This window comes from Streptomyces sp. NPDC047917, from assembly GCF_043204345.1.
Taxonomy (GTDB): domain Bacteria; phylum Actinomycetota; class Actinomycetes; order Streptomycetales; family Streptomycetaceae; genus Streptomyces; species Streptomyces sanglieri.
On record NZ_JBIDCA010000005.1, the window covers coordinates 112,444 to 168,879 of the forward strand.

The following is a 56,436-nucleotide window of genomic DNA, read 5'->3' on the forward strand; positions in this document are numbered from 1 at the left end:
CCGGTCCGCCACGCGGTCATGTTGAGCTCGTCGAGCATCCGTACGTCGCTGCCCTTGAGCGGGAAGGTGCGCCCCTCCAGGCCGGGCGCGGCCGCGATCTCCAGGGCGTCGCCCTCGATGAGGTCGCCGCCGGTGGGGGTGGAGACCCAGGCCAGGAGCGAGCGCGCGGTCTCCCCCGGCTTCAGCATGACCTCCTTCGGCCCGCGGTCGGTGCCCATGTAGGAGGAGCCCGGGTTGACCGGGACGGGCAGCGGGTCACCGGCCTCGTCCAGGGCCCGGACGGACGGGTAGCCGGTGACCCGGTAGGGCTTGCTGCCGCAGTTGGTGAGGCTGAGTCCGACGGCGCGGTGGCCGAGCGCCGCCTCCACCTCGCCCATGTCGACGACGACGCCGGAGGACGGGCAGCCGGCCGGGAGGGTGGGTGTGGGGGCGGGCCCCTGCGCGCCAGGCCGGTCGGAGACCCCGCCGGAGACGCTGGGGAACGGCGTCGGCAGCTTGTCGGCGTGCACCCGGTACGGATCGCTGGGTGCCGGCTCCGGCTCGCCCTCGCCCGCCGGCACGAGGAACCCGGCGCATCCGGAGAGCGTCAGGCCCAGCACCCCGGCCAGCACCCCGGCCGCCAGTGGCCTCCGTCTCCCGGTCCCCGCCCCTGCCAGTCCTCGCATGCTCACGCACCCACCCCGGTCTCGGCCTGCCGCATAGGCGTTCGATCATGCCAGACCCCGTGCGCCCGACCCGGCGACTGTTCAGTGCTCCTTGCCGCTCACCCCAAGCAGATCTAAGTGGACCTTCACGGTCCGGTCCGCCGACACTTCGGGGATGACCGCACCAGTGATGACCGCGCCAGTGACACCCTTCGGCCGCACGCTCTGCGCCATGATCACGCCGTTCACCGGATCGGGGGAGCTGGACCCGGACGCCGCCGGGAGGCATGCCGCCGCCCTGGTCGCCGACGGCTGCGACGGGCTGGTGCTCAGCGGCACCACCGGCGAGTCCCCGACCACCACCGACGCCGAGAAGACCGCGCTGCTGCGGGCGGTCCGGGCCGCGGTGGGCGACGGCGTGCCGATCGTCGCCGGGGTCGGCAGCGCGGACACCCGGCACACGATCGACCTCGCCCGGCAGGCCGAACAGGCAGGAGCGGACGGCCTGTTGGTGGTGACGCCGTACTACAGCCGGCCGCCGCAGCCCGCCGTCGAGGCGCACTTCGTGCGCGTGGCCGACGCGACCGGCCTCCCGGTGATGCTGTACGACATCCCCGGCCGCACCGGCACCCGCATCGAGCCGGAGACCATGCTGCGGCTCGCGGAGCACCCGGGCATCGTGGCGGTGAAGGACTGCGCGTACGACCTGCTGGGCTCCACGGAGGTGATCGGCGCGACCTCGCTGGCGTACTACTCGGGCTGCGAGGAGCTGAATCTGCCGTTGTACGCGGTGGGCGCGGCGGGCTGTGTGAGCACCGTCGCCAATGTGGCGCCCCGTGCGGTGCGGGCGGTCCTGGACGCGTTCGACGCCCGGGACACCGCGGAGGCCGTCCGGCTCAACCGGCTCCTGGTTCCGCTGACCCGGCTGATGATGGCGTCCGGGCTGCCCGGCACCGTCACGGCGAAGGCCCTGCTCGACGCCGGACCGGTCCGCGAACCGCTGCAGCCCGCCGGGCGCGAGGCGACCGACGGGCTGCGGCGGGCGTACGAGGAACTCCTCGCCGCCATGGACCAGGGTCGGCAGGCCCCTTAGTTGTGGCTGTGCAGGACGTCGTTGAGGCCGTCCCAGACCGCGTTGTTCGGGCGGGCCTCGACGGCGCCGGAGACCGAGTTCCGGCGGAAGAGGATGTTCGAGGCGCCGGAGAGCTCACGGGCCTTGACGATCTGGCCGTCGGGCAGCGTGATCCGGGTGCCGGCCGTGACGTAGAGCCCGGCCTCGACGACGCACTCGTCGCCGAGCGCGATCCCGACGCCGGCCTCGGCGCCGATCAGGCAGCGCTCGCCGATCACGATGCGCTCCTTGCCGCCGCCGGAGAGGGTGCCCATGGTGGAGGCGCCGCCGCCGATGTCGGAGCCGTCGCCGACGACGACGCCCGCCGAGATGCGGCCCTCGACCATCGAGGTGCCGAGGGTGCCCGCGTTGAAGTTGACGAAGCCCTCGTGCATGACGGTCGTGCCGGCGGCGAGGTGCGCACCGAGCCTGACCCGGTCGGCGTCGGCGATCCGGACGCCCTTCGGCGCGACGTAGTCCGTCATCCGGGGGAACTTGTCGACCGAGGTGACCTGGAGGTGCAGGCCCTCGGCGCGGGCGTTCAGCCGCACCTTCTCCACGTCGTCGACGGCGACCGGGCCGAGCGAGGTCCAGGCGACGTTGGAGAGGAGGCCGAAGAGCCCGTCCAGGTTCTGGCCGTGCGGCCGGACGAGGCGGTGCGAGAGGAGGTGCAGGCGCAGGTACGCGTCGTGCGCGTCCAGCGGCTTGTCGTCGAGCGAGGCGATGACCGTACGTACGGCGACGGTCTCGACACCGCGGCGGGCGTCCACGCCGATGGCCTTGGCGGCGCCCTCACCGAGGAGGTTGACGGCCTGGTCGGGGGTGAGCCGCTCGGTTCCGGCCGGGCCCGGCTCGGCGGTGAGCTCGGGGGCGGGGAACCAGGTGTCGAGAACGGAACCGTCGCCGGCGATGGTGGCGAGGCCGGCGGCGACGGCGCCGGTGGTGCGAGCAGGAGTCGTGTCGGTCATGACACGAAACCTAACCGGCGAGGCACCACCGGGGCCAACCGGTCTCGCCGGATGGTCGCGGCCGGCCCAGGGGCCCGGACCCACCAGGTCAGCCGGGCTGCGCCTGCCGTCCGGGCACCGGTACGGCGGCCTCCCCGCACACCGGTCCAGGCACCGGTACGGCGGCCTCCCCGCACACCGGTCCCGGCACCGCTCCGGGCCCCCGCAGCCGCCGCGCCGCGAGTACCGCCGCCCCCGCGCCGCAGGCCAGCACCGCGCAGGCGGGCCAGAGCAGTCCGGGCGCGTGGGCGTAGAGCGCGCCGCCGAGCGGCGGCGCCAGCACCTGGCCGCTGATGGAGGCGCCCGCGTACAGGCTCTGGAAGCGGCCCTGCGCATGCGCGGGGGCCTGATCGGCGACATGGGCCGTCGCGGTGGTCTTGTAGAGGATCTCGCCCGCGGTCAGTGCCGCCATCATCGTGACGGCGGCGGGCGCCCCGGCGCCGGGGATCAGTACCGCGTAGCCCAGTCCCACCAGCAGCAGCCCGGTGCCGACGATGCCCAGTGGCGCCCGGCGGCGCAGTACGTGTGCGGCGGGGAGTTCCAGCAGCAGGATGAGCCCGCCGTTGACGGCCAGCAGCCAGCCGTAGAACCGGGTGCCGTGGCCGTGCTCGGCGAGGAAGACGGGCAGGGTGGAGTACTGCTGCCGGTAGACGAGGTCGACGCAGAGGATCGCGGCGAGCAGGACCGGCACGGCGGGCCTGGCCCGCAGTTCCCGCCAGAGCCCGGGTGTGCCGGGGTCGCGGCGGGCCGGACGGGTGTGCGCGGTGCCGTGCGCCGGGAGCACCGCCGCCGCGTACCCGGCGAAGAGCAGGGTTCCGAGGCCGTCGGCGAGGAACAGCCAGTCGTACGAGAAGCGCGCGGCGATCAGCGCGCCGAGCGGCGGGCCCACGGCGAACCCGGCGTTGCCCGCGGCCCGCACGAGGGCGAAGCTCTGGCGCCGGCCGCCCTCGGGGACGGAGACCGCGACGAGCGCGGCGTTGGCGGCGCGCACGACGCCCGCCGCGTACTGCGCGAGCGGCAGCACCCCGTACATCGCGCCGACCGGAAGGGCCGGCAGGGCCGCGAGCGCCGCCCCGGCGACCAGCGCGCCGGTCAGCAGCATGCGGCGGTGACCGTAGTGGTCGCCGAACCAGCCACCGGTGAAGTTCCCCGCGACCAGGCCGATGCCGCCGATGCCCGCGAGGACTCCGGCCTGCGGGACGCCCATCCCGCGCGGGCCGGTCAGATAGACGAAGAGGTAGACGAAGGTGAAGCTGACGACCGCGTTGAGGAACGAGCCGAAGGCCAGCAGCCGCACCGTGCGCGGCACGTCCCGCACGAACCCCGAAAATCTCATCCCCAGCACCCTCCCGGTAAGTTTCTTTTGGGAACGGACTATGGCATCGTGGTTTCCTGCTGGTCAATCCGGTGAGCGGGGAACAGGCGGACACCGGGGACGAACGGAGGAGTCCATGGCCCAGCGCACCAGCCTGGCCGACGCCGACTGCGCGATCGCCCAGGCGCTCGATGTCGTGGGCGACTGGTGGACCCTGCTGATCGTGCGGGACACGGCACGCGGGGTGCACCGCTTCGACGCGCTCCAGCAGGAGCTGGGCGTGTCCCGCAAGGTGCTGACCGAGCGGCTGCGGCTGCTGGTCGACGCGGGGGTGCTCTCCCGGGATCCCTACCAGGACCGGCCGCCCCGGTACGAGTACCGGCTCACCGCGCGCGGGCGCGCGCTGCTGCCCGTGCTGATCGCACTCCAGGACTGGGGCGACACCTGGGTGATGGGGGACGGGGAGACGACGGCGACGGCGGCGGAGGCCTCGAAGGAGGCAGCCCGGGTGCACGCACTGGTGGGCACCCGCCTGCCCGGGCTGCGGCTGCTGGACCACGACGGCGCGCCGCGCGACCCGGTCGCCGGCACCCCGTACACCGTCCTGTACTTCTTCCCCGGCGCCCATGCCCGACGGGACGCCTACCCGCCGGGCTGGTCCGAGATCCCGGGCACGGGTGGCTGCACCCTCGAATCCTGCACCTACCGGGACCGGGCGGCCGAGTTCGCCGCGGCGGGCGCGTCGGTGCACGGGGTGTCGACCCAGCGCCCGGACGAACAGCGGGCCTTCGCGGACGCGGAGCGGCTGCGCTTTCCCCTGCTGTCCGACGCGGAGCTGGAGCTGACGGCGGCGCTGCGCCTGCCCACCTTCCGCGCGGGCGGCATCAGCCGGCTGAAGCGGCTGACACTGGTGGTGGACCGCGATCGGACGGTCCGCGAGGCGCTCTACCCGATCACCGACATCGAGGCGAGCGTCCGGGCCGCCCTCGCGGCGGTACGGAACGGGGGCCCGCCGGGCGCGTGAGGGGCGCGCGGGGGCGAAGCGGGGGCGGAGCCATCACCCGACGCCCGCCGAGACGGAACCGCCAACCCGATGCACGCGGGGGCAAAGCCATTACCCAATGCGCGCGGGGGCGGAGCCATCACCCGACGCCCGCAGACCGAACCGTCACCCGGCGATCCGCCGCAGCATCTCCCGCGCGTACACCTCGTCGTACTCGCCGCCGGTGAGCAGCACCTGCAGACAGATCCCGTCCATCAGCGCGATCAGCGCCCGCGCGGTGGCCGGATCGGTGCGCCGGGACAGCAGTTCGGCGGTGCGGTCGGTCCACTCGGCGGCTACGGGCCGCAGCGCGGGCCTTCGGAGCGCGGCGAGATACAGCTCGTACTCCAGCTCGGCCCGTCCTCGGCCGCCGGCGAAGTACTCCCCCAGCAGCCGGGCCAGTTCCCCGGCCAGGTCGGCCGCCGGGTCGGCCAGCGCCCGGCTCTCCCGCATGACCCCGGCGAAGTTCTCGTTGGACCGGCGCAGCGCCGCGGTCAACAGCTCGTCCAGCGAGGCGAAGTGATAGGTCGTCGAGCCGAGCGGCACATCGGCCTCGGCCGCGACGGAGCGGTGGCTCAGCCCCGCGATGCCCTTGGCGCCGACCACCCTGATCGCGGCGTCGATGATGCGGTCGCGCCGCTCGGGGTCGTAACGGCGCGCCATCAGTGGGCCCCGCCCAGATTCAGCACCACCACTCCGGCGATGACCAGCGCTATGCCCGCCAGCTTGACCGGGCTGCCGGACTCGCCCATGAAAAGGATGCCGATGGCGGCGACCGCGGCGGTGCCGATCCCGGCCCAGATCGCGTACGCGGTGCCCACCGACAGCGTCTTCAGCGTCTGGGCGAGCAGCCCGAAGGCGACGAGGTATCCCACGACGGTGATCAGCGAGGGCCAGAGCCTGGTGAAGCCCTCGCTGTACTTCATGGCCGTCGTGCCGGCCACCTCCGCCGCGATCGCCGCGGCCAGCAGTCCGTATCCCATGTGTACGAGTGTACGCATCGCCGTCCGTTCGACGGTACGGGCGGTGCCCGCGGACCGGGGCGCTACGGTGTCCCGACCAGCACACCGGACGACGACACATGACGGAGCAGCAGTGGCGCAGGACGCAGGGTGGGGCGGCGGAGCACCGTACGGAGGGCCCCCGGGACCACCGGGATGGGGCGGCTGGACGCCACCGCCGAAGCCCGGGGTGATACCGCTGGCGCCACTGAAGCTCGGGGACATGTTCGGCGGCGCCTTCGGCACGCTGGGGCGCTACTGGAAGCAGCTGTTCGGCATCGGCGCCGCCGTGTACGGCGGGGCGGTGGTGATCATGGCTGTCACGGTCCTGATCGGGTACTCCGCGGTCAGCGGCCATCTGCACCGGGTCGTCTCGCTCAGCGCCGACGAGGACCCGGTGCCCTCCGACGTGGTGCCGATGGTGATCGCCTTCGGGGTCGTCTGGCTGGTCGCCATGATCGCCTTCGCGGTCGCCACGGCCATGATGTACGCGACCGTTCCCACGGTCCTGCAGGAAGCGGTGCTGGGCAGGCCGACCACCTTCTCCCTCGTCTGGCGGCGGGCCTGGTCCCGAGTGCCGGCGGTGTTCGGAACGGTGGTCCTGACCTGCCTGATAGCAGTGATCCCGATGGTGCTCATGCTGGTCGGCTTCTTCGCGTTGATCATCGGCGCCATCACTCTGGCGCACGGGGGCAGCGCGGTGCTGTGGACCGTGCTCGGTTTCCTGGGCGCCCTGGCCACCGCCCCGCTCGCGATCTGGCTCTGGGTGAAGTTCTGTCTGGCCCCCTCGGCCGTGGTGTTCGAGGGGGCGTCCCCGGTGGCCGCCCTGCGCCGCTCCTCGCAGCTGGTGCGCGGCGACTGGTGGCGGATCCTCGGGATCTCCCTGCTGGCCTTCGCCCTGGCCGGGGCGGCGAGCTACATGATCCAGCTCCCGTTCTCGTTCCTCGGCATGTTCTCCGGCGTCATCGGCGGAGCGACCCTGGACGAGGATCCCAACCCCGCCGCGATCGCCTTCGCCATGAGCGGCTATCTGGTGATCATGGCGCTCGGGCAGCTGGTCGGCCAGTTCATCTCGGCGACGTTCCCGCAGCTGGTGACCGGACTGCTCTACGTAGACCGCCGCATGCGCACGGAGAACCTGGGCCCGGCCCTCGCCGAGGCGGCGGCCGTGCCCCCGCAGTACGGCCCGCAGTACGGCCCCTGACAGCGCCCGTCGGCCGGCTGCGGCCGACGGGGGCCGGGACGATGCGTTCGACGGCCTCGACGGCCGTGTCCGCCGGCCTTCCCGGCGGACACGGCCGTTCGCGTCGCCCGGCCCGCCGGATCGCGAGAGCGTCCGGGCCGGTCAGCCCCCGACGGTGAACCGGACGGCCCGGGACTTCTTCCACTCGGCGTTGTCGAGGTCCTTCGCCTCCGTGCCGTCCCCGTACAGATCGGCCGAGCCGGAATCCGTGATCAGCTGGGCCCGGGCGCCCGGCACCGTCAGGTCCGGCACGTCCACGACGGCCTCCCAGCCGCCCGGGTCGGCGGTCGGCAGATCGGCCCGCTTGACCGGTGCGTGCGAGGCGACCCCGTCCCAGGAGTAGAGGGCGTACGGGTCGGAGTTGTCGTCGGCCGCCCAGGAACCGGCCACGATCAGGTACTGGTCGGCGGCGTTCTTGCGGATGTCCCGGATGCTGAGCCCGCCGAGGTCCAGCTCGATCGGCTCGCCCATGACCGCCTTCGCCCCGCTGCCGGCCACCCGGTCGAAGTTGGTGACGGGCACGATCAGGGCCTTGCCGCCGGACTTCGGCGGGACGAGCGGGGCCCGGAATCCGAGGTACGCGGTGGTCGTCGAGCCGGGCGCGAACTCCAGGCCCTCGATGTTGAACCCGTCGATCTGCTTGGGCACTTCACCGTCGTCCGTACCCGCGGCGAAGCCCAGCCGGTCGCCGTTCGCCTCGTCCCACGCGACAAGATCGTCACGGAGCTTCCCGTACTTGCCGCCCACCGTCAGCTGGGTGGCGGCGCCCGAGCCGGTCACCTTCGTGGTGAAGACGGTGTTGCGGTCGGACTTGTACTCGCCGTTCTTGTTGTTGCCGAGCGAACCGGTCCAGTAGATGGTGTCGCCGACCCGGGCCGCGCCCTCGATGTCGATCTCCTTGTCCGCCCCGAGCTTCGATCCGACGTCCCAGCTCTTCACGGGCCCGCCGGACGCCGAACGGTCGTACAGCCGCAGCGTGTTGGACTCGTCGTCGGCCACGACCACATGGCCGCCGCCGACGTCCACGGCGGCCGAGGCGTCCGAGGAGCCGGTGAGGTAGCGGGTGTCCGCGGCGTTCTGCACGGCGGCGGACGCGGCGTAGTGCAGCTTCTTGGTGGCGGTCTTGCCGCCGAGCCCGGTGACCTTGATCGTGAGGTCGGTGTAGCCGCGTCCGTGCGCGGCCACGGAGAGCTGCCGGGTGGCGCCGGTGCCCGTGACGGTCACGTCCCCGGTCCCGGCGACGGACGACTTGGAGCTCGCGGACGCCGCCACGCCGAGCGCGCTCGCGTCGGCCCCGCTCTGCGCGACGGTGACCGTCACCACCGGGTCACCGCTCGCGCCGACGGCACCGGAGAGGTACGAGGCCGAGAAGGCGATCGTCGGCGTTCCGTAACTCGCGGCGTGCGCGGGGGCGTTGAGCCCGAGCGCGGCCAGCAGGAGCACTCCGCTCGCGGTGGCGGCCAACCTGCGGTCGGGGAGCGAAAACTGATGCAGCACGGCATGCCTCTCGTCGGCGTGATGTCGCGGGTACGTTCCGATACCCGTGCCAACGACGGACACACATCATGAGTACGGCAGGCGAAACAACGACGAAGAACGGCCCCCGGCACGGAGCCGGAGGCCGTTCTTCGTCAGCAGTGGGCGCAGACGTCTCAGACGTTGAAGCCCAGGGCGCGAAGCTGCTCGCGCCCGTCGTCCGTGATCTTGTCCGGACCCCACGGCGGCATCCAGACCCAGTTGATCCGCAGCTCGTTGACGATGCCGTCGGTCGCGGACTTCGCCTGGTCCTCGATGACGTCGGTCAGCGGGCAGGCCGCGGACGTCAGCGTCATGTCGAGGGTGGCGATGTTGGCGTCGTCGATGTGGATGCCGTAGATCAGGCCCAGGTTCACGACGTCGATGCCCAGCTCGGGGTCGACCACGTCGTAAAGCGCCTCGCGGACCTCCTCCTCGGAGGCCGGCTTGGTGGTGAGAGTCTCGTTGTCGCTCATGCCGTCTTCCCTTCGGACAGCGCCTTCGCCGTCGCGTCCTTCCACGCCATCCAGCTCAGCAGCGCGCACTTGACCCGGGCCGGGTACTTCGAGACGCCGGCGAACGCGACCGCGTCCTCCAGCACCTCCTCCATCGCGTCGTCCGGCTCCAGCTGGCCCTTGGACTGCATCAGCTCCAGGAAGGTCTCCTGGATCTTCTGCGCCTGGCCCAGTTCCTTGCCGACCAGGAGGTCGTTCAGCACGGAGGCGCTGGCCTGGCTGATGGAGCAGCCCTGACCCTCGTACGACACATCGGCGATGGTCTCGCCGTCGTACTTCACCCGGAGAGTGATCTCGTCGCCACACGTCGGATTGACGTGGTGCACCTCTGCGTCGCCGTCCCGCAGGCCACGCCCGTGGGGGTGCTTGTAGTGGTCCAGGATCACTTCCTGGTACATGGAATCAAGCTTCACCAGTCAACCCTCAGCCGCTCGCCCATTATCCGAAAAAGTTCCGTACGTGCTCCAGGCCGTCCACCAGGGCGTCGACCTCGGCGGGCGTGGAGTACAGATAGAACGACGCTCGCGTGGTCGCAGGAATTCCGTACCGCAGGCAGACCGGCCGTGCGCAGTGGTGTCCGACCCGGACCGCGATGCCCTGCTCGTCGAGCACCTGGCCCACGTCGTGCGGGTGGATGTCACCGAGCGTGAAGGAGATCGTGGCGCCGCGGTCCTCGGCCGTCGCCGGACCGATGATCCGCAGGTCCGGGACCTCCAGGAGCCGCTTCACCGCGTACTCGGTGATCGCGTGCTCGTGGCGGTAGATGTTCTCCATGCCGATCGCCGAGAGGTAGTCCACGGCCGCGCCGAGGCCGACGGCCTGGGCGATCGGGGGCGTACCGGCCTCGAACTTGTGCGGCGCGGGGGCGTACGTCGACGAGTGCATCGACACGGTCTCGATCATCTCGCCGCCGCCGAGGAACGGCGGCAGGTCCTCCAGGAGCTCCTGCCGTCCCCAGAGCACGCCGATGCCGGTCGGGCCGACCATCTTGTGACCGGTGAAGGCCACGAAGTCGGCCTGCAGCGCCTGCACGTCCAGCACCATGTGCGGGGCGGCCTGCGAGGCGTCGATGCAGACCAGCGCGCCGACCTGCTGGGCCCGGCGGATGATCTTCTCGACCGGGTTGATCGTGCCCATGATGTTGGAGACCAGGGTGAAGGAGACGATCTTCGTCTTCTCCGTGATGATCTCGTCGATGTCGGACAGGTCGAGGCGGCCGTCGTCGGTGATGCCGAACCACTTCAGCTTCGCGCCCGTGCGCTGCGAGAGCAGCTGCCACGGCACGATGTTGGAGTGGTGCTCCATCTCCGTGGTGACGATCTCGGTGTCGTGGTCCACCCGGTAGGGCTCGTCGGCCCAGCCGAGCATGTTGGCCACGAGGTTGAGCGACTCGGAGGCGTTCTTGGTGAAGATCACCTCGTCGCGGCTGGGCGCGTTGATGAACGCGGCGACCTTGTCACGGGCGCCTTCGTACAGCGCCGTGGCCTCCTCCGCGATCGTGTACACACCGCGGTGCACATTGGCGTTGTGCCGCTCGTAGTACTCGTTGAGGGCGTCGAGCACCTGGCGCGGCTTCTGCGAGGTCGCAGCGCTGTCCAGGTAAACGATCTTCTTCCCGTCGTGGACCGTACGATCCAGCAGGGGGAAGTCCTTGCGGATCGCCTCGGTGTCGAGGAGGCCGGAGAGCCCCTGGCGGGCGTCAGTCACGCGGAAGCGCCACCCTTCACATATGCCTCGTAGCCCTCGTTCTCCAGCTTGTCGGCGAGCTCGGCGCCGCCGGACTCGGCGATACGGCCGTTGGCGAAGACGTGCACGAAGTCGGGCTTGATGTAGCGGAGGATCCGCGTGTAGTGCGTGATCAGCAGGGTGCCGACCTCGCCGGTCTCGCGGACCCGGTTGACGCCCTCGGAGACGATGCGCAGGGCGTCGACGTCCAGGCCGGAGTCGGTCTCGTCGAGGATCGCGACCTTCGGCTTGAGGAGCTCCAGCTGGAGGATCTCGTGGCGCTTCTTCTCACCGCCGGAGAAGCCCTCGTTGACGTTGCGCTCGGCGAAGGCCGGGTCCATATGGAGGCCGGCCATCGTCTCCTTGACCTCCTTCACCCAGGTGCGCAGCTTGGGCGCCTCGCCGCGGACGGCGGTGGCGGAGGTGCGGAGGAAGTTGGAGACCGAGACGCCGGGGATCTCGACCGGGTACTGCATCGCGAGGAACAGACCGGCGCGGGCGCGCTCGTCGACGGTCATCTCCAGGACGTCCTCGCCGTCCAGGGTCACCGAGCCGCTGGTGATCGTGTACTTGGGGTGACCCGCGAGGGAGTACGCGAGGGTGGACTTGCCGGACCCGTTGGGGCCCATGATGGCGTGGGTCTCGCCCTGCTTCACGGTCAGGTCGACGCCCTTGAGGATCTCCTTCGTGGCGTTGTCGGCCTCGACGGAGACGTGCAGGTCGCGGATTTCAAGCGTTGCCATGGGTGACTCAGGACTCCTGGGTGACGGAGACGAGCACATCGTCCCCTTCGATCTTGACGGGGTATACGGGGACGGGGCGCGTCGCGGGAAGGCCGGAGGGCTTGCCGGTGCGCAGGTCGAAGCTGGAGCCGTGCAGCCAGCACTCGATCGAGCAGTCCTCGACCTCTCCCTCGGACAGTGAGACGTTCGCGTGCGAGCAGATGTCGTTGATCGCGAACACCTCGCCCTCGGTACGGACGACGGACACCGGGACGCCGTCGAGCTCCACCCGCTTCGGGGTGTCGTCCTCCAGCTCACTCAGCGCACAGGCTTTGACGAAGGCCATCAGACGGAAGCCTTCAGCTCGGCCTCGATCTTTTCGAGCAGCCGCGCCTCGACGTCCGGCAGGCCGATCTGCTGGACGAGCTCGGCGAAGAAGCCGCGCACGACGAGCCGGCGGGCCTCCTCGGCGTCGATGCCCCGGGACATCAGGTAGAAGAGCTGCTCGTCGTCGAAGCGGCCGGTCGCCGAGGCGTGGCCAGCGCCGACGATCTCGCCGGTCTCGATCTCCAGATTCGGCACGGAGTCGACCCGCGCGCCGTCCGTGAGGACGAGGTTGCGGTTCATCTCGTAGGTGTCGGTGCCCTCGGCGGCGGCCTGGATGAGGACGTCACCGATCCACACGGCGTGTGCGCCGTCGCCCTGGAGCGCGCCCTTGTAGGCGGCGTTGGACTTGCAGTGCGGGGTGTTGTGGTCCACCAGGAGGCGGTGCTCCTGGTGCTGGCCCTTGTCGGTGAAGTACAGACCGAAGAGCTCGGCCTCGCCGCCGGTGCCCGCGTAGTTGACGCGCGGGTGGAGGCGGACGAGGTCGCCGCCGAAGGTGACGACGATCGACTTGAACGAGGCGTCCCGGCCGACCAGCGCGTTGTGCTGGCCGACGTGGACCGCGGTCTCGTCCCAGTCCTGCACGGAGACGACGGTGAGCTTCGCGCCGTCGCCGAGGACGTAGTCCACGTTGGCGGCGAGCACCGCGTCACCGGTGTGGTCGATGACGACGACGGCCTCGGCGAAGGCTCCGAGCTCGACGACCTGGTGGCCGTAGGCCACGCCGCCCTCGCCGTGCACCGCGATACGGATCGGCTCGGTGAGCACGGCCTCCTTGGCGACCGTGACGACGGACGCCTGCTCGAAGGAGGAGTACGCCTGGGCGGCGACGCGGTCCACCGGGATGCCGGCCCTGCCGAGCCGGGAGTCGTCACGGCCGACGGTCTCGACGGTGACGCCCTCGGGGGCCTCGATCGCGACCTTCACACCGCCGCCGGTGGCGACGGCCGTGCCGTCGTGCAGCCCGCGCAGCCGCTCCAGCGGCGTGAACCGCCACTCCTCCTCACGGCCGTGCGGGACCGGGAAGTCCGCGACGTCGAAGGACGGGGGCGCGCTCATGCGCGTGGCGACGGTCGACTCGGCGGCCACCGCGATGGATCCGGTGGTGGTGGAGCCCGCCGGGATGTTCTGAGCCTCAGCCATGGCTGTCGTAGTGCTCACTTTCTCTGTCAGTGGTCGGGGAATCCGGTCGTCAGGCTGCGCTAGCCGACCGAACCCTCCATCTGCAGCTCGATCAGCCGGTTGAGCTCAAGGGCGTACTCCATCGGCAGCTCCTTCGCGATCGGCTCGACGAAGCCGCGCACGATCATCGCCATCGCCTCGAACTCCGTCAGCCCGCGGCTCATCAGGTAGAAGAGCTGGTCCTCGGAGACCTTGGAGACGGTCGCCTCGTGACCCATCGACACGTCGTCCTCGCGGACGTCGACGTACGGGTAGGTGTCGGAGCGCGAGATCGTGTCGACCAGCAGCGCGTCGCAGAGCACGTTGGACTTCGCGCCCGGCGCGCCCTCGCCGATCTCGATCAGACCGCGGTAGGAGGTACGGCCGCCGCCTCGCGCCACCGACTTGGAGACGATGTTGGAGGAGGTGTTCGGCGCCATGTGGACCATCTTGGCGCCGGCGTCCTGGTGCTGGCCCTCGCCCGCGAAGGCGATGGACAGGGTCTCGCCCTTGGCGTGCTCGCCCATCAGGTAGACGGCCGGGTACTTCATGGTGACCTTGGAGCCGATGTTGCCGTCGACCCACTCCATGGTCGCGCCCTCGTAGGCCACGGCGCGCTTGGTGACCAGGTTGTAGACGTTGTTCGACCAGTTCTGGATCGTCGTGTAGCGGCAGCGGCCGCCCTTCTTCACGATGATCTCGACGACCGCGGAGTGCAGCGAGTCGGAGGAGTAGATCGGGGCGGTGCAGCCCTCGACGTAGTGGACGTAGGCGTCCTCGTCGACGATGATCAGCGTCCGCTCGAACTGACCCATGTTCTCCGTGTTGATACGGAAGTAGGCCTGGAGCGGGATGTCGACGTGGACACCCTTGGGCACGTAGATGAACGAGCCGCCGGACCACACGGCCGAGTTCAGCGAGGCGAACTTGTTGTCGCCGACCGGGATGACGGTGCCGAAGTACTCCTTGAAGAGCTCCGGGTGCTCCTTCAGCGCGGTGTCGGTGTCGAGGAAGATGACGCCCTGCTCCTCCAGGTCCTCACGGATCTGGTGGTAGACGACCTCGGACTCGTACTGCGCGGCGACACCGGCGACCAGGCGCTGCTTCTCCGCCTCCGGGATGCCGAGCTTGTCGTAGGTGTTCTTGATGTCCTCGGGCAGGTCCTCCCAGGACTCCGCCTGCTTCTCGGTGGACCGCACGAAGTACTTGATGTTGTCGAAGTCGATGCCCGACAGGTCGGAGCCCCAGTTCGGCATGGGCTTCTTGTCGAACAGCCGCAGGCCCTTGAGGCGCAGCTTCAGCATCCACTCGGGCTCGTTCTTCTTCCCCGAGATGTCGCGGACGACCTCCTCGGAGAGCCCGCGCTTGGCGGCGGCACCCGCCGCGTCGGAGTCGGCCCAGCCGAATTCGTACGTGCCCAGACCCTCGAGTTCGGGGTGGGCAGTCTCCGTAGGGAGCGTCATGCGGGGTTCCTCCCGGCCGTGCTTGCAGATGCTGAATTGGTGGTCTGTGGTGCTGAGTGGCCGCTGCGCGGAATGTACGTCGTGCACACACCGTCGCCGTGGGCGATGGTGGCCAGACGCTGCACATGCGTCCCGAGGAGGGTGGAGAAGAACTCCGTCTCCGCCTCGCACAGCTGCGGGTACTGCTCGGCGACATGGGCGACCGGGCAGTGGTGCTGGCACAGCTGCTCGCCCTGCTGCGGACCCGGCGCGCTACGCGCCGTAGCAGCGTACCCGTCGGCGGACAGGGCCTTGGCCAGCGCTTCGGTGCGGGCCTCGGGGTCCGCGGTCTCGACCGCCGTGCGGTACGCCTCGGACTGGGACTCGATCCTGGCGCGGGCGAAAGCGGCGACCGCCTCCTCGCCCGCGGTCTCGGCGATCCAGCGCAGGGCGTCCGCCGCGAGCTTGTCGTAGGACTGGTCGAAGGCGTCCCGGCCGCAGTCGGTGAGGGCGAACACCTTGGCCGGGCGGCCACGGGTCCGAGCCCCGTAGACCCGCTGCTCACGGGCCTCCACGACGTTGTCCGAGGCGAGGGCGTCGAGATGGCGGCGGACCGCCGCCTGGGTGAGGCCGAGGCGCTTCGCCAGCTCGGCGACGGTGGACGGGCCATGGTCCAGGATGGAGCGCGCGACCCGGTTGCGCGTCGAGCGCTCTCCGGTCGCGAGTTCCTCCTGCGGAGCCTCGCCAACGTATTTCACAACGCCATTGTTGCGTAATTCATCCGGCCCTGACAACCACGGTCCGAAACGATCTACGGTGCCGTTCATCACTTAGGGTCACCTAATTCGCCCCCGGCGGACGGGGCCGCCCGGTCCCGTGCCTAGACTTGTCGGCCATGAAGAGCGAGTCGGCCGTAGAGGTCCGCGGCCTGGTGAAGCGGTACGGCTCCAAGACCGCTGTGGACGGCCTCGACCTGTGTGTACGCACCGGCGCGGTCACCGCCGTCCTCGGCCCCAACGGCGCCGGCAAGACCACCACGATCGAGACCTGCGAGGGCTACCGCCGCCCCGACGCCGGGACCGTGCGGGTCCTCGGCCTCGACCCGGTCGCCGACGCCGCCGAGCTGCGCCCGCGGATCGGCGTGATGCTCCAGTCGGGTGGCGTCTACTCCGGGGCGCGCGCCGACGAGATGCTCCGCCACATGGCGAAGCTGCACGCCCACCCGCTGGACGTGGACGCCCTGATCGAGCGCCTCGGCCTCGGCGGCTGCGGCCGTACGACCTACCGGCGGCTCTCCGGCGGCCAGCAGCAGCGGCTCGCCCTGGCGATGGCCGTCGTGGGCCGCCCGGAGCTGGTCTTCCTGGACGAGCCGACCGCCGGCCTGGACCCGCAGGCCCGCCGCTCCACCTGGGAACTCGTGCGCGAGCTGCGCACCGACGGGGTCTCCACCGTCCTGACCACGCACTTCATGGACGAGGCCGAGGAGCTGGCCGACGACGTCGCCGTCATCGACGCGGGCAGGGTGATCGCCCAGGGCAGCCCCGAGGCGCTCTGCCGGGGCGGCGCCGAGAACACCCTGCGCTTCACCGGCCGCCCCGGTCTCGACATCGGCTCGCTGCTGAAGGCACTGCCCGACGGTTCCGGGGCGGCCGAGATCCTCCCGGGCACGTACCGCATCACCGGGGACGTCGACCCGGAGCTGCTGGCCACCGTCACCTCCTGGTGCGCCCGGCACGGAGTGATGCCGTCCGGCATCTCCGTGGAGCGGCACACCCTGGAGGACGTCTTCCTCGAACTGACCGGCAAGGAGCTGCGCGCATGAGCGCCGGTACGTACACCCCCCGGCCGGGCGCCGCCCCGCTGGGCCGCATGATCGCCGCGCAGACCGCGCTGGAGACGCGGATGCTGCTGCGCAACGGCGAGCAGCTGCTGCTGACCGTGATCATCCCGACGCTGCTGCTGGTGCTGTTCAGCGCGGTCGACGTCGTGGACACCGGCGCGGGCGAGTCCGTCGACTTCCTGGCGCCCGGCATCCTCGCGCTCGCCGTGATGTCCACGGCCTTCACGGGCCAGGCCATCGCCACCGGGTTCGAGCGGCGGTACGGGGTCCTCAAGCGGCTCGCGGCCTCGCCGCTGCCGCGCTGGGCGCTGATGACCTCCAAGACCCTCGCGGTGCTGGTCACCGAGGTGCTCCAGGTGGTGCTGCTCACGGTGATCGCGTTCGCGCTCGGCTGGTCGCCGCAGGGCAACCCCCTCGCCGTCCTGCTGCTGCTCGTGCTCGGCACGGCGGCCTTCTCCGGGCTCGGGCTGCTGATGGCCGGGACGCTCAGGGCGGAGGCGACGCTCGCCGCGGCCAACCTGGTCTTCCTGCTGCTGCTGGTCGGCGGCGGGGTCATCGTGCCGCTGGACAAGTTCCCGGACGCGGTGCAGTCGGTCCTCGGGCTGCTGCCGATCGCGGCGCTGTCGGACGGTCTGCGGGACGTGCTCCAGCACGGTGCGGCGATGCCCTGGGGCGGCCTCGGCATCCTGGCGGTGTGGGCGGTGCTCGGGCTGGGCGCGGCGGCGAGGTTCTTCCGCTGGGAGTGAGCCCGGCGGCCTCCGGCACGTGAGCGCGCGGACGCGCTCCGTCGGCGTTTCGGGTAACTCGTCCCCCTCGTGAAAGCTTGCACAAGCCGCCGCCTACGATGGTGCGCGTGCCCAAGCTGACCCGAGCCGAAGTCGCTCAAGCCGCGCGGAACCCGCTCCTGTACATCGCCGAGCGATGGACCCCCTCCCCCCGTACGGTCCGCCGTGCGGCCATGTCCGCGGTCGTCATGGCCGTGCTCATCGTCGTGACCGGTGGCGCGGTGCGGCTGACCGGCTCCGGCCTCGGCTGCCCGACCTGGCCCAAGTGCACCGACGAGAGCCTCACGGCGACGAGCGAGATGGGCTTCCACGGCGTCATCGAGTTCGGCAACCGGATGCTGACGTACGTCCTGTGCGCGGCCGTCGGCTGGGCGATCATCGCCGCCCGGTCCGCCAAGCCCTGGCGGCGCAGCCTGACGAGGCTCGGCTGGGTGCAGTTCTGGGTGGTCATGGGCAACGCCGTGCTCGGCGGGATCGTGGTGCTGGTCGGCCTCAACCCGTACACCGTCGCGGCGCACTTCCTGCTCTCCACGGCGCTGCTCACCGTCGCGATGGTGACCTGGCAGCGGACCCGCGAGGGCGACGAGGCGCCCCGGCCACTGGTCGGCAGGGCGGTGTCCCAGCTGACCTGGCTGCTCACGGTCGCCGCGGGGCTGCTGGTCGCGGTCGGCACGGTCGTCACCGGCGCCGGGCGGCACGCGGGCGACTCCAGTGATGTGCACCGCATCCCGATCGACTGGAAGATGGTCGCGCAGCTGCACGCCGATCTGGCCTGGGTCGTGGTGGCGCTGACCGTCGCGCTCTGGTTCGTGCTGAAGGCCGTCGACGCGCCGTCCGGCCCGCTGCACCGCGCCCGTGACCTCTTCCTGGTGCTGATGGCGCAGGGCGTGATCGGGTACGTGCAGTATTTCACCGACACCCCGGAGATCCTGGTCGGTCTGCACATGCTGGGCTCGTGCCTCGTGTGGATCGCGGTCGTGCGGGTGGTCCTGTCGCTCCGTGAGCGCCCCGTGGCCGTGGCCACGGTGCCCGGCCCCGCCGCCGGGCAGCCGGAGCCCGCAGCGGCCGGCTGACCGCGCGCGGCCCCTCCCCCTACGGCGATCGCCGGACGGTTCCGAGAAGGAATCCGTCCGGCGATCGCCGTTGTACGGGGGAAGTGCCGGTCAGGCCTTGCCGGAGGGGCCGCCGATCTGGATGCCGGCCATCCGCGTCCACTCGTACGGGCCGGTGCGGACCTTCGCGGCGAACTCGCCGTCGAACTCGTCGTGCATCGTGATCCCGGCCTTGCGCGTGGCGCTCTCGGCGACCGCGTACGACGGAGCGACCAGGTCGCCCCAGCCGCCGTCCTCGCCCACGAGCACGATGCGGGCGCCCCGCTGCCCGATGTAGGCGAGCTGTCCCTCCGCGCCGCCGTGCGCCTCGGCGAAGGCACCGATCTCCTTGGCGAGCTTCGCCGCCCTGCGCTCCGCGCGGGCCGCCTGCTTGCCGCTCTCCACCTGGGTCTCTGCCGTCTCAGCCATGTTCAGGATGCTACCGACGGGTAGATCGACGCGCGACGGGCGGGGTACGTGGCCTGGGCCACGCACCCCGCCCGTCGGCAGGTGTCGAGCGGCGGGACTACCTCAGGAAGGGGTCGACCGCCACGGCGACGAAGAGCAGTGAGACATAGGTGATGGACCAGTGGAACAGCCGCATCTCCTTGAGCTTGGCCCCGGTCACACCGGCCTTGGCCCGGTTCTGCAGGCCGTGCGCCTCCCAGAGCCAGAACCCGCCGGTCAGCAGCGCCACCGCCGTGTAGAACCAGCCGGTGTAGCCGAGCGGGGTCAGCAGCAGCGAGACGGCCACCATCACCCAGCTGTAGACGACGATCTGGCGGGCCACCACCCGGTTGGACGCGACGACCGGAAGCATCGGGACGCCGACCCGGGCGTAGTCCTCCTTCACCTTCATGGAGAGCGGCCAGTAGTGCGGCGGCGTCCAGAAGAAGATGACGGCGAAGAGGATGACGGCCGCCCACGACATGGAGTTCGTGACGGCGGACCAGCCGATGAGGACCGGCAGGCAGCCCGCGATGCCGCCCCAGACGATGTTCTGTGCGGTGCGGCGCTTCAGCAGCATCGTGTAGACGACGACGTAGAAGAGCAGGGCACCGAGCGACAGCGCGGCCGACAGCCAGTTGACCAGGAGGCCGAACCAGACCGTCGAGATCACGGCGAGGGAGATGCCGAAGACCAGGCACTCGGCCGGGCTCACCATGCCGGTGACCAGCGGGCGCTGCGACGTACGGTCCATCAGCGCGTCGATGTCGCGGTCGATGTACATGTTCAGCGCGTTGGCACCGCCCGCGGAGAGATATCCGCCGACGGTGGTGGTGACCACGAGCCACAGGTCGGGCACACCCTGAGCGGCGAGGAACATCACCGGAACAGTGGTGATCAGCAACAGCTCGATGATCCGCGGCTTGGTAAGCGCCACGAATGCCTTGACACGGGCCCCGAACGGGCGATGGCCCCCTGGGCTGGGAGTCAAGGCGACCCCTGCGGGTCGGGACTCGACGGCCGTCACGCACACCCCTGACAGAGAAATCCCAGCAAGCTCCGGGCGTGAAGGCCCGGTAAAGACTTGCGCGAACCAGACCACTGTAGACGTTGGGGACAGGCCGATCTTCGCGGGGGTCGGTCGTGTTGAACGGCGCCGGAAGCAGCGGGGCCCCGCCCTCGTGGTGCGGCGCGCGGGCCGGCGGGCCGGTCGCCGTGATACTGCGCGTGAGCAGCCCGCCCGCTCACCGGAGCGGGACAGAAGTACGAGGACCTGCTCATCGGAGGGCCCATAAGTAAGGAGAAGCGCTCATCGGAGTGGCGCAGAAGTGAGCCGTCCCGCTCATACGGGAGGCGAACTCCGCGGGCCGCCCGCACCCTGGAAAGCAGCCGGAAAATGCTTGTTCCGACGGGGGTAGGCTCGACAACGCCCGGTGCGGTCACAGTCACCGGTTTACAACAGTGGAGAGGAGCCCTGACTCAGGGTGAGCACCAAGCCGACCACCACAGATCTCCAGTGGACCGAATTGGACCAGCGGGCCGTGGACACTGTCCGTGTCCTTGCAGCGGACGCCGTACAGAAGGTCGGAAACGGCCACCCTGGTACGGCCATGAGCCTCGCTCCCGCCGCGTACACCCTCTTCCAGAAGGTGATGCGCCACGACCCCGCCGACGCGGACTGGGCCGGACGCGACCGGTTCGTGCTCTCGGCCGGTCACACCAGCCTGACGCTCTACATCCAGCTCTACCTGGCCGGGTACGGCCTGGAGCTCGACGACCTCAAGGCCTTCCGCACCTGGGGGTCCAAGACCCCCGGTCACCCGGAGTACGGCCACACCACCGGCGTCGAGACGACCACCGGCCCGCTGGGCCAGGGTGTCGCCAACGCCGTGGGCATGGCGATGGCCTCCCGGTACGAGCGCGGCCTGTTCGACCCGGACGCGGCCCCCGGCACCTCTCCCTTCGACCACATGGTCTGGGCCGTCGCCGGTGACGGCTGCCTCCAGGAGGGCATCTCCGCGGAGGCGTCCTCGCTGGCCGGGCACCAGAAGCTCGGCAACCTGGTCCTGCTGTGGGACGACAACCACATCTCCATCGAGGGCGACACGGAGACCGCGGTCTCCGAGGACACCCTGAAGCGGTACGAGGCGTACGGCTGGCACGTCCAGCGCGTCGAGCAGCTGCCGAGCGGCGACCTCGACCCGGCGGGTCTGTTCGCGGCGCTCCAGGCGGCCAAGGCCGAGACCGGGCGCCCCTCGTTCATCGCGGCCCGCTCGATCATCGCCTGGCCCGCGCCGCACGCCCAGAACACCGAGGCCTCGCACGGTTCGGCGCTCGGCGCCGAGGAGGTCGCGGCGACGAAGCGGGTGCTCGGCTTCGACCCGGAGAAGAGCTTCGAGGTCTCCGACGAGGTCATCGCCCACACCCGTGAGGCACTGGACCGCGGCCGCGAGGCCAAGGGCGAGTGGGAGAAGTCCTTCGCCGCCTGGCGCACCGCCAACCCGGAGCGCGCCGCCGACTTCGACCGGATCTCCGCCGGCGAGCTGCCCGCGGGCTGGGAGGACAGGCTTCCGGTCTTCGAGCCGGGCAAGGGTGTCGCCACCCGCGCCGCCTCCGGCAAGGTGCTCCAGGCACTCGGCGAGATCATCCCCGAGCTGTGGGGCGGCTCCGCCGACCTCGCGGGCTCCAACAACACCACGATCGACAAGACGTCGTCGTTCCTCCCGGCCGGCAACCCGCTGCCGGGTGCGGACCCGTACGGCCGCACGATCCACTTCGGCATCCGCGAGCACGCCATGGCCGCCGCCATGAACGGCATCGCGCTGCACGGCAACACCCGCATCTACGGCGGCACCTTCCTGGTGTTCTCCGACTACATGCGCAACGCCGTGCGGCTGTCCGCGCTGATGCACCTGCCGGTGACCTACGTGTGGACGCACGACTCGATCGGTCTCGGCGAGGACGGCCCGACCCACCAGCCGGTGGAGCACCTGGCCTCGCTGCGCGCCATCCCGGGCCTGAACATCGTCCGCCCGGCCGACGCCAACGAGACCTCCATCGCCTGGCGCGAGATCCTGCGCCGCTACACCAAGGTGTTCGGCAAGGGCGCCCCGCACGGTCTGGCGCTGACCCGCCAGGGCGTGCCGACGTACGAGGCCAACGAGGACGCGGCCAAGGGCGGCTACGTACTGTTCGAGGCCGAGGGGTCCGACGGGCGGAGCGCGGAACCGCAGGTGCTGCTGATCGGCACCGGTTCCGAGGTGCACCTCGCCGTCGAGGCACGCGAGGAGCTCCAGGCGGCCGGCATTCCGACCCGGGTGGTCTCGATGCCGTCGGTCGAGTGGTTCGAGGAGCAGAACCAGGCGTACAAGGACAGCGTTCTGCCGCCGTCCGTGAAGGCGCGCGTCGCGGTCGAGGCCGGCATCGGCCTGACCTGGTACCGCTACGTCGGTGACGCCGGCCGAATCGTCTCGCTGGAGCACTTCGGTGCCTCGGCCGACGCCAAGGTCCTCTTCCGCGAGTTCGGCTTCACCGGCGAGCACGTCGCCGCCGCCGCGCGGGAATCTCTCGCCGCGGCCACGCGCTGACGCCGATATACGACTAGTAGGAGATGCAATTCTCATGACAGACGCACTCAAGCGCCTCTCCGACGAGGGCGTGGCGATCTGGCTCGATGACCTGTCGCGCAAGCGGATCACCTCGGGCAACCTCGCCGAGCTGATCGACCAGCAGCACGTCGTGGGCGTCACCACCAACCCGTCGATCTTCCAGAAGGCGATCTCCTCGGGCGACGGGTACGAGCAGCAGCTCACCGACCTCGCCACCCGCAAGGTCACCGTCGACGAGGCCATCCGCATGATCACGACGGCCGACGTACGGGACGCGGCGGACATCCTGCGTCCGGTCTTCGACGCCACGGACGGCCAGGACGGCCGGGTCTCCATCGAGGTCGACCCGCGCCTGGCCCACCACACCGCGGCCACCGTCGCCGAGGCCAAGCAGCTGGCCTGGCTGGTGGACCGTCCCAACACACTCATCAAGATCCCGGCGACGAAGGCCGGTCTCCCGGCGATCACCGAGGTCATCGGCAAGGGCATCAGCGTCAACGTCACGCTGATCTTCTCGCTGGAGCGCTACCGCGAGGTCATGGACGCCTACCTGGCGGGCCTGGAGAAGGCGAAGGCCGCGGGCCTGGACCTCTCCCTGATCCACTCGGTGGCCTCGTTCTTCGTGTCCCGCGTGGACACCGAGATCGACAAGCGTCTCGACACCGTCGGTACCGACGAGGCCAAGGCCCTCAAGGGCAAGGCGGCGGTCGCCAACGCCCGGCTCGCCTACCAGGCGTACGAGGAGGTCTTCTCCTCGGACCGCTGGGCCGCCCTGGACAGGGCGCAGGCCAACAAGCAGCGTCCGCTGTGGGCCTCGACCGGCGTCAAGGACCCCGCGTACAAGGACACCCTGTACGTCGTCGACCTGGTCGCCCCCGGCACGGTGAACACCATGCCCGAGGCCACCCTGGACGCCACGGCGGACCACGGGGAGGTCACCGGCGACACGATCGCCGGCACCTACGAGCAGGCCCGCGCCGATCTCGACGCCGTGGCGAAGCTCGGGATCTCCTACGACGACGTCGTCCAGCTCCTGGAGGACGAGGGCGTCGAGAAGTTCGAGGCCTCCTGGATCGACCTGCTCAACTCGACCGAGGCGGAGCTCAAGCGCCTCGCCCCTTCGGAGGGCTGACCACCTTGTCTGGTGTTCCCGGAGCCAACCCGCTTCGTGACCCCCAGGACCGACGGCTTCCGCGCATCGCGGGGCCGTCGGGTCTGGTGATCTTCGGGGTCACGGGTGATTTGTCCCGTAAAAAGCTGATGCCCGCCGTGTACGACCTGGCCAATCGCGGCCTGTTGCCGCCGGGCTTCTCCCTCATCGGATTCGCGCGCCGCGAGTGGCAGGACGAGGACTTCGCACAGGAGGTCCACGACGCCGTCAAGCAGCACGCCCGCACACCGTTCCGCGAAGAGGTCTGGCAGCAGCTCATCCAGGGGATGCGCTTCGTCCAGGGCAACTTCGACGACGACGAGGCCTTCGAACAGCTGAAGTCCACGATCCAGGAGCTGGACAAGGCGCAGGGCACGGGCGGCAACTTCGCCTTCTATCTGTCCGTGCCGCCGAAGTTCTTCCCCAAGGTCGTCCAGCAGCTCAAGAAGCACGGCCTGGCGGACCAGAAGGAGGGCTCCTGGCGGCGTGCCGTCATCGAGAAGCCCTTCGGCCACGACCTGAAGAGCGCGCAGGAGCTCAACCAGATCGTGCACGACGTCTTCCCGCCCAACGAGGTCTTCCGGATCGACCACTACCTGGGCAAGGAGACGGTCCAGAACATCCTGGCGCTGCGGTTCGCCAACACGATGTTCGAGCCGATCTGGAACAGGTCGTACGTCGACCACGTCCAGATCACGATGGCCGAGGACATCGGCATCGGCGGCCGGGCCGGCTACTACGACGGCATCGGCGCCGCCCGTGACGTCATCCAGAACCACCTGCTCCAGCTGCTGGCGCTGACCGCGATGGAGGAGCCCGGCTCCTTCCACCCGAAGGCCCTGGTCGCCGAGAAGCTCAAGGTGCTCACGGCGGTGGAGCTGCCGGAGGACCTGGGCAAGCACACGGTCCGCGCCCAGTACGCGCACGCGTGGCAGGGCGGCGAGGAGGTCCCCGGCTACCTCGAAGAGGACGGCATCGACCCCAAGTCGAAGACCGACACCTTCGCCGCGATCAAGCTGACGATCAACAACCGCCGCTGGGCGGGCGTGCCGTTCTACCTCCGGACCGGAAAGCGGCTCGGCCGCCGGGTCACGGAGATCGCGGTCGTCTTCAAGCGGGCCCCGTACCTGCCCTTCGAGTCCGGTGCCACCGAGGAGCTGGGCGGCAACGCCCTGGTCATCCGGGTGCAGCCGGACGAGGGCGTGACCGTGCGGTTCGGCTCCAAGGTGCCCGGCACCTCGATGGAGGTCCGGGACGTCACGATGGACTTCGCCTACGGCGAGTCCTTCACGGAGTCCAGCCCCGAGGCCTACGAGCGGCTCATCCTCGATGTGCTGCTCGGTGACGCCAACCTCTTCCCCCGGCACCAGGAGGTCGAGCTGTCCTGGAACATCCTCGACCCGATCGAGGAGTACTGGGACAAGCACGGCAAGCCCGCGCAGTACCCGGCGGGCACCTGGGGTCCGGCCGAGGCCGACGAGATGCTCGCACGAGACGGACGGAGCTGGCGCCGGCCATGAAGATCGATCTCACGGAGACCACTTCCAGCAAGATCAACCAGGCGCTGGTCTCGGCCCGCCGGGCCATCGGCACCCCGGCCATCGGCATGGTGCTCACCCTGGTCATCGTCACCGACGAGGAGAACGCGTACGACGCGCTCAAGTCGGCCGGTGACGCCTCGCGCGAGCACCCCTCGCGGATCATCGCGGTGATCAAGCGGGTCAGCCGCTCGCCGCGCAGCCGCCGGGACGCCCGGCTCGACGCCGAGGTGCGGGTCGGTTCCGACGCGGGCACCGGCGAGACGGTCGTCCTGCGTCTCCACGGCGAGCTGGTCAACCACGCCCAGTCGGTGGTCCTGCCGCTGCTGCTGCCGGATGCCCCGGTCGTGGTCTGGTGGCCCGAGGACGCCCCCGCCGATCCGGCGAAGGACCCGCTGGGCGCGCTCGCCCAGCGCCGGATCACGGACGCGTACTCGGCGGAGCACCCGGGCGAGGAGCTGGCGGTCCGCGCCGACTCGTACACCCCGGGCGACACCGACCTGGCGTGGACCCGCATCACGCCGTGGCGCTCGATGCTGGCGGCCTCGCTCGACCAGCAGTCCGCCCAGGTCGTCTCGGCGACCGTCGAGGGCGAGTCGGAGAACCCTAGCTGCGAGCTGCTCGCCATGTGGCTCGCGGACCGGCTCAAGGTGCCGGTGGAGCGCACCGTCTCCGCCGGTCCCGGTCTGACGGCCGTGCGGATGGAGACCAAGAACGGCGTCATCGTCCTGGACCGTCCCGACGGTTCGCTGGCCACGCTCTCGATGCAGGGCCAGCCGGACCGCGCGGTGGCGCTGAAGCGGCGGGAGACCGCCGAGCTGCTCGCCGAGGAGCTGCGCCGGCTGGACCCGGACAACACCTACGCGGCGACGGTGAGGTTCGGCGTGGCGAAGCTCGCCGGACAGGCGCGGCCGAAGCCGGCCGAGCCCGCGGCGGACGCCGCCCCGGCCGCCGCGAAGAAGACCGCCGCCAAGAAGGCGGCGTCGAAGTGAGTGCTCCGCAGCTTGTCGTGCACCGCGACAAGGAGCTGATGGCGCAGGCCGCCGCGGCCCGGCTGATCACGAGGATCGTGGACGCCCAGGCCGCACGCGGCTACGCCTCGGTGGTCCTCACCGGCGGGCGCAACGGCAACGGCCTGCTGGCCGCGCTCGCCGCCGCGCCCGCCCGGGACGCGATCGACTGGTCGCGGCTCGATCTGTGGTGGGGCGACGAGCGGTTCCTGCCCGAGGGCGACCCGGAGCGCAATGTCACGCAGGCCCGCGAGGCCCTGCTGGACTCGGTGGATCTCGACCCGTCCCGGGTGCACGCGATGCCCGCCTCGGACGGCCCCTGGGGCAACGACGCCGACGCGGCGGCCGCCGCGTACGCCGAGGAACTGGCCGCCGCGGCCGGTCCCGAGGACCACGGCCCGGTGCCGACGTTCGACGTGCTGATGCTGGGCGTCGGCCCGGACACCCACGTCGCGTCGCTCTTCCCGGAGCTGCCCGCGGTACGGGAGACCGAGCGCACCGTCGTCGGTGTGCACGGCGCCCCCAAGCCGCCGCCCACCCGCGTCTCGCTCACGCTGCCCGCGATCCGGGCGGCGCGCGAGGTGTGGCTGCTCGCCGCGGGCGAGGACAAGGCGGAGGCCGCGGAGATCGCGCTCTCGGGTGCCGGGGAGATCCAGGCCCCGGCGGCCGGTGCGTACGGCCGCGCCCGCACCCTGTGGCTGCTGGACGCGGCGGCGGCCTCCCGGCTGCCGCGCGCGCTGTATCCGCCCGCCTCTCCCTGAGAGGTCGTCAGTACGGTGGCACACGGGCCCGGTTCGCTCCTCGGAGCGGACCGGGCCCGTCGCGTGGAGGCGTGCGAGACTCACGCCATGGTGCGTATCGGAACCGTGGTGATGGGCGCGTCGGACGTACGGCGCGCGGCGGCGTTCTGGAAGGCGGCGCTCGGCTACGTGGAGCGTGACCCGGCGACGGACGACGACTGGGTGGTGCTGGTCCCGGCCGAGGGGCCCGGCGTCGGCCTGGCCCTGGACCTCAGCGGTACGCCTGTGCAGGAGGTCCCCCGGGTCCACCTCGATCTGTACACCGAGGAGCAGGACGCCGAGGTGGACCGGCTGATCGCGCTCGGCGCGGTGCGGGTGGACTGGGATCTGTACCCGGACGACCCGGACTTCGTGGTGCTGGCGGACCCCGAGGGCAACCGGTTCTGCGTCATCGACACCACGCACGGCTGACCGGGGTTCACCCGGCGGGCGGGACGCGCTCCAGGAAGGGTTCCAGCAGACCGGGCACGGCCTCGGCGGCGAAGGCGAGGCCCTCGCTCACGTCCGTGTCGTACGCCGTGTACGCGCCCGCTCCGGCAGCCGTCGTCGCGGTGACGCTCAGCACCCCGGCCCGTCGCTGGAAGTAGGTCTGGCCGACCGTCCAGCCGATGACTCCGGCCCGCTCCAGCGCGGCGGTCGAGCGCCGGACCGTGCCCGACCGCACCACCAGGTAGTCGCCGCTGACGGTGTGCCCCAGGCCGCGGTACGCGTCCCTGGCCAGGAACATCCCGGCCGGCAGCCCCACCGCGGCGCAGCCGAGCGCGATCCGGAGCAGTACCGGGGTCAGCAGCGCGCCCAGGACGGCCAGCACCGCCACCGGGACCAGGACGGCCCAGAACGCCCGGCGCAGCCTGCGGCGCAGGGCGGCGCGGGGGTGTCCGGTCAGCGGGGCGCCGGTCGGGGACACCGTCTCGCGCAGCACGTCGGCGGCCACCGCGTCGGCCACCGGCCGGGGCGCGGCGGGCAGCAGGGTGTTGTGGTCGCCGTGCTGTTCCTCGTCGTCCTTGGCGAGTCCGGTGGTGATCGCGTCGACCCGGGCGGCACCGAAGGTCCGGATGCCGAGCGGCTCGACGAGGTCGACCCCGCGCAGTCTCCGTTCCTCGATGGAGACGGACCGGGAGGTCAGCAGTCCGCGCCGGATGCGCAGGGTGCCGCCCGGTTCGCGCTCCAGCCGGTAGTTCCACCACATCTCGACCCACAGGCCGAGCGCGCCGACGACACCGGCGGCCACCGCGGCGACGGCGAGGATCACGATCATGGCGGTCAGCGAGGTGTCCCGGAAGCGCTCGCCGACCCATTCGATGACCCGCCCCTGTGCCCCGAACCAGTCGCTGACCTGCATCACCGCGCCGGCCGCCGCACCGCCCAGCGCGGGGGCGACGAAGGACACCGGCGCGTAGCGGATCCAGCGCGGGTCGAGCGCGGCGAGCTCGCCCTCGCGGTGGGTGCCCGGGGTCCCGGTGGCCGTACGCTCCAGCAGTTCGCGGCGGAGCCGTTCGCCCTCGGCCCGGGGGACCGGGTCGAGCTCCAGGGTGGAGTCGTTGCCGGAGTGCTCGCCGGTGCCGATGCGGACGGTGACCAGGCCGAGTGCCCGTTGCAGCAGATGGGCGGTGAGGTCGACGCTGCGGATGCGTTCCCGGGCCAGTGAGCGCTTCTTGACCAGGAGCAGCCCGGTGTGGAGCTCGACGCGTTCGGTACCTGTGCGGTAGCGGGTACGGCGCCACCGTACGTAGTCGCCGGCGGCCGCGGAACCGATCAGCAGGGCCGCGCCGGCCAGGACCCAGGCGACGGCGGCCCCGAAGCCGAGGCGTCCGGAGAGGCCGAGTGTGGTGGGGACTGCGGCGCCGGCCGCCACCCCGGCCGTGACGAGCGCGCTGACCAGGACCGTGCGCCGGTCCAGCCGCCGCCAGTCGACGGCGGTGGCCGTGGCGGGACCGTGGCCGCCCCCGGTGTCCGGGGAGGGGGACACGGCCGCCTCCGGGCTCATGTGGCGTCCCCGGGGGTGGCCCGGGTGATCCGGGTCAGCCGTTCGGCGAGCCCGGCCGCCGTTTCGTGGTCGAGGCCCTCGATCCGTACCGCGCCCTTGGCCGACGCGGTGGTCACGGTGACCGTGGAGAGCCGGTAGAGCTGTTCGAGCGGTCCGCGCACGGTGTCCACGGTCTGGATCCGGGACATCGGGGCGATCCGCCACTCCTGCCGGAAGACCCCGGTCCTGACGTACACCGCTTCGTCGGTGACCTCCCAGCGGTGGGTGCGGAACCACCACGCGGGGAGAAAGACGGCGCAGCCGGTGCCCAGGACCGCGAGGATCGCGGCGGGCAGCAGCAGCCAGAACCGGGCGGGCTCGATGAGCACGCCCAGCACGGCCAGGACGACCACGGGGGCGGCGGTCAGCAGCAGCCACTGGGCCCGCCACCACCCCACGGCCCTCGGATCCAGCGTGTTGTTCGGCGGCCGCAGCCGCACCGTCCCCTCCCCCGTGGTCATCGGCTCAACGCCCCCGGCGGGAGCGGTAGGCCCGCACCAGCGCGGCGGTCGAGCTGTCCAGCTGCTCGGCCCCCTCGCCCTCGGTGAGTACCGGCTCGATCTTCTTGGCGAGGACCTTGCCCAGCTCGACGCCCCACTGGTCGAAGGAGTCGATGTTCCAGACGGCTCCCTGGACGAAGACCTTGTGCTCGTACAGCGCGATCAGCTGGCCGAGGACGGAGGGGGTCAGCCGGTCGGCGAGGATCGTCGTCGTCGGGTGGTTGCCCCGGAAGGTCTTGTGCGGCACCAGCTCCTCGGCGACGCCCTCGGCCCGGACCTCGTCGGGCGTCCTGCCGAAGGCCAGCGCCTGGGTCTGGGCGAAGAAGTTGGCCATCAGCAGATCGTGCTGGGCGACCAGGCCGGGCAGCAGGTCGGCGACCGGCTCGGCGAAGCCGATGAAGTCGGCCGGGATGACCTTGGTGCCCTGATGGATCAGCTGGTAGTAGGCGTGCTGTCCGTTGGTGCCGGGGGTGCCCCAGACGACCGGTCCGGTCTGCCAGTCGACCGGATTGCCGTCCCGGTCCACGGACTTGCCGTTGGACTCCATGTCCAGCTGCTGCAAGTACGCGGTGAACTTGGACAGATAGTGGCTGTACGGGAGCACCGCGTGCGACTGGGCGTCGAAGAACGCGCCGTACCAGACGCCGAGGAGCCCCATCAGCATCGGGACGTTCTCCTCGGCGGGGGCGGTGCGGAAGTGCTCGTCGACGAGGTGGAAGCCGTCGAGCATCTCGCGGAACCGGTCCGGGCCGATGGCGATCATCAGCGAGAGGCCGATGGCCGAGTCGTAGGAGTAGCGGCCGCCGACCCAGTCCCAGAACTCGAACATGTTGGCGGTGTCGATGCCGAAGTCCGCGACCTTCCCGGCATTCGTGGACAGCGCCACGAAGTGCTTGGCGACCGCGTCCTGACCGGCTTTCAGACCGGTCAGCAGCCAGTCGCGCGCGGAGGTGGCGTTGGTGATCGTCTCGATCGTGGTGAAGGTCTTCGACGCGACGATGAAGAGCGTCTCGGCCGGGTCGAGATCGCGCACCGCCTCGTGGAGGTCGGCGCCGTCGACGTTCGACACGAAGCGGACGGTGAGGTCGCGGTCCGTGAAGGAGCGCAGCACCTCGTACGCCATGGCGGGGCCCAGGTCGGAGCCGCCGATGCCGATGTTGACGACGTTCTTGATGCGCCTGCCGGTGTGGCCGGTCCACTCCCCCGACCTGATCCGGTCGGAGAACGCCGCCATCCGGTCGAGCACGGCGTGCACACCCGGCACCACGTTCTCGCCGTCGACCTCGATCACCGCGTCGCGCGGGGCACGCAGCGCCGTGTGCAGAACGGCTCGGTCCTCGGTGGTGTTGATCTTCTCGCCGCGGAACATCGCGTCCCGCAGCCCGGCCACCCCGGTGGCCGCGGCGAGCTCACGCAGCAGCCGCAGCGTCTCGTCGGTGACCAGGTGTTTGGAGTGGTCGACGTACAGATCGCCGACCCGGAGGGTGTAGCCGGTGCCGCGCTCCGGATCGTCCGCGAAGAGCTGCCGCAGATGGGTCGTCCCGAACTGCTCGCGGTGCTTGCCCAGAGCGGTCCACTCGGGCGTCTGGTTGAGCCTGGTTCGGCTTGGTGTGTTCATCCCGGATATCAGCCCAATTCTTCTCGTGCCTGCAGATGCCCCGCTGCACCTACAAACCTAATTGATCAGAAGGGCCGACGAGGCAATGGAGACCGGCGGCACGCAAAGCAGTCCGGCCGGACACCCTGTGGGTGCCCGGCCGGTGAACTTCTAGATTTCGCCCCGGAGTTTCGCCAGCGCCTCGGCGAGAATGGCCTCGCCGTCCGCGTCGCTGCGCCGCTCGCGTACGTACGCGAGGTGCGTCTTGTACGGCTCGGTGCGCGGCGGGTCCGGCGGGCTGTCCCGGTCCTGGCCGGCCGGGAAGCCGCAGCGCGGGCAGTCCCAAGTCTCCGGTACCTGCGCGTCACTGGCGAAGCTCGGCTGCGTCTCGTGCCCGTTCGAGCACCAGAAGGAGATGCGGAGACGCGGCGCGGACTCGCCGCGCTCGGCCTCCCCCATCGGCCCCGCTCCGACCCGGCTTCCCCGGATCGCGTTGCCACTTGCCACGGTCGTAACTCCCTGCGTGATGGTGCTCGAAGATGCCCCAGTCTACGTAAGGCCCAACGCGCGTCCAGTGAAAGGAGTTACACCGTCACCGGGAATCGCGTACGACGGGTCAGCTGTCCAGCTTGATCAGCAGACCAAGCACAACAATGCACGCGAACCACGCCAGACCGACGACCACCGTGATCCGGTCGAGGTTGCGCTCGGCGACCGAGGAGCCGCCGACCGACGACTGCATGCCGCCACCGAACATGTCGGAGAGGCCGCCGCCCTTTCCCTTGTGCATCAGCACCAGCAGCATCAGCAGCAGGCTGAAGACGATCAGGGCGATCTCGAACGCCAAAATCACGGCTGGTCCCTACTTTCCGGAATTCCTCTGGACTGCATGTGCTGAGAACGGGGGCCGGGAGGCTACACCCTCCGCGGCCCCCGCAAGGGTACGACGGATCCGCGCTACCGCATACTCACTGGTCGCGGAAGCGGACGATCTTGACGAACTCGTCGGCGTCCAGCGCGGCGCCGCCGACCAGTGCGCCGTCCACGTCGGGCTGCGCCATGATCGCGGCGACATTGCCGGACTTCACCGAGCCGCCGTACTGGATGCGGACGCCGTCGGCGAGCTCCTGCGAGTACACCTCGGCCAGCCGGCCGCGGATCGCGCCGCAGACCTCCTGGGCGTCCTCGGGGGTGGCGACCTCGCCGGTGCCGATGGCCCAGACCGGCTCGTACGCGATCACGATGGACTCGGCCTGCTCGGCCGGGACGTCCTTCAGGCCGCCGTCGAGCTGCGCGAGGGTGTAGGAGACCTGGTCACCGGCCTTGCGGACGTCCAGGCCCTCGCCGATGCAGAGGATCGGGGTCAGGCCGTGCTTGTACGCGGCCTTCACCTTGGCGTTGCAGATCTCGTCGGTCTCACCGTGGTACTGACGGCGCTCGCTGTGCCCGACGGCGACGTAGGTGCAGCGCAGCTTGGTCAGCATCGGGCCGGAGATCTCACCGGTGTACGCGCCGGAGTCGTGCGCCGAGATGTCCTGGGCGCCGTACTTGATCTTCAGCTTGTCGCCCTCGACCAGGGTCTGCACGGAGCGCAGGTCGGTGAAGGGCGGCAGGACGGCGACCTCGACGGCGTCGTAGTCCTTGTCGCTCAGCGCGAAGCCGAGCTTCTGGGTGTGTGCGATGGCCTCAAGGTGGTTGAGGTTCATCTTCCAGTTGCCCGCCATCAGCGGGGTGCGAGTGGTCATGAAAGGTCAGTCCTCCAGTGCGGCGAGGCCGGGAAGCGTCTTGCCCTCAAGGTATTCGAGGCTGGCACCGCCACCGGTCGAGATGTGTCCGAACGCGTTCTCGTCGAAGCCCAGGGTGCGGACGGCCGCGGCGGAGTCGCCACCGCCGACGACACTGAAGCCCGAGGAGTCGACGAGGGCCTGGGCGACGGCCCGGGTGCCCTCGGCGTAGTCGGGGTGCTCGAAGACGCCCATCGGGCCGTTCCAGAAGACGGTGGCCGCGTCGGCGAGCTTCGATGCGTACAGCTTGTTGGTCTCGGGGCCGTTGTCCAGGCCGATGAAGCCGGCCGGCATGGCGTCCGCGGGCACGGTGCGGTGCTCGGTCGGGGCCTTGGCCTTGAGGTCCGGGAACTGCTCGGAGACCACGACGTCGACGGGGAGCACGAACTCCACGCCCTTGTCCTCGGCGCGCTTGAGGTACTCCAGCACCGCCGGGATCTGGTCCTCCTGGAGCAGCGAGCTGCCGACCTCGTGGCCCTGGGCCTTGAGGAAGGTGTACGCCATGCCGCCGCCGATCAGGATGCGGTCGGCGCGCTCCAGGAGGTGGTCGATGACGCCGAGCTTGTCGGAGACCTTGGAGCCGCCGAGCACCACGGCGTAGGGGCGCTCGACGTTCTCGGTGAGCTTCTCCAGGACGCCGACCTCGGTGGCGATCAGGTCACCGGCGGCGTGCGGCAGCCGGGCCGGGAGGTCGAAGACCGAGGCGTGCTTGCGGTGCACGGCGCCGAAGCCGTCGCCCACGTACAGGTCGGCGAGCTCGGCGAGCCGGTCGGCGAACGCGCCGCGCTCGGCGTCGTCCTTGGACGTCTCGCCGGGGTTGAAGCGGAGGTTCTCCAGGACGGCGACCTGGCCGTCGCCGAGCCCGGCGACCGTGGCGCGGGCGGACTCGCCGACCGTGTCGGTCGCGAACGCCACGTCGGTTCCGATGAGTTCACCGAGGCGGGCGGCGGCGGGCGCCAGGGAGAAGGCGGGGTCCGGAGCGCCCTTGGGGCGGCCCAGGTGCGAGGCGACGACGACTCGCGCGCCGGCCGCGACGAGCTTCTCCACGGTCGGCTGGACGGCGCGGATCCGGCCGTCGTCGGTGATGGTGGTGCCGCTGAGCGGCACGTTGAGGTCGGCGCGGACGAATACGCGCTTGCCGGTGACCCCTTCGGCGATCAGTTCGTCGATCGTCTTCATCTTGCTGGACTCCTTGGAGGGCGGGAGAGCATGCGACGGGGCCCGAACGGCGCGGCGTTGCGCTGTTCGAGCCCCGTGCTCACATCTTGGGTCTTCCGTTCGGGTCAGGCCGGACGGGGCCGGACACCGCGACCCCGGCACGACCCGGACGAGAGGCCCCGGGCGCCTGCCGGTTCGACGGTCAGAGCTGGTTGCCGACGAAGACGGTCAGGTCGACGAGGCGGTTGGAGTAACCCCACTCGTTGTCGTACCAGCCGAGGATCTTCACCGACTTGCCCTCCTGGACCATGGTCAGCGAGGAGTCGAAGGTGCAGGACGCCGGGTCTCCGACGATGTCCGACGACACGATCGGGTCCTCGGTGTAGTACAGGATGCCCTTGAGGTCGCCGCCGTCGGCGGCCTTCTTGAACGCGGCGTTGACCTCGTCCTTGGTGACCTCGCGCTGGAGCTCGACGACCAGGTCGGTGGCCGAGCCGGTCGGGACCGGGACGCGCATGGCGATGCCGTCCAGCTTGCCCTTCAGCTGCGGGAGCACCAGGGCGGTGGCCTTGGCGGCACCGGTGGTGGTCGGGATGATGTTCTCGGCGGCGGCGCGGGCGCGGCGCAGGTCCGAGTGCGGGAAGTCCAGGATGCGCTGGTCGTTCGTGTACGCGTGGACCGTCGTCATCAGGCCCTTGACGATGCCGAAGTTCTCGTCCAGAACCTTCGCCATCGGCGCGACACAGTTGGTCGTGCAGGACGCGTTGGAGATGACGTGGTGGTTGGCCGCGTCGTACTTGTCCTGGTTGACGCCCATCACGATGGTGATGTCCTCGCCCTTGGCCGGAGCCGAGATGAGGACCTTCTTGGCGCCGCCGGCGATGTGCTTCTCGGCGTCGGCCTTCTTCGTGAAGATGCCGGTCGACTCGATGACGATGTCGACACCCAGCTCACCCCAGGGGATGTCGGCCGGGTTGCGCTCGGAGAGCACCTTGATCGTGTGACCATCGACGGTGATGGTGTCGGCGGTGTGGCTGACCTCTGCCTTGAGACGACCCAGAATGGTGTCGTACTTCAGCAGGTGGGCCGTGGTCGCGGTGTCACCCAGGTCGTTGACAGCCACGATCTCGATGTCCGCACCCTGCTCCAGCAGCGCGCGGAAGTAGTTACGACCGATGCGGCCAAAGCCGTTGATGCCTACGCGGATCGTCACGAACCGATCTCCTCGTTAGGTACGCGGGGTTCTCACCCCGGCGAGTTGTATGAGATGTCCCCGACCGCCTCCGACCCTACCTCTCCGAGGGCCCCGGGGTGACATCGAGCGGGGCCGTGGGAAGCACCGGGGCCCGTACTCCTCGGTAGGAGTACGGGCCTTCGGACAACCGTCCGTACACGCAGTGGCGATTACGGAGCGTCAACACCCGGAAGGGGTCGGCGAGTCCGGAATCCGGCCGGAAGAGACCGTCGTCGGAGGTCAGCCCACCAGGCCGTCGGCGAGCTCCTCGCCGAGGGTGGATTCGGTGCCGGGGATGCCCAGGTCCTGGGCCCGCTTGTCGGCCATCGCCAGCAGCCGGCGGATCCGGCCGGCGACCGCGTCCTTGGTCAGCGGCGGGTCGGCGAGCGCGCCCAGCTCCTCCAGGGACGCCTGCTTGTGCTCCATGCGCAGCCGTCCGGCGGCCGCGAGGTGCTCGGGCACCTCTTCGCCCAGGATCTCCAGCGCCCGGCCGACCCGGGCGCCCGCGGCGACCGCGGCCCGGGCCGAGCGACGCAGGTTGGCGTCGTCGAAGTTGGCGAGCCGGTTGGCCGTGGCGCGGACCTCGCGGCGCATCCGCCGCTCCTCCCAGGCCAGCACCGACTCATGGGCGCCCAGCCGGGTGAGCAGGGCGCCGATCGCGTCGCCGTCGCGGACGACGACCCGGTCCACCCCGCGTACCTCGCGGGCCTTGGCCGCGATGGAGAGCCTGCGGGCCGCGCCGACCAGCGCGAGCGCCGCCTCCGGGCCCGGGCAGGTCACCTCCAGCGAGGAGGAGCGGCCGGGCTCGGTGAGCGATCCGTGCGCGAGGAACGCCCCGCGCCAGGCCGCCTCGGCGTCGCAGGTGGCCCCCGAGACCACCTGCGGGGGCAGCCCGCGGATGGGACGGCCGCGGCCGTCCACCAGGCCGGTCTGGCGGGCCAGCTGGTCGCCGCCCGCCACCACCCGTACGACGTAACGGGAGCTGCGCCGCAGACCGCCGGGCGCCATCACGATCAGCTCCGAGCTGTGCCCGAAGATTTCGAGAATGTCCCGCTTCAGCCGGCGTGCCGCCATCGCGGTGTCCAGCTCCGCCTCGATCACAATCCGGCCGCTCACCAGGTGCAGCCCACCCGCGAACCGAAGAATCGCCGAGACTTCTGCCTTCCTGCAGCAGGTCCGGGTCACGGGAAGCCGAGAGATTTCGTCCTTCACCGCGGGCGTCATCGCCATGGGCCGATCCTTCCATGCATCCGAAAAATACGGTCGTACGCGGCGGCCAACAGCTCCGGATCATGGATCGGAACGCCGTCGGGTGAGGCCACCGGCGCCAGCTCGACCGCGGCGCCGAGCCGCTTGGCGGCGTCGGCGAGGGACTCACGATCGGGCACAGCGGCTTCGTCGGCCAGCACCACGTCCAGGGCGAGTTTAGGGGCGTGTCGTCCCAAAACCTCCAAATGACGCTGCGGGGAGAAGCCATCAGTTTCACCGGGTTGCGGTGCGAGGTTGAGCGAGAGGACCTTACGGGCCTTGGTCTCGACGAGTGCGTCGAGCAGTTCGGGGACGAGCAGGTGCGGGATCACGGAGGAGAACCAGGACCCCGGACCGAGCACCACCCAGTCGGCGTCGAGGACCGCGGCGACGGCCTCGGGGACGGCGGGCGGGTCGTGCGGGACGAGGTGCACGGACTGCACCTCGCCGGGGGTGAGCGCCACGGTGGCCTGTCCGCGCACGGTGTCCACGTCGTCCGGGCGGGCCGGGTCGTGACCCCGCACGAGCGCCTGGAGCTCCAGCGGCACGGCGGACATGGGGAGCACCCGGCCGTGCGCCCCGAGGAGCTTCCCGACCAGGTCGAGCGCCTGGACGTGGTCGCCGAGCTGCTCCCACAGGGCGACGATCAGCAGATTGCCGACCGCGTGCTCGTGCAGATCGCCCTTGGACTGGAAGCGGTGCTGGATCACCCGGGCCCAGGTCTGGCCCCAGTCGTCGTCACCGCACAGTGCGGCGAGCGCCTTGCGCAGGTCGCCGGGCGGCAGCACGCCGAGCTCCTCGCGGAGCCGGCCGCTGGAACCGCCGTCGTCGGCGACGGTGACCACGGCGGTGAGATCACCGGTGATCCGGCGGAGCGACGCGAGCGACGCGGAGAGCCCCATGCCGCCGCCGAGGGCGACGACCTTGGGCTGCGCGCCGCGCTTGCGGCCGGACAGCCCGGAGCCGGACAGCGCGGAGGTGGCTCTGCGCAGCCGCCGCAGGCGCAGGTTGCGGCTGGTCACTCGCGCCCCATGTCCCGGTGGACGAGGACGGTCTCGATGCCTTCGGTCGCGAGCCGGGCGGCCAGCTTCTCGGACATGGCGACGGAGCGGTGCTTGCCGCCGGTGCAGCCGACGGCGATGGTCACGTAGCGCTTGCCCTCGCGGCGGTATCCGGCGGCGATGAGCTGGAGCAGCTCGGTGTACTGGTTGAGGAACTCCTTGGCACCGGGCTGGTCGAAGACGTACGCGGACACCTCCTCGTTGAGGCCGGTGAACGGGCGCAGCTCGGGGACCCAGTGCGGGTTGGGCAGGAAGCGGCAGTCGACGACCAGGTCGGCGTCGACCGGCAGCCCGTACTTGAAGCCGAACGACATCACCGTGGCGCGCAGCTCCGGCTCCTCGTCGCCGGCGAACTGGGCGTCCATCTTGGCGCGCAGTTCGTGCACGTTGAGGCTGGAGGTGTCGATCACCAGGTCGGCGTCGCCGCGCAGCTCGCGCAGCAGGTCGCGCTCGGCGGCGATGCCGTCGACGATCCGGCCGTCGCCCTGGAGCGGGTGCGGGCGGCGGACCGATTCGAAGCGGCGGACCAGGGCGTCGTCGGAGGACTCCAGGAAGACGATCCGCCGGGTGACGTGCTTGGCCTCCAGGTCGGCGAGGGACTCGCGGAGGTTGTCGAAGAAGCGGCGCCCCCGGACGTCGACGACGACGGCGATCCGTGCCACGTTGCCCTGCGAGCGGGCGCCGAGCTCCACCATGGTGGGGATCAGTGCGGGCGGCAGGTTGTCGACGACGAACCAGCCGAGGTCCTCCAGACACTTGGCCGCCGTGCTGCGCCCGGCGCCCGACATCCCCGAGATGATGACCAGCTCGGGGATGGTCGCGGGCCCGTCGCCCGTCTCGTTCGTGGTGGCCGTACTCACTTGTGCTGCTCCGTCTGCTCGGTCGGTGCCGTCGTGCCCGGCTTCTTGCCCGCGCCCGGCTTCTTGCTCGTTCTCACGCTCGGTCATGTCGTGCTGCCCCCGTCGTCCTCTTCAATGATCTCTCCTGTCGCCGTGTTCACGGCGGGCGTGGCCGGGGCGGCCGACGCGAGGGCGACAGCCACCGATTCCGCCGTTCTGCGGCCTATCCCCGGAACCTCGCAGATTTCGTCGATTGTCGCCTGCTTCAGCTTCTTCACGGAGCCGAAATGCTTGATCAACGCCTGTTTCCGGGTTTCGCCGAGACCGGCGACGGCGTCCAGGGGGCTGGAGCGGATCCGTTTGGCCCGCTTGGCGCGCTGGTAGGTGATCGCGAAGCGGTGGGCCTCGTCACGGACGCGCTGGAGGAGGTAGAGGCCCTCGCTGGAGCGGGGCAGGACGACGGGGTCGTCGTCATCGGGCAGCCAGACCTCTTCGAGGCGCTTGGCGAGTCCGCAGACGGCGATGTCGTCGATCCCCAGCTCGTCGAGGGCGCGCTTGGCGGCGGCGACCTGCGGCTGGCCGCCGTCGACCACGACGAGCTGCGGCGGATAGGCGAACCGCTTGGGACGCCCGTCGTCCTCACGGGGCTCGGCGTCCGGGTCGGGCACGGTGAGGTCCGGGCCGGGAGCGATGGTGCCGGGAGCGGGGGCGGTGGAGTCCGGGCCGGGGACGGTGGTGCCGGGACCAGCGGTGCCGGGGCCGGGAGCGATGGTGTCCGGGCCTGGGGCGGTGCCGGGCGCGGTGGCCGGTGCGGTACCGGGCACGGTGCCGGCGTCCTGCGGAGCCGGGACCGGTCCGGTCGGGGCGGGGGTCTCCTCCCACTCCCCCGTACGTTCCTTCTCCTGGAGGTAGCGCTTGAAGCGGCGGCCGATCACCTCGTGCATCGAGCGGACGTCGTCCTGGCCCTCGAAGCCCTTGATCTGGAAGCGGCGGTACTCGCTCTTGCGGGCGAGGCCGTCCTCGAAGACGACCATGGAGGCGACCACGTCGTCGCCCTGGAGGTGCGAGATGTCGAAGCACTCGATGCGCAGCGGGGCGGTGTCCAGGCCGAGCGCCTGAGCGATCTCCTCCAGGGCGCGGGAGCGGGTGGTCAGGTCGGAGGCGCGCTTGGTCTTGTGCAGCCCCAGGGCCTGCAGGGCGTTGCGCTGGACCGTAGCCATCAGGTCCTTCTTGTCGCCGCGCTGCGGGATGCGCAGGCTGACCTGGGAGCCCCGGCGGCCGGCGAGCCACTGGGAGACCGCGTCCGGGTCCTCGGGCAGGGCCGGGACGAGGACCTCCTTGGGAACCGAGTCGCCCGTCTCCTCGCCGTACAGCTGCTGGAGGGCGTGCTCGACCAGGCCCGAGGTGTCGACGTTCTCGACCTTGTCGGTGACCCAGCCGCGCTGGCCGCGCACCCGGCCGCCGCGCACGTGGAAGATCTGGACCGCGGCTTCGAGCTCGTCCTCGGCAACCGCGATCAGGTCGGCGTCGGTGGCGTCGGCGAGCACGACGGCGCTCTTCTCCATGGCCCGCTTGAGGGCCTCCACGTCGTCGCGGAGCCGGGCCGCCCGCTCGTACTCCATGTCCTCGGCCGCCGCCATCATGTCCTTCTCCAGGCGGCGGATGTACGTACCGGTCCGGCCGGCCATGAAGTCGCAGAAGTCGTCGGCCAGTTCGCGGTGCTCCTCGGGGGTGACGCGGCCCACGCAGGGGGCCGAGCACTTGCCGATGTAGCCGAGGAGGCAGGGGCGGCCGGTCCGGGCTGCGTTCTTGAAGACGCCGGCGGAGCACGTACGCACCGGGAAGACGCGGAGCATCAGGTCGACCGTCTCGCGGATCGCCCAGGCGTGCCCGTACGGGCCGAAGTAGCGCACGCCCTTCTTCTTGGCCCCGCGCATCACCTGGACGCGCGGGAACTCCTCGCCCAGCGTGACCGCGAGATACGGATAGCTCTTGTCGTCGCGGTACTTGACGTTGAACCGGGGGTCGAACTCCTTGATCCAGGAGTACTCCAGCTGGAGGGCCTCGACCTCCGTGGAGACGACCGTCCATTCCACCGAGGCGGCCGTGGTGACCATCGTGCGCGTACGCGGATGGAGCGCGGCCAGGTCCTGGAAGTAATTGGCCAGGCGCTGGCGCAGGTTCTTGGCCTTTCCGACGTAGATCACCCTGCGGTGCTCGTCGCGGAACTTGTAGACCCCCGGGGAGTCGGGGATCTGTCCCGGCTTGGGGCGGTAGCTGGAGGGGTCTGCCATGTGTCCCACCCTACTTGCGGGCGGTGACAGTGCGGCCGCCCGGAAGTGGTGCCGTGCTCCGGGGCGCGGATCGCGGGAGCGCGCCCCGGAGCACGGGTCAGCGGGTGCCGCCTCCGGTCACGGGGTCTCCCGGCTGCGACGGTTGCGCAGCGCGGAGAGACCGCCGAGGGCGAGCACGACGAGGGCGCCCGCTCCGGCGGCGGCCGAGGTGGCGGTCAGCGCCGTGCCGGAGGCGGTGCTCGCGACGACCGTCCGGGGCTCGGGGGCGGGAGCGGGGGCGGCGGGTGGTGCGTAGCCTCCCGCCTTGCCGGAGCGGGCGTATCCCGAGCCGGGGAGCTTGTCGCCGTAGGCGGCGCGCACCCGGGCGCGGTAGGCGGCCAGCGTGGTGCCGCGGGCGCCGACCGCGCGGACCGCGTCCCGGTCCAGGGGGAGCACCTTCGTCCCCTTCTGGACGAACCAGGCGTCGGTCTGCGGCTCGCGGAAGACCGTCCCGCCGGGGAGCCTGCGGGCGCCCTCGGCCGCGTACCTCGTCTCGTCGTCACCGCTGGCGATGTTCACCACCTGCCAACCGCCGTCCTGCCCTCCCTTCGGAAGGGCCCACAGGGAGGCCTTCCGGCCGTCCGAGGAGACGGCCGTGGTGGCGAGGTAGTCCAGCCTGGCGACGGGCGCTCCCGGCTTCCCGGCCACGAAGTCCGGATCGAGGGTGTTCACGGGGACGGCCGCGCCCTCGATGCGCGGCGCGGCCGCCGACCTGGTGACCGAGCCCTCGCGGGCGAAGAACCGGGCCAGGGTGTCCAGGGTCGCGGGCCGGGCGGCCGCGTGCCGGGCGGCCGCCAGGGCTGCCGGGCCAGCGGTGGGTCCGGTGGCGGCGGCCGCCCCGGGGGCGGCGACGGTCAGCAGCGCGGCACCGGTCAGGATGCCGGTGGCGGCCAGGGACGCGGCCGCGGACCGGGCGGTGCGGATGGTGCGCGAGTGGTGTGCGGTGCGGGCGGTACTGGGGATCATTCCGTCACGCCCCGATCCGGTAGAGCGAGTGGGTCCAGGAGAACTCGTTGTTGTTCACGTACCAGTCGTGCGACGCCCAGTTGTAGCGGTTGTTGGAGGGCCAGGGATCGCCCCAGTAGACCCAGTCGCCGGCATCGTCGTAGCCGTACAGGACATGCATGTGGCCGCCGCCCGACGACCACTGGATACGGGTCTCGACGGGCCGGCCCGCGGCGATCTCGGCCTGGACGGTGGGGTAGCGCAGCCAGCCGGTGACGTACGAACCGGGGTTGATGCCGGCCCAGTTCAGACCGTCCTGGACATTGCCCAGCGTGGCCTGCGAGTTGGGGCACTCGTAGCCCTGTGCGCGGCCGAAGGCGGCGTTGCAGAACTGGTTCTGCGAGTAGCTGCGGCCGAACCAGGTGGCGATGGTGTTGCCGGACGCCGCCCAGCACCAGTTGGTCTTCTGCTGGGCCTGCATGGTGATGTTCAGCCGCTGGGTCGCGGCGACACCACCGGCGGCCTCACCGGTCGCGGCGGCGGCCCGTACGGGCGCCGGGGCCGCCGAGGCGGTCGCCGTCGGTACGGCGAGGAGCACGGCGGCCAGCGCGGCCAGGGCCGGGAGCCGTCCCGTTCGGATTCTTCGGATACGCATGACGTTCCTCCCGAGGCGGGGGGTGTGGGATCACAGGAGCGCGTCCGGACGCTGTCCGAGGAGCATCAACCGTTGTCGGGGACGGGTCAACACGCTTCAATGCGGGGGAACATCGCGGTGTGAACGGCGTGGCGGATACGTGAACGGCCGCGCCCCGGCCACCTGCGGCACCACCCCCGCCGACGCGGTCCCCCCGCCCCGCGTCGTGAACGTTCACCTGGAGGACCCATGCGGCACACCGAGGCCGAACTGGCACAGGTGCTGCACACCGGCCCGTTCCATCTGGCGCTGCGCACCGCGCTCGCGGTGCGGGGGCTGCCGCTCCAGCGGGTGCAGCACCATCTCGCGCACCGCGGCGTCAAGGTCGGGGTGACGAGCCTGAGTTACTGGCAGCAGGGGGCCCGACGCCCGCAGCGCGCCGAGTCCCTGCGGGCCGTGAAGGCGCTGGAGGAGGTACTGGAGCTGCCGGGGAACTCGCTGCTCCGGCTGCTCGGGAGCGGGAACACTCGCCCGGAGGCCGACCGTCCGGCCGCCCGTTCGTACCGTTCCCTGATGGAGTCGTCCGGCGCCGTGGAGCGACTGCTGGCGGCCATGGGGTCGCCGGTGGACGGCGGGCTGCACACGGTGGGGCACCACGAGCGGGTGCGGATCGGTCCCGGCCGGGAGCTGCGGCAGCGCGATTCGCAGCATGTGGTGCGCGCCCACCGGGACGACATCGACCGCTATCTCGCCGTCCACCGGGGCGATCCGGGCTGCGATCCGGCGCGGGTGACGGTGACGGCCGGCGAGAACTGCCGGCTCGGGCGGGTCCGCTGGGACCGCGGTACGGGGGTCCTGGTCGCGGAGTTGCTCTTCGACACCCGGTTGAGGGCGGGTGACACCTACCTCTTCGGCTACGGCTTCGACGACGGCACGGGCGGGCCGAGCGGCGAGTACGTGCGGGGGTTCAGCTTCGGCGGCGGGCAGTACGTGCTCCAGGTGGCCTTCGACGAGGCCGCGCTGCCGGTACGGTGCCGACGCTTCGCCCAGGTCTCGGCGGGGGCACCGCGCGGCGCCCGCACGGACCTCACGCTGACCGGCCGGCACCGGACCGTCCACCTCGTGGAGCAGGGTGTGCGGCCCGGTCTGGTCGGCATCGACTGGGACTGGGAGTGACTCCGTCCCCGGCCGGTGTCAGGCGTCGGGGCCCGCGACCAGCCGGCCGCCCTCGACCCTGACCGGGACCGCGGGCAGCGGCGCGGTCGCCGGGCCGCGCATCGCCTTGCCGGTCGTCGTGTCGAAGTGGCTACCGTGGCAGGGGCACGTACCCACGTTGTCCTCGACCTTGTCCAGCAGGCAGCCCGCGTGGGTGCACTGGGCGCTGAACGCCTTGTACTGGCCCTTGGCCGGGCAGTTCACGATGACCCGCTCGTTGCGGAAGAGCTTGGATCCGCCGACCGGGATGTCGTCCGGCGCGCCGAGCTCGACGGGGGCGATCGGTGTCGGCGTCTCGGCGTGGCCGAGCTTCGACTCGGTCGAGCAGGCGGCCACTCCCAGCCCGGCGGCGCCGGCGAGAGCGGCGCCCTTCAGCACGGTACGGCGGGCGGCGGGCTGGCCGGACATGCGGTCTCCACTGGTCAAAGGGGCGGATGGGCACCGGACAAGGCTGAGGCACCGCGAGTACCAGCAGTACCGCGGGCATCGGCGCCATCGGTGACAGAACCGACGATACCGGCGGAGCGGGACGGCCCTGCGGCCGGGCCACCCGAGGCCGGTCGTTCCTGGTCAGCGGCTCGGGCATGGCGGAGAAGCAGGGGCGGCGGCCCCCGGGGATCCGGGAGCCGCCGCCTTGTTCCGCCCCGGGGCCTGTCGTCAGGCCTTGCGCGTGCGGGTCGCCTTCTTCGCCGCGGGCTTCTTCGCCGCGGCCGTCTTGGCGGTGCCCGCGGTCCCGGCGGCCTTGGCCGCCGTGGCGGACTTCGCGGTCCGGGCCGTGGCCGTCTTCCTGGCCGGGGCCGACTTCGCGGCGACCGCCTTCTTCGCGGCCGCCTTCCGCACCGGCCTGCGGGCCGCGGGCACCGCGGCCTCGCTCACCCGCTCCGGGTCCAGGATGCCCTGGAGGAACTTGCCGGTGTGGCTGGCCGGAACCCCGGCGACCTGCTCCGGTGTCCCCTCGGCGATGACCAGACCGCCGCCGCTGCCGCCTTCGGGGCCCATGTCGATGACCCAGTCCGCGGTCTTGATCACATCGAGGTTGTGCTCGATGACGATCACCGAGTTGCCCTTGTCGACCAGCCCGGAGAGCACCTTGATGAGCTTGCTGATGTCCTCGAAGTGCAGACCCGTGGTCGGCTCGTCCAGGACGTAGACCGTGCGGCCGGTGGAGCGCTTCTGGAGCTCGCTGGCGAGCTTGACGCGCTGCGCCTCACCACCGGAGAGGGTCGGCGCGGACTGGCCGAGCCGCACATATCCGAGGCCCACCTCGTTGAGCGTGCGGAGGTGGCGGGCGATCGTCGGGACGGCCTCGAAGAACTCCAGGCCCTCCTCGATCGGCATGTCCAGCACCTCGGCGATGGACTTGCCCTTGTAGTGGACCTCCAGGGTCTCCCGGTTGTAGCGCGCTCCGTGGCAGACCTCGCACGGGACGTACACGTCGGGCAGGAAGTTCATCTCGATCTTGATGGTGCCGTCGCCGGAGCAGTTCTCGCAGCGGCCGCCCTTGACGTTGAAGGAGAAGCGGCCCGGCAGATAGCCGCGCACCTTCGCCTCCATCGTCTCCGCGAACAGCTTGCGGACGTGGTCGAAGACACCGGTGTACGTGGCCGGGTTGGACCGGGGGGTCCGGCCGATGGGCGACTGGTCGACGTGCACGACCTTGTCGACCAGGTCGTCGCCGTCGACCCGGGTGTGCCGGCCGGGGACCGACTTGGCGCCGTTCAGCTCGCGCGCCAGGTGGGTGTAGAGGATGTCGTTGACCAGCGTCGACTTGCCCGAACCCGAGACGCCCGTGACGGCCGTGAGCAGGCCGAGCGGGAAGGAGACGTCGATGTCCTGGAGGTTGTTCTCCCGGGCGCCGTGCACGGTGAGCCTGCGCTGCGGGTCGACGGGGCGCCGGATGTCCGGCATCGGGATCTGCTTCTTGCCGGTCAGGTACTGGCCGGTGATCGAATCCCCGTTGGCCAGCAGTTCCTTGAGGGATCCGGAGTGGACCACCTTGCCGCCGTGCTCACCGGCACCGGGGCCGATGTCGACGACCCAGTCGGCGACCTTGATGGTGTCCTCGTCGTGCTCGACGACGATGAGCGTGTTGCCCATGTCGCGGAGCCGGACCAGGGTCTCGATCAGCCGGTGGTTGTCCCGCTGGTGCAGGCCGATGGACGGCTCGTCCAGCACGTACAGCACGCCGACCAGGCCGGAGCCGATCTGGGTGGCGAGCCGGATGCGCTGGGCCTCGCCGCCGGACAGGGTGCCGGCCGCCCGGTTGAGCGAGAGGTAGTCGAGGCCGACGTCGACGAGGAACTTCAGCCGCTCGTTGACCTCCTTCAGCACCCGCTCGGCGATCTTCTTGTCGCGGGCGTTGAGCTTCATCCGGCCGAGGAACTCGGCGCACTCGCTGATCGACATCGCGGCGACCTGGGCGATGGACTTCTCCATCACCGTCACCGCGAGGACGATCGGCTTCAGCCTGGTGCCCTCACAGGTCGGGCAGGGCACCTCGCGCATGTAGCCCTCGAAGCGCTCCCGGCTGGAGTCGCTCTCGGCGTCGGAGTGCCGCCGCTTGACGAACTGCACCGCGCCTTCGAAGGCGGGCGTGGTGTACGCGCGCTCCCGCCCGTAGCGGTTGCGGTAGCGGACCTCGGTCTGGATCTTGTGGCCGTGGAGCAGGGCCTTCTTGGCACGCTGCGGCAGCCCGGCCCAGGGGATGTCCGTACGGAATCCGAGGGCGTCGGCGAGGGCGCTGATCTGCCGGCCGAAGTACTCCTTGGTGTGGCCGTGCGACCAGGGGTGGATCGCGCCCTCGTCGAGCGACTTCTCCTCGTCGGGGACGATCAGCTCCGGGTCGACCTCCATCCGCGTGCCGATACCCGTGCAGTCGGGGCAGGCGCCGAAGGGCGAGTTGAAGGAGAAGGAGCGCGGTTCGAGCTCCTCGAAGGAGAGGTCGTCGTACGGGCAGTAGAGGTGCTCGGAGTACATCCGCTCACGCTCGGGGTCGTCCTCGGGGAGGTCGACGAAGTCGAGCACGACCATGCCGCCGGAGAGCCCGAGCGCGGTCTCGACCGAGTCGGTCAGCCGGCGCTTGGCGCTGTCCTTCACCGTGAGGCGGTCGATGACCACCTCGATGGTGTGCTTCTCCTGCTTCTTCAGCTTGGGCGGCTCGGAGAGCTGGATGGTCTCGCCGTCGACCCGCGCCCTGCTGTAACCCTTGGTCTGCAGATCGGCGAAGAGATCGACGAACTCGCCCTTGCGCTCGCGCACCAGCGGCGAGAGCACCTGGAAACGGCTGCCCTCGGGCAGGCCGAGCACCTTGTCGACGATCGCCTGCGGCGACTGGCGCGAGATGGGTCGGCGGCACTCCGGGCAGTGCGGCTTGCCGATCCGGGCGAAGAGCAGCCTGAGGTAGTCGTAGACCTCGGTGATGGTGCCGACCGTCGAGCGCGGGTTGCGCGAGGTCGACTTCTGGTCGATGGAGACGGCGGGCGAGAGGCCCTCGATGAAGTCGACGTCCGGCTTGTCCATCTGGCCGAGGAACTGGCGGGCGTACGAGGAGAGCGACTCCACGTAGCGCCGCTGGCCCTCGGCGAAGATCGTGTCGAACGCGAGGGACGACTTGCCCGACCCGGAGAGCCCGGTGAAGACGATGAGGGAGTCGCGCGGGAGGTCGAGCGAGACGTTCTTGAGGTTGTGCTCGCGAGCGCCACGGACGATGAGACGGTCGGTCACGCCGGTCCGCACCTTTCTGGAGAGAAATGGGGGAACTGAGCCCCTGTCCCAGGGTATGGGGGGCGCCACAGCGGTGTACGAAGCTTTCGACTCCGAGCGTATAGCACGCACATTCGATTTACGGACGGCTGTCGACTCCTTCACCCGAATGAGTGGCGAGGCTAGGCTCAGCCCCATGATTGATCATGCGCGCGACCTGGACGCCGTACGTGAAGCAACCGATCGACTGCTCAGCGCCACCGGGAAATTGGACGATGCCGCGCTCGCCCTGCCGTCGCGATTGCCGGGCTGGAGCCGGGGCCATGTCCTTGCGCACCTCTCTCGTAACGCCGACGCGCTCGTAAATGTTCTCCAGGGCCGCCCCATGTACGCAGACAGCGAAACCCGCGACCGCGACATCGAGCGCGACGCACTCCGGCCGCGCCCCGAACAGCTGACCGACCTGGCCGGGAGCGCGGACCGCCTCCAGGCCGCCGCCGCGACCCCGGCCGACTGGTCCCGCACGGTCACCCTGCGCAACGGCGTGACGGACTCCGCCTCCCGGATCCCGTTCCGCCGCCGGGTCGAGGTCGAGCTGCACCATGTCGACCTCGGAGTCGGCTACGAGCTGGAGGACCTGCCGGAGGACTTCGTCTCCCGCGAGATCGAATTCCTCGCCGAGCGGTTCGACGGACACCCCGATGTCGTCTCCACGCGGATGACCGCCGACGGCGGCCCGGTGCGGACGACCGGCGGCGGCGCGGAGGGCGGCCCGGTCACGGTCCGCGGCACGGCCCCCGAACTGCTCGGCTGGCTCTGCGGGCGCCGTGACGGCTCGGCACTGACCGTCGAAGGCGGCCCGCTTCCCGTCCTGCCCCCGCTATAGGCTGAGACGTATGACGTACAGCGGAGCGGTCAAGGTCGGCGGGCGTGCGGACGTACACGAGTTGACGGATCTGATGATCTCCAAGGTCGCCGTCGGCCCGATGAACAACAACGCCTATCTGCTGCGCTGCCGGGCCACCGGCGAGCAGCTGCTGATCGACGCGGCCGCCGAGGCCACGACGCTGCTGCGGCTGATCGGTGACGACGGCATCGCGTCCGTCGTCACCACCCACCGGCACGGCGACCACTGGCAGGCGCTGGGCGAGGTGGTGGCGGCCACCGGAGCGCGCACCTACGCGGGGCGGTACGACGCCGAGGGCATCCCGGTCCCGACGGATGTGCTCGTCGAGGACGGCGACACGATCCGCGTCGGACAGGTCGCGCTGACCGCCCGCCACCTGACGGGCCACACCCCGGGCTCGATCGCGCTCGTCTACGACGACCCGCACGGCGCCCCTCACCTGTTCACCGGGGACTGCCTCTTCCCCGGCGGGATCGGCAACACGTTCAAGGACCCCGAGGCGTTCGTGAGCCTGCTGCACGACGTGGAGACCAGGCTCTTCGACCCGCTGCCCGACGAGACCTGGGTCTACCCGGGCCACGGCCACGACACCACGCTCGGCGACGAGCGCCCGCAGCTGCCGGAGTGGCGCGCCCGGGGCTGGTGACGACGGCGGGGGGCACGGGCGCGTGATCCGCGCACCCGTACCCCCCGCCCCCGCTCAGGCCTCTATGCCGGCACCCTTGTCCGCGTCGTCGGCCTTCGCCGCTTCCGCGGCGGCGTCCGCCTGTGCCTGCTTCTTGTTGGCGACGAGGCTGGTGATCGTGGTGATCACCAGCACGCCGCAGATGACGCCGAGCGACACCGGGATGGAGATCTCGGGGACGTGCACTCCGGACTCGTGCAGTGCGTGCAGCACCAGCTTCACCCCGATGAAGCCGAGGATGACCGAGAGCCCGTAGCTGAGGTGGACCAGCTTCTTCAGCAGCCCGCCGATCAGGAAGTACAGCTGCCGCAGCCCCATCAGGGCGAAGGCGTTGGCGGTGAAGACGATGTACGGGTCCTGGGTCAGACCGAAGATCGCCGGGATGGAGTCCAGGGCGAACAGCACATCGGTGGTGCCGATGGCGAGCATGACGACCATCAGCGGTGTCAGGACGCGCTTGCCGTTGTTCCGGATGAAGAGCTTGGTGCCGTGGTAGCGGTCGGCCACCCCGAAGCGGCGCTCGATCGTCTTGAGGAGACGGTTCTCCTCGAACTCCTCCTCTTCCTCGTCGGCCCGCGCCTCCTGGATGAGCTTCCAGGCGGTGTAGATCAGGAACGCGCCGAAGATGTAGAAGACCCACGAGAAGTTGGCGATCACGGCGGCACCGGCGGCGATGAAGATCGCCCGCAGCACCAGCGCGATCAGCACACCGACCAGCAGCACTCGTTGCTGGAGGTGCGAGGGCACCGAGAACTTCGCCATGATCAGGACGAAGACGAAGAGGTTGTCGACACTGAGCGACTTCTCGGTGATGAAGCCGGCGAAGAACTCGCCCGAGGCCTGGCTCTCGCCGAAGACCAGCAGGCCGAGCCCGAAGAGGGCGGCCAGCGCGATCCAGACGATCGTCCAGATTCCGGCTTCCTTTGTCGTCACGTCATGGGGCTTGCGCCCGATGAAGAAGTCGACGGCGATAAGGGCTGACAGACCAAGAATGGTCAGCACCCAGAGGGTCCATGAAACGTCCACTGCGCCTCCGGCAGTTCGCTACGGCTACTGATCAGCGTCGTCGCTGCCGGAGGTCTCTTCCACCCGGGCGCGCGGACTGCGCACCACGGGCCGGCGCCCCGGGACCGGTCACGGTCCGTATTGACGGGTACGTCGCGTATGGGAGTACTCCCCTCCGTTCAAAGAACAGTACAGGGAACACCAAAGAAAGGTAAAGAAGAGGGTAAAGATCTTTCAAAAGCGCTGGTCAGAGAGGCGAGGATCAGATGCCGGTAGGCCCGGCACTCAGGGGCGGCGGGGGCGGCGGGCGGCCGCCACCTCGGCGAGCACCTGCTCCAGGACCCGGCTGCCGGGCGGCATCCGGGGCGGCTCGTACGTCCAGGCGTGCCCCACCCAGGGGTCGGCCAGATGGTCGTCGGCGACCGGAGTGACGCGCAGCAGCGAACGCCACAGCGGGTCCAGCACCGGCCCGTAAGCACTGGCGTCCTCCCGGTCCGCGACCATCATCAGATGGACGCCGACCGAGGGCCCCTCGTCGGCGAGGTAGCGCAACTGGGTGACGGACCGGTCGTCGAAGCCGTGCGGGAAGTCGTTGACGATCAGCAGTTGCTCGCCGGTGTCCACGTCCGGCGGGAGCGAGTCGGCGGCACCGGCCCGGACCGCCATCTGCACCAGGTCGACGCGGCGGGTGAGATGGGCGAGGACCGAGGCCACTCCCCCGGCTCCGGAGGCGGGCGGCCCCGCGAGCGCCCCGGACCGGACCAGGGGCGCGAGCGCTCCGGCCGCGGAGCTGGCCGGGTCGATGACATGGACCGAGAACTCGTCGGCCGGGTAGACCGCCAGCAGCCGGGCCGCGTGCGCGACCGCGCACTCCATGGCGAGGCTGCGCAGCCGGGCGCTGTCCATCAGGGCCGCGGCGTCGGACGTCGTCCGGCCGCTGTCGATCCACATCCCGCGCTCCAGCGGCAGCCGGACCAGCAGCGGAATGTGCAGGGCGGGGTTCTCGGGCAGGTGGAGGTCGCCGATGCGCAGCGCCATGGGGATCTCCATGGGCACGCGGTAGGCGTGCCAGACGGGGTTGTCCCAGCCCGCGAACGCGGCGGGCAGCGCGGGTTCCACCACGGCGGCCTCGGCGACGAGCTGGGCGAGGTCGCGGTCGAGGGCCTCGCGGGCGCGGGTGGTCAGCTCGTCGCGCTTGGCCCGGGCCTCCTCGCGGGCCCGGTCCCCCGCGCCGCCGATCCGGCTGCGCGGGTCGGACAGGGCGCGGTCGAGCTCCTGGCCCATGCGGGACTCGGCGAAGTCGACGGCGCTGCGATAGGCGGCGGTGGTGCGGGCCAGGTCCTCGAACATGCCCCAGATCTGGTTGTAGAGGCGCTCGTCCATGGACCAGCCGGTCGCGTCCCCGGCGACGGGCTGTGCGGGACGGCCCGGCCCGGCGGGCGGCGCGGTGGGAGGCGGCGGCGGGGGTGCGGCGGACCGGCGGCGCGGGTGCGCGTAGTCGATGGGCCCGCCCGTCGTGGCGCCGGGCGGCGGGGTGGCGGGCTCCCCGATCGGCTCGGGCGGCTGGGGGGCGGGCCGGCGGTTGTCCGGGGGCGGTACGGGGCCGGGCGCGCCGGCGCCGGGGGCGACCCGGTCGGCGTCCGGGGTGCGCGGCGGGGGCGGGGCGACCGAGCGGGCCATCGCCCGGGTGACCGCGTCCTGGATGGAGCGGGCCAGCTCGGCGGCCCGGGGCACGCCCTGGTCGGCGAGCATGGCGTCCAGGCCGCCCGCGTAGCCCTGGCCGACCGCGCGTACCTTCCAGGCGCCCTGCCTGCGGTACAGCTCCAGGGCCGTGACCGCGGATTCGGTGTCCAGGCCGGTGAGCGTGAAGGTGGCGATCTCGGTGCCGTCGAGCCCGGTGACGGCGACGAACGGGGAGGCCACGGCGCCGAACCTGACCGGGCCGCCGACGCCGGTCGGCAGGGCCAGCAGCACGGTGACCCGGTGCACCGGGTCGGGCAGCGCGTCGAGGTCCACGGCGAGCCGGTGTTCGGCGGCGGCCTGCCGGGACACTTCGAGCCCGGGGAGCTGGGGCGATCCCGGGTGGGCGATCCATTCGGTGCCACGCACCGTGCCGCTCCCGTCGCCGAGCATGGCACCGGCCACGACGGGCGTGCCGGCCGATACCCGGATCTCCAGACGGGTCTGGGGCAAGGTGTGGTTCTGCCCCCGGACCAGCTCGGCCGTCATTGCCCTGTCCCCTCGACGATTCGCTGCTGCGTGTTGCGCGTCGTGCCGCGTGCGGTGCGGCGCGATGTGTCGCAGCTCCCGGCGGCCGATGCCTCCGGGAGCTGCGGATACTGCCATGTACCGGCTCGGAGGGTGCCGGGGATCCCCGGCCGGGCCGGAATCCCGGCACCCTCCGTCGGTCGGGTCTGCCTACAGGTGCGGCAGGATCGCCGGCATCAGGTCCTGGAAGGTGCGGCCGTTGGCCGGGTTGCCCAGCGCGGTCATCTGCCAGCCGTTCCCCGCCCGGTGCACCTTGGCCATGATCTGGGCGGTGTACTGCCCGCCGCCGTCCAGCGTGTAGCGGGCGAGCTCCTGGCCGTTGGTCTCGTCGACGATGCGGCAGAAGGCGTTCTGCACCTCCTGGAACGTCTGGCCGGTGAAGGAGTTCACCGTGAAGACGATCTGGTCGATGTGGACCGGCACCCGCTGCAGGTCGACGAGGATCGCCTCGTCGTCGCCGCCGGAACCGGCGCCGCCGACCAGGTTGTCCCCGGTGTGCTTGACCGATCCGTCGTCACTGACGAGGTGACGGAAGAAGACCACGTCGACCGGCTGCTTGTCGGCGAAGAGCACCGCCGACGCGTCGAGGTCGATCTCCCGTGTACGTGAACCGAACAGACCCCGGCGCGGCGCCGCCTGCCAGCCGAGCCCCATCCGCACCGCGGTCAGGGTCCCCCCGTCGCTCTTCTGCAGGCTGATGGCCTGACCCTTGGTCATATTGACCGTCACGCGCTGTCCCCTCTCCGCTTTCCCCGCAACCGTCCGTGCGCGGTTTCCCAGCACCCTACGCAGTCACGCCGGCGGCGCGCCCGCTCGGGGCCGTTTTGTGTCGGTCCTGCAACACACCCGATGCCGCGGGCTCAGGCAAGCCCCGCTTCGCGCATCTGGCGCAGTTCCTTCTTCAACTCACCGACCTCGTCACGCAGTCGCGCGGCCACCTCGAACTGGAGGTCCGCGGCCGCCGCCCGCATCCGGTCGGTCATCTCCTCGATGATCCCGGCGAGTTCGGTGGCGGGCCGGTCGGTGACCGTTTCTCCGCCGCCCTTGGCCTTCTTGGAGCCGGCCGTCTTGATGCCCAGCGCGGGAACGGGTGCCTTGGCACCCTTCGCCTGGCGGTAGCCGGTGCCGAGCAGCTGCTCGGTGTCGACCTCCTCGCGGGCGATCGTCGCGACGATGTCGTTGATCTTCTTCCGCAGCGGCTGCGGGTCGAGACCGCGCTCGGTGTTGTAGGCGATCTGCTTCTCGCGGCGGCGGTTGGTCTCGTCGATGGCCTGCGCCATCGCCGGGGTGATCTTGTCCGCGTACATGTGGACCTGTCCCGAGACGTTTCGGGCGGCTCGCCCGATGGTCTGGATCAGGGACGTCCCCGAGCGCAGGAAGCCCTGCTTGTCCGCGTCGAGGATGGCGACGAGCGACACCTCGGGCAGGTCGAGGCCCTCGCGCAGGAGGTTGATGCCGACCAGTACGTCGTACTCGCCGGAGCGCAGCTCGCGCAGGAGCTCGATGCGGCGCAGCGTGTCGACGTCGCTGTGCAGGTAGCGGACCTGGATGCCGAGCTCCAGGAAGTAGTCGGTGAGGTCCTCGGCCATCTTCTTGGTGAGGGTGGTGACCAGGACGCGCTCGTCCTTCTCGGCGCGCGTACGGATCTCGTGGACCAGGTCGTCGATCTGGCCCTCGGTGGGCTTGACGACCACTTCCGGGTCGACGAGGCCGGTGGGGCGGATGATCTGTTCCACGAAGCCGTCGCCACGGGACAGCTCGTACTTCCCCGGGGTGGCCGAGAGATAGACGGTCTGGTCGATCCGGCCCAGGAACTCCTCCCACTTCAGCGGGCGGTTGTCGAGCGCGGAGGGAAGCCGGAAGCCGTGGTCGACCAGGGTGCGCTTGCGGGAGGCGTCGCCCTCATACATGGCGCCGATCTGCGGCACGGTGACGTGCGACTCGTCGAGGACGAGGAGGAAGTCCTCGGGGAAGTAGTCGAGGAGGGTGTTGGGGGCGGTGCCGGGCGAGCGGCCGTCGAAGTGCATCGAGTAGTTCTCCACGCCGGAGCAGGTGCCGATCTGGCGGAGCATCTCGATGTCGTACGTGGTGCGCATCCGCAGCCGCTGGGCCTCCAGCATCTTGCCCTGCTTCTCCAGCTCGGCGAGGCGCTGCTCCAGCTCCTGCTCGATGCCGCTGACCGCCTTCTCCATGCGTTCGGGGCCCGCGACGTAGTGGCTGGCGGGGAAGACGTGGAGCGACCGGTCCTCGCTGATCACCTCGCCGGTGAGCGGGTGGAGGGTGGAGAGCGCCTCGATCTCGTCGCCGAACATCTCGATGCGGACGGCGAGCTCCTCGTAGACCGGGAAGATCTCGATGGTGTCGCCGCGGACCCGGAAGGTGCCGCGGGTGAAGGCGAGGTCGTTGCGGGTGTACTGGATCTCGACGAAGCGGCGCAGCAGCTGGTCCCGGTCGATCTCGTCGCCGACCTTGAGCTGGACCATCCGGTCCACGTACTCCTGGGGCGTACCGAGGCCGTAGATGCAGGAGACGGAGGCGACCACGACGACGTCGCGCCGGGTGAGCAGCGAATTGGTCGCGGAGTGGCGCAGCCGCTCGACCTCCTCGTTGATCGAGGAGTCCTTCTCGATGTAGGTGTCCGACTGCGGTACGTACGCCTCGGGCTGGTAGTAGTCGTAGTACGAGACGAAGTACTCGACGGCGTTGTTGGGCAGCAGCTCGCGGAACTCGTTCGCCAGCTGTGCGGCGAGCGTCTTGTTCGGTGCCATCACGAGCGTGGGGCGCTGCAGCTTCTCGATCATCCACGCGGTGGTCGCCGATTTGCCGGTGCCGGTCGCGCCGAGCAGGACCACGTCCTTCTCGTCCGCGCGGATGCGCCGCTCCAGCTCGGCGATGGCCGCGGGCTGGTCGCCGCTGGGCTGGTAGGGACTGACGACCTCGAAAGGCGCCACCGAACGTTCGATCTTCGAAACGGGCCGCATGGAACCACCGTACGGCTCACCACTGACAACCGGGCCGGCTCAGCCGGGACGCGGGGGCCGCGTCACCATTCTCCCGGCGGCGCGGGGTCGCGCGGCCGGGAGTGGAAGGACGCCGGGTCGGCGTGCGTCCCGAACCTGGGCACCTGCCGCTGGGCCGGGATTCCGGGCTTCCGACCGGCTCCGCCCGGGGCCCCGGGGTCGTTCCAGTCCGGGGTGCCCATCACCATCAGCGGATCGAACATCACGACCACCGCGGCGAGGATCAGGAAGCAGGCGGGTCCGATCAGCAGCGGGACCAGCGGTGCGCTCGAACCGTCCCCCGCGACGGCGTCGGGGTGCAGATGGACGCTGAGCGCGGCCATGCCCGTGTAGTGCATGCCGCTCACCGCGACGCCCATGACGACGCTGGCCCCGAGGCTTGGCAGGAACCCGTGCACGGAGACGGCCGCCCAGAGCGCGGTCGTCGCGGCCACCACGGCGATGACGACGGAGAGCGCCACGGTGACCGTGTCGTACTCGAACTGTCCGTCCAGACTCATTCCGGCCATGCCCAGGTAGTGCATGGTGGCCACGCCGAGCCCGGTGATCGTGCCGCCCGTCACCAGGGCCATCCTGGTGGCGCCCCGGTAGCCGACGATGAAGATGCCGACGCCGACCATGGCGACGGCGACCGCGAGACTGGCGAAGGTGATCGGCATGTCGTAGCCGATGCTCACCCCGTCCACGGAGAAGCCCATCATCGCTATGAAGTGCATCGTCCAGATGCCGGAGCCTATGGAGGTCGCGCCGAGGGCCAGCCAGCCTGCCTTGAAGGTGCGTTCGGTACGCAGCGAGCGGTTGGTGCAGCGCAGTCCGAGGGCCGCACCCAAGCAGGCCATGAGGAAGGCCGCGACGGGCGTCACCGCTCCGTAGCTGAAACCGTCGATCGTGCCCTGCATGCTCGTACGCCCTTCGCGGAAGCCCGGGTTCGGGGTGACCCTAAGGCGCGAGTCCCGGCAAACAAACAGAAGAGCTGCATTTTATCGAGAGGGAATCCGGCCCGTTACCCGGCATCGTCGGCCGCGTTCACGTTGTGGCCATCCTTCGCCTGTCCCCTGTTGGGGCGCGGCTGTCACTCTCGGCCCGTCCGCAACACTGACGCAAGGAGTACCCGTGTACGCACGCACCGCGACCGCCGCTCTCTCCGCCGCCGCGCTGATGGGCGCCGGCGCGTATCTG

General features: G+C 70.7%; 53 protein-coding genes (2 of these 53 cut by a window edge). 16 read left to right on the forward strand and 37 right to left on the reverse strand.

Annotated elements, in window-relative coordinates:
• On the reverse strand, positions 1-665 hold the 5' portion of the coding sequence (locus tag ACGF8B_RS13320; RefSeq protein ID WP_392737609.1) for a DUF4232 domain-containing protein. It extends 10 nt beyond the left edge of the window; only the first 665 of its 675 coding nucleotides appear in the window; its start codon is at positions 663-665; the stop codon falls past the left edge of the window.
• A gap of 169 nt (positions 666-834) precedes the next feature.
• On the opposite strand from ACGF8B_RS13320, the gene dapA reads away from it, so the two are divergent.
• Positions 835-1,737, forward strand: coding sequence for a 4-hydroxy-tetrahydrodipicolinate synthase (gene dapA, locus ACGF8B_RS13325; protein ID WP_392738333.1), 903 nt, complete (start codon positions 835-837; stop codon positions 1,735-1,737).
• Here dapA and dapD read toward each other — a convergent pair.
• A complete protein-coding gene (gene dapD, locus ACGF8B_RS13330) occupies positions 1,734-2,723 on the reverse strand; it encodes a 2,3,4,5-tetrahydropyridine-2,6-dicarboxylate N-succinyltransferase (RefSeq protein ID WP_266916675.1) in 990 nt (329 codons plus the stop codon). The genes dapA and dapD overlap by 4 nt on opposite strands.
• Before the next feature lie 88 nt (positions 2,724-2,811).
• Positions 2,812-4,098 (reverse strand): MFS transporter, encoded by a 1,287-nt coding sequence (locus tag ACGF8B_RS13335; protein ID WP_392737611.1) that lies wholly within the window; start codon positions 4,096-4,098, stop codon positions 2,812-2,814.
• Between the two features lie 115 nt (positions 4,099-4,213).
• Here ACGF8B_RS13335 and ACGF8B_RS13340 point away from each other — a divergent pair, with 115 nt between their 5' ends.
• Positions 4,214-5,101: a winged helix-turn-helix transcriptional regulator gene (locus tag ACGF8B_RS13340; RefSeq protein WP_392737613.1), complete on the forward strand. Its 888-nt coding sequence runs from the start codon at positions 4,214-4,216 to the stop codon at positions 5,099-5,101.
• Positions 5,102-5,245: 144 nt separating this feature from the next.
• Here the strand turns inward: ACGF8B_RS13340 and ACGF8B_RS13345 are convergent, their stop codons facing one another.
• A complete protein-coding gene (locus tag ACGF8B_RS13345) occupies positions 5,246-5,782 on the reverse strand; it encodes a TetR/AcrR family transcriptional regulator (protein ID WP_392737615.1) in 537 nt (178 codons plus the stop codon).
• Positions 5,782-6,102, reverse strand: coding sequence for a multidrug efflux SMR transporter (locus ACGF8B_RS13350; RefSeq protein WP_342282776.1), 321 nt, complete (start codon positions 6,100-6,102; stop codon positions 5,782-5,784). Before ACGF8B_RS13350 ends, ACGF8B_RS13345 begins: the two co-directional genes overlap by 1 nt.
• A gap of 241 nt (positions 6,103-6,343) precedes the next feature.
• On the opposite strand from ACGF8B_RS13350, the gene ACGF8B_RS13355 reads away from it, so the two are divergent.
• Entirely contained in the window at positions 6,344-7,324 is a 981-nt protein-coding gene (locus tag ACGF8B_RS13355) for a hypothetical protein (RefSeq protein WP_392737617.1), read from the forward strand.
• Positions 7,325-7,465: 141 nt separating this feature from the next.
• On the opposite strand, the gene ACGF8B_RS13360 is transcribed toward ACGF8B_RS13355, so the two are convergent.
• From ACGF8B_RS13360 to ACGF8B_RS13400, 9 genes are all read right to left on the reverse strand, one after another.
• A complete protein-coding gene (locus ACGF8B_RS13360) occupies positions 7,466-8,860 on the reverse strand; it encodes a DUF3616 domain-containing protein (protein WP_392737619.1) in 1,395 nt (464 codons plus the stop codon).
• 155 nt (positions 8,861-9,015) lie between these two features.
• Positions 9,016-9,354 (reverse strand): metal-sulfur cluster assembly factor, encoded by a 339-nt coding sequence (locus ACGF8B_RS13365; RefSeq protein ID WP_093539690.1) that lies wholly within the window; start codon positions 9,352-9,354, stop codon positions 9,016-9,018.
• Positions 9,351-9,806, reverse strand: coding sequence for a Fe-S cluster assembly sulfur transfer protein SufU (gene sufU, locus ACGF8B_RS13370; protein ID WP_072483050.1), 456 nt, complete (start codon positions 9,804-9,806; stop codon positions 9,351-9,353). The genes ACGF8B_RS13365 and sufU overlap by 4 nt, the downstream gene beginning before the upstream one ends.
• 25 nt (positions 9,807-9,831) lie before the next feature.
• On the reverse strand, positions 9,832-11,100 hold the full coding sequence (locus ACGF8B_RS13375) for a cysteine desulfurase (RefSeq protein ID WP_342282762.1): 1,269 nt from the start codon (positions 11,098-11,100) through the stop codon (positions 9,832-9,834).
• Positions 11,097-11,861, reverse strand: coding sequence for a Fe-S cluster assembly ATPase SufC (sufC, locus tag ACGF8B_RS13380; RefSeq protein WP_392737621.1), 765 nt, complete (start codon positions 11,859-11,861; stop codon positions 11,097-11,099). Before sufC ends, ACGF8B_RS13375 begins: the two co-directional genes overlap by 4 nt.
• 7 nt (positions 11,862-11,868) lie before the next feature.
• Entirely contained in the window at positions 11,869-12,186 is a 318-nt protein-coding gene (locus ACGF8B_RS13385; RefSeq protein WP_148834126.1) for a bifunctional 3-phenylpropionate/cinnamic acid dioxygenase ferredoxin subunit, read from the reverse strand.
• Positions 12,186-13,367: a Fe-S cluster assembly protein SufD gene (sufD, locus tag ACGF8B_RS13390; RefSeq protein ID WP_392737624.1), complete on the reverse strand. Its 1,182-nt coding sequence runs from the start codon at positions 13,365-13,367 to the stop codon at positions 12,186-12,188. The genes ACGF8B_RS13385 and sufD overlap by 1 nt, the downstream gene beginning before the upstream one ends.
• Positions 13,368-13,426: 59 nt before the next feature.
• Complete coding sequence (gene sufB, locus ACGF8B_RS13395; protein ID WP_361455657.1) at positions 13,427-14,848, reverse strand: Fe-S cluster assembly protein SufB; 1,422 nt, start codon at positions 14,846-14,848, stop codon at positions 13,427-13,429.
• Entirely contained in the window at positions 14,845-15,585 is a 741-nt protein-coding gene (locus tag ACGF8B_RS13400; RefSeq protein WP_392737626.1) for a helix-turn-helix transcriptional regulator, read from the reverse strand. The genes sufB and ACGF8B_RS13400 overlap by 4 nt, the downstream gene beginning before the upstream one ends.
• 137 nt (positions 15,586-15,722) lie before the next feature.
• Between ACGF8B_RS13400 and ACGF8B_RS13405 the strand changes: the two genes are divergently transcribed.
• The 3 genes from ACGF8B_RS13405 (at position 15,723) to ACGF8B_RS13415 (ending at position 18,525) form a co-directional block, all read left to right on the forward strand.
• A complete protein-coding gene (locus tag ACGF8B_RS13405) occupies positions 15,723-16,649 on the forward strand; it encodes an ABC transporter ATP-binding protein (protein WP_392737628.1) in 927 nt (308 codons plus the stop codon).
• Complete coding sequence (locus ACGF8B_RS13410) at positions 16,646-17,413, forward strand: ABC transporter permease (RefSeq protein WP_392737630.1); 768 nt, start codon at positions 16,646-16,648, stop codon at positions 17,411-17,413. The genes ACGF8B_RS13405 and ACGF8B_RS13410 overlap by 4 nt, the downstream gene beginning before the upstream one ends.
• A gap of 98 nt (positions 17,414-17,511) precedes the next feature.
• A complete protein-coding gene (locus ACGF8B_RS13415) occupies positions 17,512-18,525 on the forward strand; it encodes a heme A synthase (protein WP_392737631.1) in 1,014 nt (337 codons plus the stop codon).
• Positions 18,526-18,615: 90 nt separating this feature from the next.
• Here ACGF8B_RS13415 and ACGF8B_RS13420 read toward each other — a convergent pair whose 3' ends face one another.
• Both ACGF8B_RS13420 and ACGF8B_RS13425 read right to left on the reverse strand, forming a co-directional pair.
• Complete coding sequence (locus ACGF8B_RS13420) at positions 18,616-18,972, reverse strand: hypothetical protein (protein ID WP_392737633.1); 357 nt, start codon at positions 18,970-18,972, stop codon at positions 18,616-18,618.
• Between the two features lie 97 nt (positions 18,973-19,069).
• Positions 19,070-20,023 (reverse strand): heme o synthase, encoded by a 954-nt coding sequence (locus tag ACGF8B_RS13425; RefSeq protein WP_392737635.1) that lies wholly within the window; start codon positions 20,021-20,023, stop codon positions 19,070-19,072.
• 451 nt (positions 20,024-20,474) lie between these two features.
• Between ACGF8B_RS13425 and tkt the strand changes: the two genes are divergently transcribed.
• From tkt to ACGF8B_RS13455, 6 genes are all read left to right on the forward strand, one after another.
• Positions 20,475-22,577 (forward strand): transketolase, encoded by a 2,103-nt coding sequence (gene tkt / locus ACGF8B_RS13430; RefSeq protein WP_392737637.1) that lies wholly within the window; start codon positions 20,475-20,477, stop codon positions 22,575-22,577.
• A 34-nt stretch (positions 22,578-22,611) separates the two neighbouring features.
• On the forward strand, positions 22,612-23,730 hold the full coding sequence (gene tal / locus ACGF8B_RS13435) for a transaldolase (RefSeq protein ID WP_392737639.1): 1,119 nt from the start codon (positions 22,612-22,614) through the stop codon (positions 23,728-23,730).
• A gap of 5 nt (positions 23,731-23,735) precedes the next feature.
• A complete protein-coding gene (gene zwf / locus ACGF8B_RS13440) occupies positions 23,736-25,268 on the forward strand; it encodes a glucose-6-phosphate dehydrogenase (RefSeq protein WP_392737641.1) in 1,533 nt (510 codons plus the stop codon).
• Positions 25,265-26,278: a glucose-6-phosphate dehydrogenase assembly protein OpcA gene (opcA, locus tag ACGF8B_RS13445; protein WP_392737642.1), complete on the forward strand. Its 1,014-nt coding sequence runs from the start codon at positions 25,265-25,267 to the stop codon at positions 26,276-26,278. Before zwf ends, opcA begins: the two co-directional genes overlap by 4 nt.
• Complete coding sequence (gene pgl / locus ACGF8B_RS13450) at positions 26,275-27,057, forward strand: 6-phosphogluconolactonase (RefSeq protein WP_384760416.1); 783 nt, start codon at positions 26,275-26,277, stop codon at positions 27,055-27,057. The genes opcA and pgl overlap by 4 nt, the downstream gene beginning before the upstream one ends.
• An 87-nt stretch (positions 27,058-27,144) precedes the next feature.
• Positions 27,145-27,507: a VOC family protein gene (locus ACGF8B_RS13455; RefSeq protein WP_384760415.1), complete on the forward strand. Its 363-nt coding sequence runs from the start codon at positions 27,145-27,147 to the stop codon at positions 27,505-27,507.
• A gap of 7 nt (positions 27,508-27,514) precedes the next feature.
• On the opposite strand, the gene ACGF8B_RS13460 is transcribed toward ACGF8B_RS13455, so the two are convergent.
• The 14 genes from ACGF8B_RS13460 to ACGF8B_RS13525 form a co-directional block, all read right to left on the reverse strand.
• Positions 27,515-29,083, reverse strand: a complete 1,569-nt coding sequence (locus ACGF8B_RS13460) for a PH domain-containing protein (protein ID WP_392737644.1) — start codon at positions 29,081-29,083, stop codon at positions 27,515-27,517.
• Positions 29,080-29,583: a PH domain-containing protein gene (locus tag ACGF8B_RS13465; RefSeq protein WP_392737646.1), complete on the reverse strand. Its 504-nt coding sequence runs from the start codon at positions 29,581-29,583 to the stop codon at positions 29,080-29,082. The genes ACGF8B_RS13460 and ACGF8B_RS13465 overlap by 4 nt, the downstream gene beginning before the upstream one ends.
• 4 nt (positions 29,584-29,587) lie before the next feature.
• Positions 29,588-31,240, reverse strand: coding sequence for a glucose-6-phosphate isomerase (gene pgi, locus ACGF8B_RS13470; protein ID WP_392737647.1), 1,653 nt, complete (start codon positions 31,238-31,240; stop codon positions 29,588-29,590).
• A gap of 150 nt (positions 31,241-31,390) precedes the next feature.
• Positions 31,391-31,726, reverse strand: coding sequence for an RNA polymerase-binding protein RbpA (locus ACGF8B_RS13475; RefSeq protein WP_072483070.1), 336 nt, complete (start codon positions 31,724-31,726; stop codon positions 31,391-31,393).
• Positions 31,727-31,835: 109 nt separating this feature from the next.
• Positions 31,836-32,072 carry a preprotein translocase subunit SecG gene (gene secG / locus ACGF8B_RS13480; protein ID WP_069172160.1) on the reverse strand — a complete coding sequence of 79 codons (237 nt, stop codon included), beginning with the start codon at positions 32,070-32,072 and terminating at the stop codon, positions 31,836-31,838.
• Between the two features lie 115 nt (positions 32,073-32,187).
• Positions 32,188-32,964, reverse strand: a complete 777-nt coding sequence (gene tpiA, locus ACGF8B_RS13485) for a triose-phosphate isomerase (protein ID WP_392737650.1) — start codon at positions 32,962-32,964, stop codon at positions 32,188-32,190.
• A 6-nt stretch (positions 32,965-32,970) separates the two neighbouring features.
• A complete protein-coding gene (locus ACGF8B_RS13490) occupies positions 32,971-34,182 on the reverse strand; it encodes a phosphoglycerate kinase (protein WP_392737652.1) in 1,212 nt (403 codons plus the stop codon).
• 181 nt (positions 34,183-34,363) lie between these two features.
• Entirely contained in the window at positions 34,364-35,374 is a 1,011-nt protein-coding gene (gene gap / locus ACGF8B_RS13495) for a type I glyceraldehyde-3-phosphate dehydrogenase (RefSeq protein ID WP_392737654.1), read from the reverse strand.
• A 261-nt stretch (positions 35,375-35,635) separates the two neighbouring features.
• Positions 35,636-36,625 carry a DNA-binding protein WhiA gene (gene whiA / locus ACGF8B_RS13500; RefSeq protein WP_259929390.1) on the reverse strand — a complete coding sequence of 330 codons (990 nt, stop codon included), beginning with the start codon at positions 36,623-36,625 and terminating at the stop codon, positions 35,636-35,638.
• Positions 36,616-37,665: a uridine diphosphate-N-acetylglucosamine-binding protein YvcK gene (gene yvcK, locus ACGF8B_RS13505; protein WP_360540533.1), complete on the reverse strand. Its 1,050-nt coding sequence runs from the start codon at positions 37,663-37,665 to the stop codon at positions 36,616-36,618. Before yvcK ends, whiA begins: the two co-directional genes overlap by 10 nt.
• Complete coding sequence (gene rapZ / locus ACGF8B_RS13510; protein ID WP_392737657.1) at positions 37,662-38,651, reverse strand: RNase adapter RapZ; 990 nt, start codon at positions 38,649-38,651, stop codon at positions 37,662-37,664. Before rapZ ends, yvcK begins: the two co-directional genes overlap by 4 nt.
• On the reverse strand, positions 38,648-40,837 hold the full coding sequence (uvrC, locus tag ACGF8B_RS13515; RefSeq protein WP_392737659.1) for an excinuclease ABC subunit UvrC: 2,190 nt from the start codon (positions 40,835-40,837) through the stop codon (positions 38,648-38,650). The genes rapZ and uvrC overlap by 4 nt, the downstream gene beginning before the upstream one ends.
• A gap of 117 nt (positions 40,838-40,954) precedes the next feature.
• Entirely contained in the window at positions 40,955-41,842 is an 888-nt protein-coding gene (locus tag ACGF8B_RS13520) for a hypothetical protein (RefSeq protein WP_392737661.1), read from the reverse strand.
• A 4-nt stretch (positions 41,843-41,846) separates the two neighbouring features.
• Complete coding sequence (locus ACGF8B_RS13525) at positions 41,847-42,476, reverse strand: papain-like cysteine protease family protein (RefSeq protein ID WP_392737663.1); 630 nt, start codon at positions 42,474-42,476, stop codon at positions 41,847-41,849.
• 228 nt (positions 42,477-42,704) lie between these two features.
• Here ACGF8B_RS13525 and ACGF8B_RS13530 point away from each other — a divergent pair, with 228 nt between their 5' ends.
• Complete coding sequence (locus ACGF8B_RS13530; RefSeq protein WP_392737665.1) at positions 42,705-43,631, forward strand: hypothetical protein; 927 nt, start codon at positions 42,705-42,707, stop codon at positions 43,629-43,631.
• Between the two features lie 18 nt (positions 43,632-43,649).
• Here the strand turns inward: ACGF8B_RS13530 and ACGF8B_RS13535 are convergent, their stop codons facing one another.
• On the reverse strand, positions 43,650-44,078 hold the full coding sequence (locus tag ACGF8B_RS13535) for a Rieske (2Fe-2S) protein (RefSeq protein WP_392737667.1): 429 nt from the start codon (positions 44,076-44,078) through the stop codon (positions 43,650-43,652).
• Positions 44,079-44,327: 249 nt separating this feature from the next.
• Complete coding sequence (gene uvrA / locus ACGF8B_RS13540; RefSeq protein WP_392737669.1) at positions 44,328-47,393, reverse strand: excinuclease ABC subunit UvrA; 3,066 nt, start codon at positions 47,391-47,393, stop codon at positions 44,328-44,330.
• Between the two features lie 175 nt (positions 47,394-47,568).
• On the opposite strand from uvrA, the gene ACGF8B_RS13545 reads away from it, so the two are divergent.
• Together ACGF8B_RS13545 and ACGF8B_RS13550 are read left to right on the forward strand one after the other, a co-directional pair.
• Positions 47,569-48,258, forward strand: coding sequence for a maleylpyruvate isomerase family mycothiol-dependent enzyme (locus tag ACGF8B_RS13545; RefSeq protein WP_392737670.1), 690 nt, complete (start codon positions 47,569-47,571; stop codon positions 48,256-48,258).
• Positions 48,259-48,268: 10 nt separating this feature from the next.
• The gene (locus ACGF8B_RS13550; RefSeq protein WP_392737672.1) at positions 48,269-48,925 is read left to right on the forward strand and encodes an MBL fold metallo-hydrolase; all 657 of its coding nucleotides are present in this window, start codon (positions 48,269-48,271) and stop codon (positions 48,923-48,925) included.
• 54 nt (positions 48,926-48,979) lie between these two features.
• Here the strand turns inward: ACGF8B_RS13550 and ACGF8B_RS13555 are convergent, their stop codons facing one another.
• From ACGF8B_RS13555 to ACGF8B_RS13575, 5 genes are all read right to left on the reverse strand, one after another.
• Entirely contained in the window at positions 48,980-49,990 is a 1,011-nt protein-coding gene (locus tag ACGF8B_RS13555) for a TerC family protein (RefSeq protein WP_365464727.1), read from the reverse strand.
• A gap of 264 nt (positions 49,991-50,254) precedes the next feature.
• The gene (locus tag ACGF8B_RS13560; protein WP_392737674.1) at positions 50,255-52,198 is read right to left on the reverse strand and encodes a TerD family protein; all 1,944 of its coding nucleotides are present in this window, start codon (positions 52,196-52,198) and stop codon (positions 50,255-50,257) included.
• A 189-nt stretch (positions 52,199-52,387) separates the two neighbouring features.
• Positions 52,388-52,966: a TerD family protein gene (locus ACGF8B_RS13565; RefSeq protein WP_124718298.1), complete on the reverse strand. Its 579-nt coding sequence runs from the start codon at positions 52,964-52,966 to the stop codon at positions 52,388-52,390.
• A gap of 131 nt (positions 52,967-53,097) precedes the next feature.
• Complete coding sequence (gene uvrB / locus ACGF8B_RS13570) at positions 53,098-55,218, reverse strand: excinuclease ABC subunit UvrB (protein ID WP_392737676.1); 2,121 nt, start codon at positions 55,216-55,218, stop codon at positions 53,098-53,100.
• A 62-nt stretch (positions 55,219-55,280) separates the two neighbouring features.
• Positions 55,281-56,156, reverse strand: coding sequence for an MHYT domain-containing protein (locus ACGF8B_RS13575; protein WP_392737678.1), 876 nt, complete (start codon positions 56,154-56,156; stop codon positions 55,281-55,283).
• A gap of 214 nt (positions 56,157-56,370) precedes the next feature.
• On the opposite strand from ACGF8B_RS13575, the gene ACGF8B_RS13580 reads away from it, so the two are divergent.
• Positions 56,371-56,436: the beginning of a glycerophosphodiester phosphodiesterase gene (locus ACGF8B_RS13580; RefSeq protein WP_392737680.1), read on the forward strand. It continues 882 nt past the right edge of the window; only the first 66 of its 948 coding nucleotides appear in the window; the start codon lies at positions 56,371-56,373; its stop codon lies off the right edge, out of view.

Excerpts from the sequence above, each read along its gene's own strand:
- dapA (WP_392738333.1), top strand. The coding sequence starts at position 835 with ATGACCGCGCCAGTGACACCCTTCGGCCGCACGCTCTGCGCCATGATC.
- dapD (WP_266916675.1), bottom strand. The coding sequence starts at position 2,723 with ATGACCGACACGACTCCTGCTCGCACCACCGGCGCCGTCGCCGCCGGC.
- ACGF8B_RS13335 (WP_392737611.1), bottom strand. The coding sequence starts at position 4,098 with ATGAGATTTTCGGGGTTCGTGCGGGACGTGCCGCGCACGGTGCGGCTG.
- ACGF8B_RS13340 (WP_392737613.1), top strand. The coding sequence starts at position 4,214 with ATGGCCCAGCGCACCAGCCTGGCCGACGCCGACTGCGCGATCGCCCAG.
- ACGF8B_RS13345 (WP_392737615.1), bottom strand. The coding sequence starts at position 5,782 with ATGGCGCGCCGTTACGACCCCGAGCGGCGCGACCGCATCATCGACGCC.
- ACGF8B_RS13350 (WP_342282776.1), bottom strand. The coding sequence starts at position 6,102 with ATGGGATACGGACTGCTGGCCGCGGCGATCGCGGCGGAGGTGGCCGGC.
- ACGF8B_RS13355 (WP_392737617.1), top strand. The coding sequence starts at position 6,344 with ATGTTCGGCGGCGCCTTCGGCACGCTGGGGCGCTACTGGAAGCAGCTG.
- ACGF8B_RS13365 (WP_093539690.1), bottom strand. The coding sequence starts at position 9,354 with ATGAGCGACAACGAGACTCTCACCACCAAGCCGGCCTCCGAGGAGGAG.
- sufC (WP_392737621.1), bottom strand. The coding sequence starts at position 11,861 with ATGGCAACGCTTGAAATCCGCGACCTGCACGTCTCCGTCGAGGCCGAC.
- ACGF8B_RS13385 (WP_148834126.1), bottom strand. The coding sequence starts at position 12,186 with ATGGCCTTCGTCAAAGCCTGTGCGCTGAGTGAGCTGGAGGACGACACC.
- sufD (WP_392737624.1), bottom strand. The coding sequence starts at position 13,367 with ATGGCTGAGGCTCAGAACATCCCGGCGGGCTCCACCACCACCGGATCC.
- sufB (WP_361455657.1), bottom strand. The coding sequence starts at position 14,848 with ATGACGCTCCCTACGGAGACTGCCCACCCCGAACTCGAGGGTCTGGGC.
- ACGF8B_RS13405 (WP_392737628.1), top strand. The coding sequence starts at position 15,723 with ATGAAGAGCGAGTCGGCCGTAGAGGTCCGCGGCCTGGTGAAGCGGTAC.
- ACGF8B_RS13410 (WP_392737630.1), top strand. The coding sequence starts at position 16,646 with ATGAGCGCCGGTACGTACACCCCCCGGCCGGGCGCCGCCCCGCTGGGC.
- ACGF8B_RS13415 (WP_392737631.1), top strand. The coding sequence starts at position 17,512 with ATGGTGCGCGTGCCCAAGCTGACCCGAGCCGAAGTCGCTCAAGCCGCG.
- ACGF8B_RS13420 (WP_392737633.1), bottom strand. The coding sequence starts at position 18,972 with ATGGCTGAGACGGCAGAGACCCAGGTGGAGAGCGGCAAGCAGGCGGCC.
- tal (WP_392737639.1), top strand. The coding sequence starts at position 22,612 with ATGACAGACGCACTCAAGCGCCTCTCCGACGAGGGCGTGGCGATCTGG.
- opcA (WP_392737642.1), top strand. The coding sequence starts at position 25,265 with ATGAAGATCGATCTCACGGAGACCACTTCCAGCAAGATCAACCAGGCG.
- ACGF8B_RS13455 (WP_384760415.1), top strand. The coding sequence starts at position 27,145 with ATGGTGCGTATCGGAACCGTGGTGATGGGCGCGTCGGACGTACGGCGC.
- ACGF8B_RS13460 (WP_392737644.1), bottom strand. The coding sequence starts at position 29,083 with ATGAGCCCGGAGGCGGCCGTGTCCCCCTCCCCGGACACCGGGGGCGGC.
- ACGF8B_RS13465 (WP_392737646.1), bottom strand. The coding sequence starts at position 29,583 with ATGACCACGGGGGAGGGGACGGTGCGGCTGCGGCCGCCGAACAACACG.
- pgi (WP_392737647.1), bottom strand. The coding sequence starts at position 31,240 with ATGAACACACCAAGCCGAACCAGGCTCAACCAGACGCCCGAGTGGACC.
- tpiA (WP_392737650.1), bottom strand. The coding sequence starts at position 32,964 with ATGACCACTCGCACCCCGCTGATGGCGGGCAACTGGAAGATGAACCTC.
- ACGF8B_RS13490 (WP_392737652.1), bottom strand. The coding sequence starts at position 34,182 with ATGAAGACGATCGACGAACTGATCGCCGAAGGGGTCACCGGCAAGCGC.
- whiA (WP_259929390.1), bottom strand. The coding sequence starts at position 36,625 with ATGGCGATGACGCCCGCGGTGAAGGACGAAATCTCTCGGCTTCCCGTG.
- rapZ (WP_392737657.1), bottom strand. The coding sequence starts at position 38,651 with ATGACCGAGCGTGAGAACGAGCAAGAAGCCGGGCGCGGGCAAGAAGCC.
- uvrC (WP_392737659.1), bottom strand. The coding sequence starts at position 40,837 with ATGGCAGACCCCTCCAGCTACCGCCCCAAGCCGGGACAGATCCCCGAC.
- ACGF8B_RS13520 (WP_392737661.1), bottom strand. The coding sequence starts at position 41,842 with ATGATCCCCAGTACCGCCCGCACCGCACACCACTCGCGCACCATCCGC.
- ACGF8B_RS13525 (WP_392737663.1), bottom strand. The coding sequence starts at position 42,476 with ATGCGTATCCGAAGAATCCGAACGGGACGGCTCCCGGCCCTGGCCGCG.
- ACGF8B_RS13530 (WP_392737665.1), top strand. The coding sequence starts at position 42,705 with ATGCGGCACACCGAGGCCGAACTGGCACAGGTGCTGCACACCGGCCCG.
- ACGF8B_RS13535 (WP_392737667.1), bottom strand. The coding sequence starts at position 44,078 with ATGTCCGGCCAGCCCGCCGCCCGCCGTACCGTGCTGAAGGGCGCCGCT.
- ACGF8B_RS13545 (WP_392737670.1), top strand. The coding sequence starts at position 47,569 with ATGATTGATCATGCGCGCGACCTGGACGCCGTACGTGAAGCAACCGAT.
- ACGF8B_RS13550 (WP_392737672.1), top strand. The coding sequence starts at position 48,269 with ATGACGTACAGCGGAGCGGTCAAGGTCGGCGGGCGTGCGGACGTACAC.
- ACGF8B_RS13560 (WP_392737674.1), bottom strand. The coding sequence starts at position 52,198 with ATGACGGCCGAGCTGGTCCGGGGGCAGAACCACACCTTGCCCCAGACC.
- uvrB (WP_392737676.1), bottom strand. The coding sequence starts at position 55,218 with ATGCGGCCCGTTTCGAAGATCGAACGTTCGGTGGCGCCTTTCGAGGTC.
- ACGF8B_RS13575 (WP_392737678.1), bottom strand. The coding sequence starts at position 56,156 with ATGCAGGGCACGATCGACGGTTTCAGCTACGGAGCGGTGACGCCCGTC.